Consider the following 55,501-nt stretch of genomic DNA (forward strand, 5'->3'; position numbering starts at 1 on the left):
GAGGAAATGGACCGCGCCGCATGGAACGCGGAACTGCGCGCAATGGGCGACGAGCACGGATTTTTCGAGGAGTTGGGCGCGGATCACACCGCCCTCTTCGTGAAATCCGGCAAGACGCTGATCGTCACCTTTGAGAACCTCGACCATGTGTTCGAGCATGGCAACCGCCTGCCGTGGGGCTTTGACTTCGTGCAAAAGCAGGGCTGGTCAATCCTTGGCTTAATGGCCCACGACTGGACATGGTACCGCGACGAAGACGTGATTTCGTTCTTCAACCGCTTGAAAAAAGAGAAGTTTTTCGCGCAGTTCGACACGGTCGTGTTCTATGGCGCGTCGATGGGGGCCTATGCCGCCTGCGCCTTCTCCGCCGCCTGCCCCGGTGCGACGGTTGTGGCGATTTCCCCGCAAGCCACGCTCGACCGCGATGTGACGTCGTGGGAAACACGCTACCAAAAGGCGTGGAAGCGCAACTATAACAACGACTTCGGCTATGCCCCCGATATGGTGGCCAAAGCCAAGGACGTGTTCATCTTCTATGATCCGCTGGAGCCGCCGGACGCCATGCACGCGGCGCTGTTTCGCGGGCCGAATATCACCAAGCTGAAGTGCCGCTTCCAAGGCCACCGCATCGCGTCGGGGCTGATCCAGATGGGACTGTTAAAGCCCGTCGTCGGGGCCTGCGTAGATGGCACGCTGACACGCACCAGTTTTTACAAAATGCTTCGGGCGCGGCGCGACTTTCGCCGTTATCTGCGCGAGTTGATCTTGCGCATTCCCGAGGACAAGCATCCCCTGCTCATCGCCTATCTGGCGCAGCGGGTTTTGAGCACCGGCAATGGTCCGGTGTTCCGCCGCAAACTCAACGCGGCAAACGCGCTTTTGGAAAAGCGCGGCATAACGCCCCCCGGAAAACGAGGGGGCCGAAAATGATAAACTCAGGCAAGGCGGGCAAAGCACATGGGAAAGATATGGCTTCATATCGGGTCACCTAAAACGGGGACCACATCGCTTCAAAACTTCCTTAACGACAACGCGCAAGTGTTGCGGGACACGGGGCGTATGAACTTCATGACAACAGGGCGGGCGCATATTGCGCACAACCAGTTGGCGGCCTCCGCACGCACTGGCAATGCCACCGTGTTGATGGAAGACATGCTGCGCGAGGCTGACGGCGCGCCCGAAGTCACGCATGTCGCGTCCTCCGAGATGCTGTTCAACCTGCACACCGCGCGCAAGCTTTCGGGAGCCGCCCCCGAAGAGTTCAAGCAACGCACCAAGGTGATTTGCTACATCCGCCGCCAAGACAGCTACCTTGAAGCGCTCTACAAGCAGCTTTTGAAGAACAGCCGCATCCCGCCGGACCGTCAGGCCTTCCTTGATGACGCCAAGCGCCGGCTGCACTATCTGCACACCTTCAACACCTATGCGGAGATGTTCGGCGAGGAAAACATCATCGTGCGCCCCTTCGGCCCCAAATGGCTGGTGGACGGCGATGTGGTTCGCGATTTCGCGCATCATCTGGGCATGCCCATCACCCGTGATCTGCGGGTCATGGAAGGCTTCTCCAACAAGACCTTCTCGGCAGAGATGTCGGAGCTCTTGTCCCTGATGGGCGAACGTACGGATTTCAACACCCGCGAGGTGATCCGCGAGTTGATCGCCTTGAACCACCCCGGCACCATCAAGTCACGCGACGTGTTCTCACGCAGCGAACGCTTGGGGCTGATGCAGCAAGTGACTCGCGAGAACCGCCGTCTGGTGAAACGCTTCATGCCCGATTGCAAAGACTTCTTCCAAACCAAAGATCTGGAGAACGAGGAAACGGCGCTTAGCACCGAAGACCAGCTCAGCAGCCAGCTGGCTGACCGCGCCGCCGCGACAGAGGCGCTGATGATCGCCATGGGCAACCTGCAGGCCCGCCGCAAACAAGAGGCAGAACTGGCCGCAGAGGCGACAGAACTCCCCGCTCCCAGCCCCGCCAACGACGCGCTGGAGGAAGACCTCGCCCCGCCCACATGGTACCGCGAGATTTATCCAGGCGGTGACAAACGCGGCTGGTTCCATTCGCACGGCACCTATGCCGCCTCCTTCGTGGAGCGTGATCCGGACCAGTTGGTCGTGTCCTTCGACAACCTGTCGCAAGCTGGCAACGACGCCTACGCCCGCGAGCCTTGGGCGCAGAAGTTCTGCGCAGATCGCGGCTATTCGCATCTGGGCGTCTATGCGCAAGAACCCACATGGTTCCGCGACGCGGATCTGATTGCCCACCTCGAAGAGCTGCGCGATCAGGGCTTCTTCAAGGGCTTCAAGAAAGTGGCCTTCGTGGGCACGTCGATGGGCGCATTCGGCGCGCTCACCTTCTCCTCCCTCGCACCGGGGGCCACTGTGGTCGCCTTCTCCCCGCAAACCACGCTGGACGAAAAGAAGGTCCGTTGGGAGCAGCGCTTCGCCAAGGGCCGCGCAGCCGATTGGTCCCTGCCCTATTCCGACGCCGCCAAGCAGATCAAGGCCGCGTCACAGGTCTATGTGATCTACGACCACTTCCATGAGGGCGACCGCAAACACGTGGACCGCTTGAAAGGCCGCAACGTCGTGCACCTGAAAGGCGCGGGGCTTGGCCATAAGTCCGCACTGGTGCTCAGCCGGATGAATGTGCTGAAGGATGTGATGGAAGGCGCCGTCGCAGGCACCCTGACAGAACTGGATTTCTACCGCGCCATTCGGGCGCGCAAAGACATCTACCTCTACCGCCAAGCGATGGAAAGCTACCTGACGGAGCGCGGCAAGGCAGATCGCGCGGAACGTTTCGCCAATGCCTTCAAGAAACGGCGCAGGCTCCAGTCCGCTTAGAAAAGTTGTAAAACTGTAAGCAAGACACACAAATGGGCGCAAACTGCGCCCATTTGTGTTTGATCATGACAAGCAGCGCAAAGCGCGTTGTCGTCAAATGTGGTAGATATCGCGGAACACGTAACGTGCGATGTCTTCGCGGCGCATGCCCATGGCGGACAGCTCTTCGTCAGACTTGGCGTTCAGCTTTTCCATCTGCGCGATACGGGCATTGGCGCTGGCGGCAAGGTCGATCGAGTTGAACATCGCCATGAAGAAATCGCCGATACGGGCGAACAGCGAGGTCGGTTGGGCGTGGGTGATATAGGCCATTTGTCGTCTCCATCTGTGTGCACGCGTCCTGCGTGCCTTGAGACAAACATAGGAACCCTCGCCGGATATGAGCAGGCCCAATTGCGCATTGCCGCAATGCAGCAAACGCAACCCTGATTAATAAACTGCTGATTTAGCAGGCATATACCTGCGCGGAGAGCTCATAAACTGTCTCGCCTTCGGCCACCGGATCAAACACCACCACGTTGCCGCCCACCTCTTTGGCCTTCACTTTCGCCGCACGTCGCGCGTCCTTCAAGCCGATTTCGCGCAGCGCACCGTAAACGCCCGGAATGCCGCGCACGCGCCCCAAATCCTTGCAACCCGCCACGTCCCCCGCGTTGCGCTCGCTCACCTCCGGCACAAGGTAGCTCGTCGGGGTGCACCCCGCCATCATCACCAGCGCCGCGCCGATCCCTACCGCTTTCATCATCTGCCTGATCCCTCACACCCTGTTCATGCTTGTTGGCACGGTGGCTACCACACCTAGCCCCCGCTGCACCTGAAATAGCACGCCAATCAGACGCCCGCGCATTTTTTTGCCGACACCCATCGCTGCTTTTTGCACCAACCGCGCCGCCCCCTCTGGCCTTGGGGCCGCCGACGCGCTAATCACGCCCGCAGACATAAGGGGCCCACAATGACCAGCTTGACCATCACCCAACCCGATGACTGGCACTTGCACCTGCGCGACGGCGATATGCTCAAGGCAGTGCTGCCCGAAACCGCCCGCCATTTCGGCCGCGCCATCATCATGCCCAACCTGATCCCGCCCGTGGTCACCGCGAAGGACGCGGCAGAATACCGTGACCGGATCATGTCGGCCAAGCCCGACAACTCCAAGTTTCAACCGTTGATGACGCTTTATCTGACCGAGGATACCGACGTCAAAGACCTACGCGCCGCCGCCGAAATCGGCCTGATCCACGCCGTGAAGCTGTATCCGGCGGGTGCCACGACCAACTCCGCCTCCGGCGTTGCGGATTTCTCCAAGGTGCAACGCGTGCTGGAAAACATGGCGCAAATCGGCCTGCCACTCTGCGTCCACGGGGAGGTCACCTCCCCCGATGTCGACATCTTCGACCGCGAAGCGGTGTTCATCGACACTGTGCTCGACCCGATCCGCCGCGCCGTGCCCGGCCTGCGGGTGGTGATGGAGCATATCACCACCAAGCAAGGCGCGGACTATGCGCGCGAAGGCGGCGATACCCTCGCGGCCACGATCACCACGCACCATCTGGTCATCAACCGCAACCATATCCTCGCAGGCGGCATCAAGCCGCATTACTACTGCCTCCCCGTCGCCAAACGCGAGGAGCACCGCCAAGCGCTGGTGGCCGCCGCAACCTCTGGCGACAACAGCTTCTTTCTCGGCACCGACAGCGCGCCGCACACGGATGCCAACAAACTGCTGCCCTGCGGCTGCGCGGGTTGCTTTACCGCGACCAACACCATGTCGATCCTCGCCGAGGTCTTCGAGCAGCAAAACGCCCTAGACAAACTGGAGCGCTTCACCTCGCTGAACGGCCCCGCCTTCTACAAGATGGCCCCCAACACGGCCAAGCTGACGCTCACCAAAGGGGATCCCGTCACCTATCCGGACCATATCGCCACCGCCCAGGGCGATGTCACCGTATTCGACCCGCAGATGCCGCTGCATTGGCGCGTCAGCGACCCTATCACTGCTTCTTAAATACCTCCTCCGGAGGATCCGCCGCCCGCCACAAGGACCACCCATATGATCCCGACCACCTACCCGACCCGCGAAGAAATCGCCCGCCTCTCCGCCTCCATGCTGCTTGAGGTTGGCGCGGTTCACTTCAACGCCCGCGAGCCTTTCACCCATGCCTCCGGCAAGAAGGCCCCCACATATGTGGATTGCCGCAAGCTGATCTCTTTCCCGCGGATACGCACCACGCTGATGGATTTTCTGGCCTGCACCATCATGCGCGACGCGGGGTTTGAGGCCTTCGACAACGTCGCTGGCGGCGAAACGGCGGGCATCCCCTTCGGGGCGCTGATCGCGGAGCGCATGGCCCTGCCGATGACCTATGTGCGCAAGAAGGCCAAAGGCTACGGACGCAACGCCCGCATCGAGGGCGAGATGACCGAAGGCCAGCGCGTGCTGCTGGTGGAGGACATGACCACCGACGGCGGCTCCAAGGTCAGCTTCGTGGAGGCCATCCGCGAGACCGGCGCCACCTGCGCGCACACGGCCGTGATCTTCTTCTACGACATCTTCCCCGACACCCGTGAACGGCTGGGCCAACACGGCATTTCGCTGCATTCCTTGTGCACATGGTGGGATGTTTTGGCGGTCGCCAAGGAACAAGAAACCTTCGACGCGGAAACGCTGGCAGAGGTGGAAAAATTCCTGCGCAACCCCGCCGAATGGCAAGCCGCAAACGGGTAACGACTCGGTCGCGGGCGCAACCTTGCGCCCGCACGCCCACCACCGCTCCACGCCGCGCCAAAGCAGGTTCCGTGGCGTTATGCGGCGCGGGTTATCTCGGGCCGCGCAGTCTACATGTTGACGCAAAGCACCGCCTTGCCGCAATATAGCGACGTAAAGCTCCGTAAAAAAGTTACCCACAGGATATCCAGATTGATCCCTCTCGCGGGATCGGTCATTGGTCTTACTCAGGGACAAGGGGATTGTAATGAACGATTTGAGTACGGCGCCTAATCCAGGGCCAGGCGCATCTGTGCATGTCGATACTGCTGGCGCGTTGCCACATAACATTGAAGCCGAACAGCAGCTTTTGGGCGCGATTCTGACTAACAACGACGTGTTCGACCGCGTGGCCTCCGTCATCTCGGCGGAGCATTTCTTCGATCCCGTACACCGCCGCATTTACGAGACCGCCGCGACCCGCATCCACAAAAACCTGCTGGTCTCTCCCGTCACGTTGAAACCCTACTTTGAGGACGACGAGGGCCTGCAAGAGCTGGGCGGCCCCGCCTATCTGGTGCGCCTGCAAGGCGCGTCGATTTCCGCCTTTGCCGCGCGTGACTACGCGCAGATGATCTACGACCTCGCGATCCGCCGAGAGCTGATCGAGCTGGGTCAGGAAATTGCCCTGAAGGCCGGTAAGGTCGACACTGAAAGTGATCCCTCCAGCCAGATCGTCGACGCGGAGCAGCGCCTCTATGCACTGGCGGAGGCTGGTCAAGCCGAAAGCGGCTTTCAAAGCTTCCTGAAAGCCGTGACCGAAGCCGTGGAGGTCGCCAACGCTGCCTACCAGCGCGACGGCGGTCTGGCGGGTATCTCTACCGGCTTGATTGATATGGACAAAAAGCTGGGGGGCCTGCACCGCTCGGACCTTTTGATCCTCGCCGGACGCCCCTCCATGGGGAAAACCTCGCTGGCGACCAACATCGCGTTCAACGTCGCCAAGGCCTACAAGAAGGGCCAGACCCACGACGGCACGGAAGGTGCTGTTGAAGGCGGCGCGGTCGGCTTCTTCTCACTGGAGATGAGCGCCGAACAGCTTGCCGCGCGTGTCCTGTCCGAGGCCGCAGAGGTGCCGTCCGAGCAAATCCGCAAAGGCGACATGAACGAGACGGAGTTCCGCCGCTTCGTGGAGGCGGCCAAGGCGCTGGAATCCTGCCCTCTGTTCATCGACGACACACCTGCCCTGCCGATTTCGCAGCTTGCCGCCCGCGCACGCCGCCTGAAACGCAGCCATGGCCTCGATGTGCTGATCATCGACTATTTGCAGCTGGTGCGCCCCGCGACCGCCAAAGACAGCCGCGTGAACGAGGTCTCGGAAATCACCCAAGGCCTGAAGGCCATCGCCAAGGAATTGAACATTCCGGTGATCGCGCTGTCCCAGCTGTCACGGAACGTGGAGAGCCGCGAAGATAAGCGCCCGCAACTGTCCGACCTTCGCGAATCCGGCTCGATCGAGCAGGATGCGGACGTCGTGATGTTCGTGTACCGCGAGGAATACTACAAAGAACGCGAAAAGCCCGCCGACCACGAGCTAGAGAAAATGGCGAACTGGCAAAACGAGATGTCGCACTGCCACGGTAAGGCCGAAGTCATCATCGGCAAGGCGCGTCACGGGCCAATTGGCTCTGTAGAGCTGTCGTTCGAGGGCCGTTTCACCCGCTTCGGCAACCTGATCAAGCCTTGGCAAGAGGGCGAAGGCGGCGGTGGCGGCGAGTTCTAGGTGTCCAAGGCTGGATTGCATTCAAGGTCACGTCGGGCTGCGTCCTTCGCTTTAGCTTACCTGACGAGTTGGTCAAACTCTTAAACGGACATTGATCTTACGTGCGGCGAAGGTCTGCTTCTAGCTCAAAATGCCGGATGCTGCATCGCGGATTTCTCTCAATGAGGTGATTTACAGCCTGCTGATGCTATGGCTAGCTGATTGAACGTCTTGAAAGGTAATTCAATGAATTTTCAAATTTGGCTAGCGTTTGTCGCGGCATCAACTGCGCTTCTACTCATTCCCGGCCCAACGGTCCTGCTCGTGCTAAGCTATGCCATGAGCCAAGGTAAGAGGGTCGCGCTTGCAACTGTTGGCGGCGTGGCGTTGGGAGACTTCATTGCAATGTCAGCATCTCTTGCAGGTCTAGGTGCTTTGGTGCTCGCGTCGGCAACTCTGTTCACCATTTTGAAGTGGGTGGGGGCCGTCTATCTTATCTATTTGGGCGTCAAACTTTTTCGCAGTGCTCCAACGGCTTCGTTGGGCGACCTTGAAACGCTGACAGAGACGAAAGCGTCCAGCGTTTTCGGTCACGCGGCGGCTGTGACAGCCCTCAATCCCAAGTCTATCGTGTTCTTTATTGCTTTTGTGCCCCAGTTTGTTGTCGTTGAAAGCCCTCTGTTGCCGCAGTTTGCAATCTTGATCGCCACATTCGTCGGGCTGGCTTCAATCAACGCGCTAGCCTATGCGCTCTTGGCTGACAAACTACGGGCCAAGATTTCAAGACCATCGGTGTTGGCATGGTTTTCACGGCTCGGTGGCGGTGCGTTGGTGGCAATGGGGCTTGCAACAGCGGCGTTCAGGCGCACCCAGTAACAGAGAGCAAGGTCAGCTTTGGCCTGCATAGCTGATATCAATTAGTCACCAGAACGCCCCTGTCTCAGCCTACCTATGCCCCCAATCGTCAGGGTCATCTGAATTGTTAGGCGACAGGCCCAGCACATCACCCTTTAGCGAGCAGCCCAAGCCCAGAACCGTGCGGTTGGCGTAGTTGAAATAGGCGGTTACTTGGTTGATCTCCAATATCTGCCCATCATCCCACCCCGCATTGCGCAGCGCAGCTACATCCGCCTCTATCATATTTGCGGCGGAAACCGTCAGCTTCTGCGCATAGGCCAAACCGGTGTGGTGCAATGCGTCCAGCGGCGTGTCTTGCGGCGCGCGGGCTTCCAGTGCTGCGCGTATCTCATTGGCGTGCAGGTCATCCGCCAGCAACCGGCGCAGCCCCGCAAAGTGATGCTCTACACAGTAGTCACAGCCATTCAACAGGCTGACATATACTCCGATAGTTTCCAAAAACCACTTGGGCACGGTGTTCGACGCATGGTGGATACAGTTCTTATAGAGAAGCATATGCCCCTCCATCGAATGCGGCCTCAGGGAGTGGGACATCATGATGTTGTCTACGTTGCCATCCGGCCCCGTCACACGGTCGTACAGCGGCTTTAGGCGGGCGTCGGCCTCATCATAGGGAATGGTCTTAATCCAGCTCATCATCGGGCTCCTTGCGCGGGTCGCCGCAAGCTTCGCCAATTGAGGGGCGCGAATCTAGCCAAAATGTGCTATGGTGACTTTAGAGACCGGTCCGTCCTGCTCTAATTCCAGGAAAACCCTCTTAACATAAAGCAGGTGTGAGGTTTCCACGAACCGCCGCAATTCCAGCGGCGGTTCTGCTTTTTCCCAGACTAGGTCTTGCGACCAGACAAGTGTTTACGCAGCTTCGACGGCGGCGCTTTCTTGCGTCCCTTGAAAGGGTTATCTTCGTTTTGCGACCGCATGAACAACCGGATCGGCGTGCCCGGCATGTCGAAGTCTTCGCGCAGACCGTTCACCAGATAGCGCGAGTAGCTGGCGGGCAGCAAATCTGGGTGCGACGCCATCACAACGAATCCCGGTGGCCGCGCCTTCACTTGCGTCATGTAGCGCAGTTTGATGCGTTTGCCTTGTGGCGCGGGTGGCGGGTGCTGCTCCAACATGCCAACCAGCCAGCGGTTAAGCGCCGACGTGCTGACACGGCGGTTCCACACTTGGTGCGCTTCCAGAATGGCGTCGTGCAGACGCTCCAGCCCCCGACCCGTCAGCGCGGACACAGTGATCAACGGCGCGCCGCGCAGCTGCGGCAACAGCCGCGTGAACTGTTCTTTCAACTGCTTGAGCTTGTCTTGCTTGTCGCCTTCGGTGTCCCACTTGTTGACGGCCAGAACCACTGCACGGCCTTCGCGTTCAGCCAGATCGGCGATGCGCAAATCCTGCTGCTCGAACGGGATGTCGACGTCCAGAAGAACCACCACGACTTCGGCAAATTTCACCGCGCGCAGCCCGTCAGACACCGACAGTTTCTCTAGTTTGTCTTGGACTTTCGCCTTCTTGCGCATCCCCGCCGTGTCGAAAATCCGCATCGGCGTGCCGGACCATTCGGTCATCACGGAGATCGCATCGCGGGTGATCCCAGCCTCAGGGCCAGTCAGCAAACGCTCTTCGCCAAGGATCTTGTTAATCAACGTGGACTTGCCCGCATTCGGGCGGCCAACAACGGCAATTTGCAAAGGTTTTGAAGAGGTTGGCGGGATGTATTCAACCACCTCGTCTTCGCCAAGTTCCTCGTCTTCTTCGGTCAGATCAACGTCAACCAACGGCGTGTGGTCCACATGCGCGGCCTCTGCCAGATCAATCAGCGGGCGCAGCACGTAAGCCAGATCGGCCATGCCTTCGCCGTGCTCTGCGGACAGGCCCAGCGGCTCCCCCAGACCAAGCGAATAGGCCTCCATCAAACCGGCCTCACCCGCCTTGCCCTCGGCCTTGTTCGCGGCAAGGATCACATGCGCATTCTTCTTGCGCAGGATGTCGGCGAAAATCTCGTCGGCAGGCAAAACACCCGCGCGCGCGTCGATAATAAACAGGCAGGCGTCTGCCATTTCCACAGCGCGCTCCGTCAGCATCCGCATACGGCCCTGCAGCGACTCGTCAGTGGCCATTTCCAGACCAGCGGTGTCGATGATGGTGAACTTCAAGTCCCCCAGACGCGCCGCGCCTTCGCGCAGGTCGCGGGTCACACCCGGTTGGTCATCGACCAGCGCAAGGCGCTTGCCCACCAGACGGTTAAACAGCGTGGATTTGCCAACATTGGGACGGCCAACAATGGCGAGGGTGAAAGACATGACAATAGCTCCGATGGACGGTCAGACGCGCGTCATACAGGCAAATGCCGTCAACGGAAAGCGGCGAGTTGCCCCTTGCCGGTGATCACGTAAAGCGTGCCGTTCACAATCGCCGGTGCAGAGGCCGCGCCGCCCTTCACATCCGTCGTCCCCACAAGGGCACCGGACGCAGGGTCGTAGCTGCGGATTTTGCCGTCGTTGGACGCCACAACCAGACGGCCACCCGCAAGGATGGGGCCGTAGTGAGCATAAATCTCATCACGCTTGCGCAGCTTCTTGGCAGTGTAATACGGCAGCTCCACGCCCCAGATACGCTCTCCGGTGGCGCGGTCCAGACGCAGCAACTCGTTCTGGTCAGAGACCAAGAACACGCTGTCCCCCGACGGCCAAACCGGCGAGTAAGTCCCTTCGCGTGCGGTCCAGATGCGCTCCCCAGAGGAGGCCTCCATCGCCACAACGCGGCCCGACTGGTTGCCCGCATAGACAACGCCGTTGTCGATCACAGGGTCGCCTGTCACGTCGGAGATCGTGGCATAAGCCACGCCCTTGCGCTTGCCCGCGACCGAGGAACCCCAAACACGGATGCCCGATTTTTTCAAAGCGGCCGCCAATTCGCCGGAGCTGAACGGGAACACCACCAACCGCGACGCAATCGCGGGGCCGGAGCCGCCCGCAATCGCCGCGTTCGACGGCGTGCCGGGCAATTGCCACTTGATGCGGCCCTGCTTGGTGTCCAGCGCCCATGCTTGGCTGTCGCGGCTGACCACATAGACCAACCCGCCGTCAATTGTCGGGGCGGAGGTCAGTGGCGCGTCCAGCTTCTGGCGCCATTGCACGGCCCCAGATGTGGCCTCAATCGCGAAGAGTTCGCCAAAGCCCGTGGTGGCAAAGATCGTGCCATCCGCAAAGGCCAAGCCGCCGCCGGTGGCGTCGCCCTCTTTGTCGGTGGCTGGCGTCAACGCGCGGCTCCAGAGCGTCGCCCCATCAGAGCCTGTGGCCGTAACCATAGACGCGCTGTCCATCGTGAAGATGCGCCCCCCCGCGACAATCGGGTCAGCGGTGATGCGACCCTTGCGGGTGTTGCCCTTGCCGATGTTGGCGGTCCAGATCGGGGTCAGCGTCGCGTTCAGCGCCGGATGCGCCGCCTTATGGGCAGAGTTCCCGCCGCGGTGTGTCCAGCTGGAATAGTTCTTTTGCGCAGGGGCGCGGAATTCCTTGGTCAGGTTCACGACCCCGCCGCCCGCATCCTCTGAACCCGGAAGGCCGGCGCGCACATCATAGCGTTTGCCGTCCAGCACCAGCTCTTCTTCGCCACATGCACCCAGTGCAAGCAAGGCGCAGACCGCCACGCTCGTCAGTGAAGTCTTGGAAAATTTCATGCCCATAGCCCCTGCTGACCCTTCTTTTGTCGTACGTTGCCGCGCTTTTGTGGGCGCGGTCATTTGGTCCGTCGTATGTCGTTCGCGTGTCTTATTGGGCGCTTGCGAGTTCGCCACCCAGAGCCACAATCAACTCTGACGCGCGACGTTGCAACCCCGGTGTGATTTTGGCCGATGCCAGCACCCCGCGCAGGATCTCGACGGCGGTGTCCGTGTCGCCGGTCTCTGCGGCAATCAGCGCCAGTTGTTCTTCGGCCAGCGGCTGAAACGGTGCCCCCGGCACGGCCAGCGCTTCAAACGCCGCGCGGCGTTCTTCTAAGGGGGTTTCCGGCGGCAACGCCAATGCGCGCTTTAGCTGCGCCAGTTCCGTGTAGACGGCTGGTGCGCCCTCGGTGCCAATGACCGTGTCGAGTTGCTGAATGCCGAACTCCGCGTTGTCCCCCGCAAGCGCGTCTGCGGCGGCCAGATGGCCCGCAATCGCGGCTTGCTGCGGGTTGGCGGCCTCGATCTTGCCCAAGGTGGCGCCTGCGTCGTCAGCGTCAATGCCAGCCAACAGGGTGTCTCCGAATGCTTCCGCTTCCGCTTTCACCGTCGCTTTGCGGTATTCATTGTAGGCCGCGCCACCAACGATCAACAAAACGGCCAGAACAGCAACCCAGCCCCATTTCTTGATGAGGGTAAACAAACGGTCGCGGCGGACCTCTTCGGTCACCTCTTCGATAAAGCTGTCAGTTTGGCTCACAGGTGTTCTCCGTGTATCTGTTCCGCGAGGCATACCCCGAAGGGTTAAACCTTGCCAAGTGCAAAGGCACATTGCTATGAAGCACGCAGGAATTCGCGGCGCGGGCTTGGCCACGCTGGCTGTGCACAGCACATGCGCATGGCTGCGACCCTTAGCCTCTTGCGAAATTCAAAAATAAACTGTATTTTGAACCGATCGGTTTAGATATTTGCCTGGCCGTGACCCAATTTTTTGAAGCCGAGTCCGGCACAGGGATTAAATATATGCGTTTCTTCTCGATCGTCACAGCAATCGTGGTGACCCTCGCGCTCTACCTTATTGTGTTTGAGCGCGACCGTTTGCTTGGCTTTGCCAACGGCGGCGATACCCCGCCCCCCACGGCCACCGAAACGACAGCTGAAACAACTGAAGAACCAGAAGCAGAAGGCGCGCGCGTCGTCTCCGTCGTCGCCATGCGCTCGACTGCGCAGGCCATCGACAACGCGGTTCTGCTGCGCGGCCGCACCGAAGCCGCCCGCCAAGTTGACGTCCGCGCCGAGACGTCCGGCCTCGTCAGCTCGGAGCCACTGCGCAAGGGCGCATATGTCGAGGCAGGCCAGCTTTTGTGCGAGATCGCCCCCGGAACCCGCCAATCGGCACTGGCAGAAGCGCAGGCGCGCTACCCCGAAGCCAAGGCCCGCCTGCCCGAAGCCCAAGGCCGCGTGCTGGAGGCCGAAGCCCGTTTGAAAGAAGCGCAGATCAACGACAACGCCGCCAAACAGCTCTCCGCTGACGGCTTTGCCTCCGACATCCGCGTGGCAGGGACGCAGGCCGCCGTGCAATCCGCCCTCGCCACAGTAGAGACCGCGCGCGCCGGTGTTGAAAGCGCCCGCGCCGGCATCTTGGCCGCAGAGGCCGCGATTGCGGCGGCGAAGAACGAAATCGCCCGCCTTAGGATCACCGCCCCCTTCGGTGGCCTGCTGGAAACCGATACCGCAGAACTTGGCGCCCTAATGCAGCCCGGCGGGCTCTGCGCCACAGTCATACAGCTTAACCCGATCAAACTGGTGGCCTTCGTGCCCGAAACCGAGGTCGCCAAGGTCGACGTGGGCGCGCGCGCTGGCGGGCGTACCACCGCGAACCAAACCGTGGAGGGGCGCGTCACCTTCATGTCGCGCTCATCCGACCCCGAAACCCGCACCTTTCGCGTGGAAATTACCGTGGACAACGATGACTTGCAGTTGCGCGACGGCCAAACCGCCGAAATCCTGATCGGGGCGGAGGGGCAGAAAGCCCACCTCGTCCCCGCGTCCGCGCTGACGTTGAACGACCAAGGCACGCTGGGCCTCCAGATCGCCACCGATGACGACAAGGCGGCCTTCACGCCCATCACCATCCTGCGCGACACCGTCGACGGCATGTGGGTGTCGGGCCTGCCAGAACAGGCGTCGATCATCACCGTCGGGCAGGATTACGTCACCGACGGCGTGGCGATCAAGGCGACCTACGCGGGATCGAAATCATGACTGGTATGGTCGATTGGGCCAGCGAACGGGCCCGCATGATCATCGCCTTCATTGTGATGTCGGTGGTGATCGGGGCCTTTGCCTATACCGGTCTGCCCAAGGAAGGGGAGCCGGACATCGAAATTCCCGCGCTCTTCGTCTCTGTCCCCTTCCCCGGCATCTCCGCCGAGGACAGCGAGAAGTTGTTGGTCAAGGTGATGGAGACCAAGCTGCAAGACCTCGACGGGCTGAAAACCCTGTCCGGCACCGCCGCCGAGAATTACGCGGGCGTGGCGATGGAGTTCGAATTCGGCTGGGACAAAACCAAAATCCTCGCCGATGTGCGCGACAAGATGGGACAGGCGCAGGCCGAATTCCCCGACGGCGCGGAGCAGTACAACCTTATCGAGATCAACTTCTCCGAGTTCCCGATTGTCATCGTCTCCCTGTCGGGCGACCTGCCGGAACGCACGCTCACCAAGGTCGCCAAAGACCTGCAAGACGTGATCGAAGCCATGCCGCCGATCTTGGAAGCGGGCCTTGCAGGCCAGCGCGACGAGATGCTGGAAGTCATCATCGACCCCTTGGCGCTGGAGGCCTACAACGTCTCTGCGGGGGAGTTGATCAACGTGGTGACCAGCAACAACCTGCTGATCGCGGCGGGTGAAGTGGAGACCGACCAAGGCGCGTTCTCCGTCAAAATCCCCGCCTCTTTCGACGAGCCGCTCGACGTCTACAAGCTGCCGATCAAGGTCAATGGCGACCGCGTGGTCACATTGGGGGAGCTGGCCGACATCCGCCTGACCTTCGAGGACCGCACCGGCACCGCGCGCTTCAACGGCAATGACACCGTGGCGCTGCAAGTGGTCAAGCGGAAGGGCTACAACATCATCGACACCGCGCAGCTGGTGCGCGACACCGTGGCCGACGTGCAAAAAGGCTGGCCGCAAGAACTGCGCGACGCCATTCGCGTCGACGTCACGCTGGACCAGTCGAAGACCGTGAACAACATGGTGCAGCAGCTTGAAGGCTCCGTCCTGACGGCGATTGCGCTGGTGATGATTGTGGTCTTGGCGTCGCTCGGAACACGCTCCGCCCTGCTGGTGGGTTTCGCGATCCCGACGTCGTTTCTGTTGTGCTTCATCTTGCTGGGCATCATGGGCATTTCCATCTCCAACATCGTGATGTTCGGGCTGATCCTTGCCGTAGGCATGCTGGTGGACGGGGCCATCGTGGTGGTCGAATACGCCGACAAGCGCATCGACGAGGGCGCGGGGCCGATGCAGGCCTATACCGACGCCGCGAAGCGCATGTTCTGGCCCATCGTGTCCTCCACCGCCACCACGCTTTGTGCGTTTCTGCCGATGCTGTTCTGGCCGGGTGTTCCGGGTGAATTTATGGGCATGTTGCCGGTCACGCTGATCTTCGTGCTCTCCGCGTCGTTGATCGTGGCGCTGATCTACCTGCCCGTTATGGGCGGCGTGTCGGGCCGCATCTCGCGGATGATCACCCGCGCCTCCGGCTTCCTGCGCGGCTTCCACATCGTCCTTCGCTTGGCGTTGGTCGCCCTTGCCATGATCTTGCTGTTCACCGCGGCCATGCAGTTGCTGAACCCCAGCTACCTGTTGCCCATCCCGCGCGGGCAAGGCGGCGTCGGGGTCATGGTCTTTGGCGGGGTGTTCTTCACCTTTGCCGCCATGTTTGCCTCTGCCGCGATGGGGTCCGTGTCCGGTGCGCGCCGCGCCCGCCGCATCAACGCGGGCTACCGCCGCACGGCCTTCGGGCATTTCACCAAGTTCATCGCGGGCAATCCGATCATGCCGCTGATAGCCATCGGCGCGGTGGGGGCCTTCGTGATGATGACCTTCGTGACCTTCTCGGCCAACAACAACGGCGTCGAGTTCTTCGTGGAATCCGAGACCGAGCAGGCGATCATTTACGTACGCGCCCGTGGCAACCTGAGCCTCAAGGAAAAAGACGGTCTCGTGCGGCAGGTCGAAGACCAGATTGCCAGCGTTGACGGCATCGACTCGATCTTCGCCTTCGCGGGCGAAGGCGGGCTCGACACCAACACGGGCGGCGCAACTGGTCCGCTCGACACCATCGGGCAAATCCAGATTGAGCTGGCCGAATGGGGCAAGCGCCGTGACGACACGGATATCCTTGACGAAATGCAGGCCAAGATGGACGCCATTCCCGGCATCTATACCGAAATCCTAAGTCAGGACCGTGGCCCCGCAGGCGGCAAGCCGGTGAACCTGCGCCTGAAAGGCGACAATTGGGATGAGTTGCAAGAGGCCACCCGCATCGCCCGCGCCAAGTTCGAAGACACCGACGGGCTGATCACGATTGAGGACACCCTGCCCCTGCCCGGTATCGACTGGCAAATCGACGTCGATGTGGAGGCCGCAGGCCGCTACAAGGCCGACGTCGCCACCGTGGGCGCGATGGTGCAGCTTGTCACCCGTGGGTTGCTGCTCGACACCATGCGCGTCGACAGCTCCGACGAGGAAATCGAAATCCGCGTCCGCCTGCCCGAAGAAAGCCGCGTGTTGTCCACCTTGGACAACCTCAAGGTGCGCACGCCGGACGGGCTGATTCCGCTGTCCAACTTCATCACCCGCAAACCCGTGGCAAAGCTGGGCCAGATCGACCGCGTGGACCAAACCCGCTACTTCGACGTGAAGGCCGATGTTGCCCCCGACCTGCGCAACGCTGACGGCGACATCATGAATCCGAACGAGCGTATCGCCTATCTGACCGACTGGCTGGAAACCGACACGCCCCTGCCCGCCTCCGTCACCTTTGAATGGGCGGGCGACACCGAGGAAGAGGCCGAAAGCCAAGCCTTCCTTGGCAACGCCTTCCTTGCCGCCCTTGGGCTGATGTTCGTGATCCTGCTGGCGCAGTTCAACTCCTTCTACAACTCCGTTCTGGTGCTGCTGGCGGTAGTCTTGTCCACCACCGGCGTGCTGATCGGGATGCTGGTCATGGATCAGGCGTTCTCCATCATCATGACCGGCACGGGGGTCGTCGCGCTTGCGGGGATCGTGGTCAATAACAACATTGTGTTGATCGACACCTACCAAGAGTACTCCCGCTACATGCCCCGTCTGGAGGCGATCACCCGCACCGCAGAGGCCCGCATCCGCCCCGTGTTGCTGACCACCATCACCACAATGGCAGGCCTTGCACCGATGATGTTCGGTCTCAGCCTCGACTTCTTCGGCGGCGGCTACTCCATCGACAGCCCCACCGCGCTGTGGTGGAAGCAGCTGGCAACGGCGGTGGTCTTCGGGCTGGGCGTGGCAACCGTGCTGACGTTGGTGCTGACCCCTGCCATGCTGGCGCTGCGGGTGTGGATCTCCATGGGGGCCTATGCGTCCATACGCCAATTGCGTGCCTTGGGCGGGCGCGGGTCGCGCACTGCGCGTGATCTGGCGCTGAACAAAAGCGCGCGCAAGGTCCGCGACCCGCTGATCTTGTGGTCCGACCCCGACGCCCCCGCCACGCGCGACGGCGACGCGGTTCTGAAAGACGCGCAAAAGACGCTAAGGGCGGCAAAAGCAAAGCTCTCCAAGGCGGCCCAAGACCTAGAGGCATTGGACAGCAAAACCGCCGACAACGACGACCCGAAGGGCGGCCCCAAGTCGGGCACCCTGCGGGCGGCGGAATAAAGCGGGGAAGCGTCGCGGGGGATCGAAACCCCTTGACCTTCCCCCCCCCATGTTTCACCCAGACCCTATGGGAACTGGAACGCTTCATATTGACCTGACCGCGCTGGTGGACAACTGGCGCGCGCTGGACCGCCAATCCGCCACCGACACAGGCGCCGTTGTAAAAGCCGACGGCTACGGGCTGGGCGCGGGCCGCGTGTCCAAAGCGTTGGCAGAGGCTGGCGTGCGGACATTCTTTGTGGCCACCGCAGAGGAGGCAACCGCCCTGCGCGCCTCCCTTGGGCCTGATCCGGTGATCTACGTCTTTTCCGGCCATATGGACGGCGAGACGCAAACCCTGTCCGATCTGGGCGCGGTGCCGCTCCTGAATTCGCCCGAGCAAGTCGCCCGCCACCAGTCGCAGCTGCCAGATCACCCCTTCGGGTTGCAGCTCGACACGGGCATGAACCGCCTTGGCATTGAGGCCAGCGACTGGTCCCCTGCGATGAGCCAGGACGCCACCCTTGTGATGTCGCATCTGGCCTGCGCGGATGAGCCGGACCACCCCGCCAACGCCGCCCAGCTTAAGGCATTTCTTGACATGACCGCTGGCATCCTCGCCCCGCGCTCGCTCGCGGCGACGGGGGGCATCCTGCTTGGCCCCGAATACCACTTTGACATGACCCGCCCCGGCGTTGGGCTTTATGGCGGGCTGCCATTTGCGGGCGCGAAACCCGTTGTCGGCCTTGATCTGCCCGTGATCCAGACCCGCACCGTCGATCCGGGGGAGGCCGTGGGCTACGCGCAGTCCTACGTCGCGGACAGCAAACGCGTCATCGCCACCGTTTCGGGCGGCTACGCCGACGGGCTGATCCGCGCGATGTCCAGCACCGCCACGCTTTATGCGGGCGAGACCCCCTGCCCCCTTGTGGGCCGCGTGTCGATGGACCTGATCACCGTGGACGTAACCCATCTGGATGACGTCCCCACGCACCTGAGCATCCTTGGCCCGCAGCAAAGCGTTGACCAATTGGCGGATGCGGCTGGCACCATTGGCTATGAGATCCTGACATCCCTTGGCCACCGCTACACACGGTCCTACGCGTGAGCCGTGTTCTGACGCCCATCGCCGTCCTTGGCGCGCTGACCCTGTCGGCGCTGGCCGCGTTGGGCCGTTTGGCGATTTTTACTGGACAGACCTTCGCCCACATGATCCGCCCGCCGTTCTATCTCAAGGAATTCGGCGCGGCGCTGATGAATGTCGGCTACTTTTCGTTGCCCGTTATCGGGCTGACGACGCTGTTCACCGGTGGCGCCTTGGCGTTGCAAATCTACGCAGGCGGCGCGCGCTTCAGCGCGGAGGCCGTGGTGCCACAGATCGTCGCCATCGGCATCGTGCGCGAACTTGGCCCCGTTATGGTCGGTCTGATGATCGCCGCGCGCGTGACCTCCTCCATCGCGGCGGAAATCGCCACCATGAAGGTGACGGAGCAGATCGACGCGCTTGTGACGCTGTCGACCCACCCGATGAAATACCTCACCGTGCCCCGCGTGCTGGCAGGCATCATCGTGGTCCCCGCGCTGGTCGCCGTCGGCAACATCATCGGCATCATGGGCGGCTGGGCCGTGGCGGTGGGCACGCTGGACTTTAACTCCGCCACCTACCTGCAGAACACCGCCGACTTCTTGGAGACCTCCGACATCATGACGTCGCTTGCCAAGGGCGCCGTCAACGGCGGCATCGCCACGCTGATGGGCTGCTACTACGGCATGAACTCCGGTCGAGGGGCAATGGGGGTGGGCAAAGCCACCAAAGGCTCCGTGGAGGCCGCAGCAGTGCTGATCCTTGCGGCAAACTTCATTCTGACGGGGATTTTCTTTACATCATGATCCGCTTGGAAAACGTCCACAAAGCCTTTGGCGACAACCGCGTTCTGCGCGGGGTCAACCTGCATATCCCCAAGGGCGAAAGCATGGTGATCATCGGCGGCTCCGGCACGGGCAAATCGATTGCGCTGAAGTCGGTGCTGGGGCTGGTGACGCCCGACAGCGGCACCATTCTGGTCGACGGCAAGGACGCGCGCAGCGGCGACAAAGACGCCTTTCTGGCGCGGTTTGGCATGCTGTTCCAAGGCGGCGCATTGTTCGACAGCCTGCCCGTCTGGCAAAACGTGGCCTTCCGCCTGATGCGCGGCTCCCTAAAGCGCCCCGCCGAGGAAGCCCGCGCTATTGCGGTGGAGAAACTGCGCCGCGTGGGCCTGAAACCCGATGTCGCGGACCGCTTTCCGGCAGAGCTGTCGGGCGGCATGCAAAAGCGCGTGGGGCTGGCCCGCGCCATCGCCGCAGAGCCGGAAATCATCTTCTTTGACGAGCCCACAACCGGCCTCGACCCGATCATGTCCGGCGTCATCAACGACCTGATCCGCGAGATAGTGGTGGAGATGGGCGCGACCGCCATGACCATCACCCACGACATGTCCTCGGTGCGTGCCATTGCCGATAAGGTGGCGATGCTGCACGACGGCGTCATCCAGTGGACAGGCCCTGTGGCCGATCTGGACAACTCCGGTGACCCCTACGTGGCGCAGTTCATTTCCGGCAGCGCGGACGGCCCGATCGAGGCCGTGCGCTAGGCCCCATTTACGCCATTGACCAGCCCGCAAAATACAGCATAACCTTCCGGCATTAAACAATATATTTTTGTCGAAGGATTCCCGTCGTGCCAACATTTCAAACCCTGTGGGACAACCACCCTGCGCGCACCAACGTGTGCGACGCCGCCATTTTCCGCAACCAATGCGCCATGCGCATGGGCGATGCGCTGACCAAAAGCGGCGTGAAAATCCCCATGAAGGGCTTGCGCACCTGTGTCGGCTACAACCGCAACCGCTTCAAAGACCACGCCCCTGGACACATCCGCGCGGCGCAGCAGTTGGCAAACGTTTTGAAAGAGCAGCCCACCCTGCTTGGCGCGCATGTCACCTGCAAAGTGATGACCGGCAGCATCAACGACAACATTGACACCTTCAAGAACAACAACGGCGTTGTGTTCATCATGAACGGCTGGGACCAGACCGACCACATCGACGTGTTCAATGGCACGTCGCTGGCGCTCAAGGGCGGGGCCGCAACCTATAGAAGTAAGGGGACGCAGGTATGGTTTTGGAAAATGACATGAGAGCTGTCGCTGCCGCTATCGCCCTGACCCTAAGTGCCAGCGCCGCGCAAGCGGACGCCTTGGTCACGACCGCCGAAGCCTACGGGCAAAGCTACAGCCTGATGGACGTAGACGGGCGCTGCGCCCTGTCGCTTGACGGCACCCAGCCCGCGTTGTTTCTGGCGATCCCTGCCCCTTGCGGTTTCCTCAGTCGTGATGGGGCTGAGGCGCAAATCGACACGCAGCACCCCGTAAAACAGATCGCAATCGTCGCGGGGCCACCCGTCGCCGCAGCGGCCATTGATTCCAAAAGCGGCGCCCAGCCAGAGCAGCTTTGCGCCCTGTCCGGCCAGCCCGTGATCATCGACGGGCAGCGCGTCACCCTCGGGGCCGCCGCGCTGGAGCCTTATCTGTTTTGCCACCACCTTGGGATGGACGATCTCTACTTCACCGATCTGATTGACCAGCTGGACTAACTAAGCACTGGATCGTTTCCCGCGCGGGAACAATCCACCACATACATCAAGATTTTGCGGCATGCCTCTGAAAGCATGCCATATTTTGGACAAAATTCCCCGTGGTCAATCGGCGGCTTTCCGCTACTATAAATTTACCTTTATTTAACCAGTACCTTTGGGGGGTGTCTGAGATGACTGGCGCAAACCAGACTTGGCTGCAACTCCAGCAGTTTTTTCAACGTGTGGCCCTCGTGGCTGTGGTTCTCTTCTCATGTGTTGTGATCGGCGCCACGCTGGCCGCCGCCGTGGGCTTGGCCCCTTGGCTCAGCTTCACTGCCAGCTACGGCGAAACCGTCGTGCCCTACGCGGGGATGATCACCCAGCTTTTCCTCGCGGCCTTGGCCGTATCGCTCTGCTTTTACCTGCCATCCAACCGCCGCATCCTGGAGCTGGAGAAGTCCCACCGCAGCTTCCACATGTCGATGGAGGACGTCGCCCGCGCCTATCTTGCCGCCCATAAGGCCGACAAAGAGGAGCTGTTCTCCCTCTCGTCGGAATTCGATTCCGTGCGCGAGCGGATCATGCATATGCGCGACCACCCTGACCTGCACACGCTGGAATCCTCCGTTTTGGAGGTTGCGGCGCAGATGAGCCACGAATCCCGTGACCTCGCCAAAATCTACTCCGACGAGAAGGTAGAGCGCGCCCGCACCTTCCTGCGTCAACGCCAGCGCGAAATCGAAGACTACCGCGAACAGATCGCCCTCGCCCAGCAGACCTGCGCCGACCTCAAGCGTTGGTCGCAACAGGTGAATGTGGAGGACAGCGTCGTCACTGCGCAGATGCAACGTCTTGAGGCTGATCTGGCCGAAATCCTGCCACTCATCGGTTACGAGATGGCCGACGCGCCGGAGCCAGAGAACGTGGTGCCCTTGCCGAAACCCAAAACCTCCGAGAAGAACGCCATCTGAGCCTTTGACCGCTTGAGGTTCACGGCAAAGCGCGGTTGAGTGCGCCTATGTTTTTGAAGATCGCAAACCTGTCGCTTCTGGTGCTGTTCCCCATCGCGTGGGCCGCGCCCTTGCTGAAGGCGGGGTTGCTGCCGTTCTTCTCTCTGTCTGAAATCTCCGTGCTGACCGGCATCCAGACGCTCTGGGCCAAGGATGTGCTGCTGGCGTTGGCCGTCACCTTCTTCGCGCTGGTAGCACCCTACCTGAAAACCGTGGGGCTGGCGCTGATCCACTTCCGCCTTGCCTCCCCGCGCCTGTTGCCTGCCATCACGCTGATGGGCAAGCTGGCGATGGCCGATATTTTCCTGATCGCGCTCTACATCGTGCTGGCGAAGGGCGTTGGCGTGGGGCGGGTGGAAACCGGATGGGGGCTATACCTGTTCACCGCTTGCGTCATCGCCTCGCTGGGCATGTCACTCATGAGTGCGCGCAAATGATGGAGGTTGCTGTCTCTCGCTTATATCATTGCGGCCTGTTTAACGTTTTTCGGTCTCATCCAAGCTGCGAGGTAGCACCATGCCGTTCCTAGCCATCCTGTCCGGCATTGCGATCGCTGCGCTGATTTTCTGCGCCCTGCTTTGGCAGGTCTACCGCGCCGTAACCACAACAGGCCTTTTGCGGTGGAACGCCGTTGGGCTGTGCTTGGGCACATTGGCGTTCATGGCGGCTGTCTCCCTACGAAGCGACGCGTTGTTTCTCCTTGGCACGGCCCTCAACCTGCTGCTGGCCCCCATCGCCATCTGGGCAGACCCGCGGTGGTCCAAACTATTGCCAGCGGTTCAGCTCGCGATGGCTTTGACAGTCATTTACCTATTATTTGTCAGTTCCAACTTGCCCACTGCCGCCGCCTGAGCGAAAACACCCGTCATGGCAAAACAACCCACGCACAAATGCACCGAATGCGGCGCCGCCCATTTCAAATGGTCCGGCCAATGTGACGCCTGTCAGGCGTGGAACTCCATCATTGAGGAAGCCCCGCTCACCACCGGCCCCGGCAAGAAATCCTTGGGCGCCATGCGGGGCAAGGCGTTGGAGCTGTCGGACCTGAACGCCAAGGACGACCCGCCCGCACGCACCGCGTCGGGCGTCGCCGAAATGGACCGCGTTTTAGGCGGCGGACTTGTGGAGGCCTCCGCCATCTTGGTGGGCGGTGACCCCGGCATCGGCAAATCCACGCTTTTGTTGCAAGTCGCCGCACGGTTCGCGCGCAACGGGATGCATGTGATCTATGTGTCCGGCGAGGAATCCGCCGAGCAAATTCGCATGCGTGCGGCCCGTCTGAAGCTGTCCCAAAGCCCCGTGCGCTTGGCCGCCGAGACCAATTTGCGCGACATCCTCACCACCTTGGACAAAGAGCGCCCGAAGCTGGTGATCATCGATTCCATTCAAACCATGTGGTCCGATCAGGTCGACAGCGCCCCCGGCTCCGTGTCGCAGGTCCGCGCCGCCTCCCATGAGTTGGTAAGTTTTGCCAAGCGCACCGGCACCGCGATTATCCTTGTGGGCCATGTCACCAAGGAGGGCGCGTTGGCCGGCCCGCGAGTGGTGGAGCATATGGTCGACACGGTTCTTTATTTCGAAGGGGAACGCGGGCACCAGTTCCGCGTGCTGCGTGCGGTCAAGAACCGCTTCGGCCCCGCCGACGAAATCGGCGTGTTCGAGATGACAGGTCGCGGCTTGGCCGAGGTCACCAACCCCTCCGCGCTGTTTCTGAGCGACCGCGACAAACCCGCCCCCGGCTCGGTGGTGTTTTCCGGCATCGAGGGCTCGCGCCCCGTGCTGACCGAAATCCAAGCGCTCGTATCGCCCTCCCCCAACCCGCAGGCGCGGCGCACGGTGGTGGGGCTTGATAGCCAGCGGCTGGCGACCATTCTGGCGGTGTTGGAATCACGCTGCGGCGTGCCTTTCGCGGGGCTGGATGTCTATTTGAACGTCGCGGGCGGCATGCGTGTGAACGAACCCGCCGCCGATCTGGCTGTTGCCGCCGCGCTACTTTCCGCCCGTGAGGACATATCTTTACCCGCGGAATCAGTGGTTTTTGGTGAAATTAGCCTGTCTGGTGCGTTAAGGCAGGTCACGCAGGCCGAAAACCGGTTGAAAGAGGCCTCCAAACTGGGGTTTACCTCCGCCATTGGTCCCGAGCAGAAAAAGCTGCCTCGGGTGGACGGAATGACACTGCGCACGATGCCAGACTTGGCGACATTCGTGCAGGAACTATTCGGCACCGATCCGGCGCCCTAGGAGAGAGACGAGATGGAAGGTTTTACGATTGTTGATGGCGTCGCCGCTGGGGTCATCGTTATCTCGGCGATCCTCGCCTATTCGCGCGGCATGGTGCGCGAGATTTTGTCCATCGTTGGCTGGGTTGCTGCCGCCGTCGTGGCCTTCATCTTTGCCCCGCAAGCCGTTCCGCTTGCAAAAGAAATTCCCTACCTCAACACCCTGATCGAGGGCTGCGAGCCCGCCACGATCACCGCCTTCGCGCTGGTCTTTGCCGTGGCGCTGGTCATCGTGTCGATCTTCACACCGATCCTGTCCGGCGCGGTGCAACGCTCCGTTCTTGGCGGGTTGGATCAGGGCTTGGGCTTCTTGTTCGGCGTGGCGCGCGGCGCGTTGCTGGTGATCGTGGCCTTCGTGATCTACGACCGCGTGGTCGCAGATCAGGCCATCCCGATGGTCGACGATTCGCGCACAGCCAAGGTTGTGGCGCAGATGTCGGACGGCGTGGACGATGTGATCCCCACCGACGCACCAGGCTGGATCGTCGGAACCTACGAAGACCTGATCAGCCATTGCACGGCGCCCGCAGGGCAATCTGACGCATAGCCACTTTCCATCAATAAACTTGCGTTAACTACCTAGTGCTATATCGCTAGTGGGAACCGCCCCCAGAGAGACGGACAGAGCAGTATGTTCCAAGACCGAGTAGCGCCAGAGGCGTTGACCCTTCCCGCAGATGCACCCGCAAAGGTGTGGATCCGCCATCTCGCGAAGTACCGCGACCCCAACCCCGCGCGATCCGGCTTTGAACTGGCCGTCACCTTGCTGCCGTTCCTTGGCATCTGGGCCGCTGCATGGGCGATGCTGTCGGTTAGCTATTGGCTGGCGGTGGCCCTTGCCTTGGTGAACGGGTTGTTCTTGGTCCGTATCTTCTGCATCCAGCATGACTGCGGGCACGGCTCCTTCTTTTCCAACTCCACCCTAAGCGACTGGGTTGGCCGCGCCTTGGGCATCCTGACCATCACCCCATATGACGTCTGGCGCCGCAGCCACGCCATCCACCACGGCGCTGCAGGCAACCTTGACGCGCGCGGCTTTGGCGACATCGACACGCTGACCGTGGAAGAATACAAGGCCCGCTCCGCATGGGGCCGCTTTAAATACCGCCTCTACCGCAACCCTGTGACCCTGTTCCTTGTTGGCCCCGCCTATGTGTTCTTCTTCGAGCAGCGTTTGCCAATCGGCTACATGACCAAGGGCGCGAAATACTGGCTGTCCGCGATGGGTACTAATGTCGGCATCGCGCTGATCTTGGGCGTTATCGTCTGGTTCGGCGGCATCATGCCCCTGCTGTTGGTCTTCATCCCGTCCACCATGATGGCGGCGGTTCTGGGCGTGTGGCTGTTCTACGTGCAGCACCAGTTCGAAGAAACGCATTGGGACCACAAAGAAGAATGGCAGGTTCACGAGGCCGCTTTGCACGGCTCCTCCCACTACGTGTTGCCACCTGTTCTGGCGTGGTTCTCTGCCAACATCGGCATCCACCACGTGCACCACCTGTATTCGCGTATCCCGTTCTACCGCCTGCCGGAGGTTCTTCGCGATCACCGCCAGTTGGCAGAAGCCAACCGCATGTCGATCAGCGAAAGCATCAAGACCGTCGGCCTGCAACTCTGGGACGAGAAGAGCCGCCGCCTGATGTCGTTCCGCGACGTCCACAAGATGTTCTCTTCGGCGAAGTAAACTACAAAAGCGGACGCATCTGTTTCAAGATCGCGTCCGCCCACATTGTGTAGGTCTCGGCAGACGGGTGAAACCCGTCCTTGGCCATCTGATCGGGCGCAAGATGCTCCGCCGCCTTCACGTGATAACACCCTTCCATCCCCTCCAGCATATGATGCAACGCGCGGTCCCAACGGCGCGCCTGCGCCGCCAGCACCCACCGCAGCGGGTTCGGCAGCAGCCAGAACGATGCCATCGGCGGCAATCCCGAGACGAGCACATAGCGGCAACCAAGCCGCCCTTGCAGCTCCGCGCATAGCGCGCGTTGCGCCCGCAACCATGGCCGCAGAAATGCGCCTTTGGTGATATCATTGACCCCAAGCGCCACGACGGCGACATCAAACGGCCCCGTCTCCTCCGCCTTGATCCGCCCGAGCGTTTGCACCGTCGTCGCGCCGCTGACGCCGTTCAGGCGCCACGTGACGGTGCGAGTATCTGCCAGAACCCGTGTCAGTTGCCCTGCCAAGGCATCGCGTTGATGGCCAACCCCCACCCCAGCGGCGGAGCTGTCACCGACGATAAGCAGCCGCAGGTCCGGCCCCTGCCCCACAGTCCCCGCCCTTGGGCCGTCCGGCTCCGGCAGCACCTGCGCCACTTTGCGCGCCCGCCACCCTTGCAGCGCCAAAACCGGCAGCAGCGCCAGCTTTAGGGCCGCGTCACGCATCGCGCCATGTGCCGGGGTCGATGCCGTCTAGCGTCCACGCCCCTATTTGCACGCGGATCAGCCGCAGGCACGGGTGGCCCACGGCGGCGCACATCCGGCGCACCTGACGGTTGCGCCCCTCGGTGATGGCGATCTTGAGCCAGCTGTCCGGCACCGTCTTGCGTACCCGCACGGGCGGGTCGCGGGGCCACAGCCACGCGGGCTGTGCCACGGCTTCGACCTTGGCGGGACGCGTGCGCCCGTCCTTGAGCACCACGCCCCCGCGCAGCGCGGCCAGCGCGGACGCGTCCGGCTCCCCCTCCACCTGCACCATGTAGGTTTTCTCTGCCTTGTACTTCGGGTGCGCGATCTTGGCTTGCAGCTTGCCGTCGTCCGTTAGAACCAGCAGCCCCTCGCTGTCGCGGTCCAGCCGCCCCGCGGCATAAACCTTGGGCACGTCAATGAAGTCGGACAGCGTGGCACGGGCCTGACCGTCGGTGAATTGCGACAAAACCCCGTGGGGTTTGTTGAAAAGGATGGTACGAGACATGCCCAAGTCATGCCACGCGGCCCTTCCGCTCGCAACGGGGCAATGGCCCGTGACTTCCCAGAACAAACCCCCTATCCAGTGTCATATTCCTGTATCGCGGATTCGGAGCGGCCCCAAATGACGCAAGCGGACCTTGACCAAAGTCCTGAGCCTTGGCTCACCAACCCATTTGACGATGATAAACTCAAAGAAGAATGCGGCGTGTTTGGCGTAATCGGAACGTCCGATGCTGCCAATTTTGTGGCACTCGGATTGCACGCCCTGCAACACCGTGGCCAAGAGGCAGGCGGCATCGTCTCCTACGACGCGGAGGCCGGCTTCCAGCAGGCCCGCCGCTTTGGCTACGTCCGTGACAACTTCACGTCCCACAAGGTGATGGAAACCCTGCCCGGCGATCTGTCGATCGGGCACGTGCGCTACTCCACTGCTGGCAACAAGGGCCAGACCGCGATCCGTGACGTGCAGCCCTTCTACGGCGACTTCTCGCTGGGTGGCGCGGCCATCGCGCATAACGGCAACATCACCAACGCCCTTGCCCTGCGCAAGGAACTGGTGGAGCGCGGCTCGATCTTCCAAAGCTCCTCCGACAGCGAATGTATCATCCACCTGATGGCCCGCTCCATGGGCCGCACCATCCCTGACCGCATGGAAGAAGCCCTGCGCAAGGTTGAGGGAGCGTTCTCCGTCGTTGCCATGACCCGCACCAAACTGATCGGTGTGCGTGACCCGCTGGGCGTGCGCCCGCTGGTGCTGGGCAAGGTCGGTGACGGCTATGCGCTATCGTCAGAGACATGCGCGCTTGATATCATCGGTGCCGAATTCGTGCGTGAAATCGAACCGGGCGAGATGGTGGTGATCACCAAGGACGGGGTCGCCAGCCATTATCCGTTCCGCCCCGCCAAATCACGGTTCTGCATCTTTGAGCATGTCTATTTCTCCCGCCCGGATTCGATCCTTGGCGGGCGTTCTGTTTATGAGACCCGCGAAAACATCGGCCGCGAGTTGGCCAAGGAAAACCCTGTGGAGGCCGATCTGGTCTGCCCTGTGCCGGATTCCGGCACCCCCGCCGCCATTGGATACAGCCTGGAGAGCGGCATCCCCTACGCGATGGGCATCATCCGCAACCAATATATGGGCCGCACGTTTATTGAGCCGACAGAGCAGATCCGCAACATGGGTGTGCGCCTGAAGCTGAACGTCAACCGCGCGCTGATCAAAGGCAAGCGGGTGATCTTGGTGGACGATAGCGTCGTGCGCGGCACCACATCACGCAAGATCAAGGAAATGATCCTTGATGCCGGTGCTGCCGAAGTTCACTTCCGCATTGCGTCGCCCCCGACTGCGTGGCCCTGCTTTTACGGCGTGGACACCCCGCAGCGTGAAAAACTGCTGGCAGCGACCATGTCGGAGGACGAAATGCGCGATCACTTGGGTGTTGATAGCCTCAAGTTCATCTCGCTCGACGGCCTTTACCGCGCCGTGGGTCAGGCCAATGGCCGCGACCCCAAGTCGCCGCAATACTGCGATGCGTGTTTCTCGGGCGACTACCCTGTGAAGCCGTCCGACCAGATCAATCAGGGGTTCGAGCTGAAAGCAGCGGAGTAGCAGCGCACGCCGCAGCTACCCCGCCTTAACGCATTCGGTTTAAACCCCGTCCTCGGATCCAGACTGAAAACAGTGACAGCACGCTTGGCGGCCTATCAACCCGTCCAAGCATCGCACCGTCACCGGTGACTTAGGCGGCAAGGGTGACCCCCTTGCCAGATGCGCCAGCGTTGTCTTGGTGTCGTGCGACCACATAGCTTTTCATGGCGGCCGCCTCTTTTATTTACCGATGAGACAAACAAAAAACGCCGCCCCCAGCATAGGGAGCGGCGCTTGAAATCGTGTTGTAAGGCGGGGATGACCCCGCCAAACGCTTAGGCTTTCTTGGTCAGGGCCTTCATGCCGCCAGCAACCAGCAGGGCCGCAATCACGGATTTAACCGCATCACCCAGCAGGAACGGGCTTACCCAATATGTCCAGATCGACGATGCGGAGGAGCCAACCCATTTGCCTTCAACCGCGAACAGCTCTGCGCCGAACATCGGCCAAGCAACGCCTGGGATGTACAAAACTGCGGAGGCCAGCAGCGCGCCGCCTGCCATTGCAAAGACGTTCTTGGAGCGCTCGGACACCAGACCGGCCACATAGGCCATCAGCACGAAGCCGAACAGGAAGCCAGCCGTCGGGCCAACCAATGGCAGCAGACCGAAGCCGCCGTTCGCGAAGACTGGCAAGCCAGCCGCGCCTTCAACAAGGTAGGCGATCACAGTCGCAGCGCCCAAGCGGGAGCCGAACGACAGGCCCACAAACAAGATGGCCAGCGTTTGCATGGTCAACGGGACGGGGAAAAAGGGCACGGAGATTTGCGCCGCAACCGCGATCAAGGCGGAGCCGCCAAGAACCAGCAGGGCTTTCTTCAAAAGCGTGTCGGTACCGAATGTGGCTTGTGTCAGAGTCATGGCTGTTCCTTCAGCGTTAATTCTTTGCCCTGTTTTCGGCAGCGCAGCATCGTTTGTCAAGCAATCAACGCTTGAAAAACAAGGCTCTCGGTGAAACATAGCCCCCTATGACAACCCCGATCCGCTACCGCCCCCATCACTTCCTCTGCTCGCTCGGCTTTGAGAATAAAGGCTACTCAGACGCCTTTATCGCTAACATGGCGGATATCGTCGTGGGCCGGTTGCGCGCGCCTGCGGGCGACGCCGAAATACTGCAAGTCACGGTGCAAGCCGACGACATTTGCGGCCCCTGCCCCAAACGGCGCGGCACGGGCTGCACCTCCCAAGCCAGAATTGACGCGCTTGACGCGGCCCATGCCGCCGCACTGGGCCTGAAAGACGGCGACCAGATCACATGGGGGGACGCATTGGAGCGGGTTAAAAGCCGTGTGGCCCCCGAAGACTTGAGCCAGATTTGCGAGGGCTGCGGATGGCTCGAGTACGGCATGTGCGCCGCCGCCGTGGCGCGGCTGCGTGACGCGGAACCCAACATCCCCCTTGATCCCGACGCACCACAGTGACACGAGAGGCCCCATGACAGATCAACCTTCAAAAATTGCGCTGGTCACCGGCGCGTCGCGCGGCCTTGGGGCCGCAATGGCCGAAAACCTTGGCCGTCGTGGATACCATGTGATCGCACTGGCGCGCACCGTGGGCGGGCTGGAAGAGCTGGACGACCGCATCACCGCTGAAGGCGGCAGCGCAACTTTGGTGCCCGTCGACATCAACGATGACGACGCCATGGCGCAGATCTGCCACTCCATCCACACCCGTTGGGGCCATGTGGACCTGCTGGTCCACGCCGCCATCCACGCCGCGCCGCTGGCGCCGATGGAACATGTCGACGCCAAAGACCTTGATAAAACCCTGGCCACCAACGTCCGCGCCACCGCACGGTTAATCCTGAACACCACGCCACTGCTGAAAGCCGCCGAGGCGGGTCACGCGGTGCTTTTCGATGATCCGGAGCAGGCAGATAAGTTCCACGGGGCTTATGGTCTCAGCAAAGCCGCGCAAATGCGCATGGCCGCCAGCTGGCGTGACGAGACCGCGAAATCGGGCCTGAGCATCCATGTGCTAACCCCCGCCCCCATGCCAACCGCGACCCGCGGGCGCTTCTACCCCGGCGAGGACCGCAGCACGCTTGCCGACTGCCACGCAGAGGCCGCGCGCCTGCTCGACCAATTGCCGCTCTGAGGCCGTAATCCTGCCAAAATGAGCGCCTAACTCTGGCCTCATGACAGCGCGCTCCCTTCCCCGCCTACTGGCGTTATCCATGGCTTTGCTCACGGCTCACTTACCCGCGCAAGCCAAAGACGCCACGCCGCATCAGGCATTGGATACCCCGTCCGAGGTGCTCCCTTGGCAGGCGGTCGGGCGTCTTGAATTGGGGCGGTCCGGATTTTGCACCGGCGCGCTGATCTCGCCCAAACTGGTGCTGACGGCCGCGCATTGCGTCTACGACAAACGCACCGGAGCATTGCGCGACGCGCAGCAAATCACCTTTCGCGCGGGCTACCGCCAAGGTCGCGCCGCCGCCACCCGCCGCGGCAAACGCTTTCGCGTGCACCCCGATTACGACTACGGCGGCGGCACCAACAGCTACGCCGAAATCGCCACCGATGTCGCGGTGATCGAGTTGGAACACCCGATCAACAACGCCGCCATCCGGCCCTTTCGCACGCACAGAAAGCCCTCCGCCAATGACCGCGTAATGGTGGTGTCCTACGCGCGCGGCCGCACCGAGGTGCCTGCGCTGGAGGATGGCTGCAAAATGACCCACGCCGCCGCCGATGTGCTGCACTACACCTGCGATATCGATTTCGGCTCCTCGGGCGCACCGGTCTTTGTGATGACCCATCAAGGCGCGCAAATCGCGTCTGTTATGTCTTCCACGGGCACGCGCGGGTCGCGCAAGGTGGCGCTCGGCGTGGCGATGGGGCCGTCCGTGGACCGTTTGATTCACCAGTTAAACACCTCCAACGCCAAATCGAAATTCGTTAAAGTCGGCGGGGCCACACGCGGCACGGGCGTCATCACCTCGCGCCTGCCACAGATCGGCAAGTGAACCTTTCCCCTTTATGCGCGCAATGTTTTCTGCTTTGATACGCGTATTGTAGGAGATGTATTATGACCGATCAGAGCACCAAAACACCGCTCGATATCAGCTATGACCAATCCCAAGGACGCCTTGTCATTACGACACCCGGCGGGCTGGTTGTGCATATTGAGGACCCAAGGGAGGCCAAAGCGCCCTCCACCACCCCCGATCTGGTGATCACCCCCGACCAAGACAACCTGCGCATCAACGCGCATCAGTCCTTGTCGGTGAACTCCATGGGCCAGCTGAACCTGTCCGGCCAAGAGGGTGTTACCATCAATAGCGGTGGCGACGTGACCATCGTGGCCGACAAGAATGTGACGACAGCTGCCGCCGAGACGCTGCGTTTGAACGCGACGGACATCAAAGCAGACGCCACCAAAACGTTCACTGGCGGCAGCGGCGAGGAATCGACGCTTATCTCCGACGGCGAAACCATCGTGCGCGGCGCGATGATCCGCATCAATTAGGAGGAGATCCGGATATGCCCCCAGCAGCCCGTCTTGGTGACAATCACGTCTGCCCCATGATCGATCCCGGCCCGAAGCCGCATGTCGGCGGCCCTATTTCCGGCCCCTGCGCCCCCAATGTGTTGATCGGTAATGTGCCAGCCGCCGTTGTCGGCGACATGTGCGTGTGTGTTGGCCCCCCCGATACGATTACCCAAGGGTCCTCCAAGGTGATGATCAACAACAAGCCCGCCGCCCGCATGGGCGACGCCACCGCCCATGGCGGCAAAATCGTGGTCGGCTTTCCGACGGTAATTTTCGACTAAATTCAAACGCGGCGGCAAATCCTTTTACAAGGATTTGTAGTCAGAGTTTCCAAGAAACTCTGTCACGCCGCGTCTGCATCTTCGGCCTGTTGTCGCTGCCACAAGGATGCATAGCGCCCGTCACGCGACAGCAGTTCTTCATGCGTCCCCTGCTCTGACACAATCCCGTTCTCCAGCACAACAATCATATCCGCATCCGCAATCGTCGACAGACGGTGCGCAATCGTCAATGTCGTGCGTCCCTGTGACATCTCTTGCAGCGACTTTTGGATATCCGCCTCGGTTTCCGTGTCCAGCGCCGATGTGGCTTCATCTAACAGCAGGATCGGCGGGTTTTTCAGCAACGTCCGCGCGATCCCCACGCGCTGCTTTTCACCGCCTGACAGTTTCAAGCCACGCTCCCCCACGGCGGTCTCATAGCCGTCGGGCAAATCCATGATGAAATCATGAATTTTGGCGGCGCGGGCTGCGCCCTCGATTTCGGCGCGTGTGGCATCGGCTTTGCCGTAGGCGATGTTATAGAGGATCGTGTCGTTGAACAGCACCGTGTCTTGCGGCACCACGCCAATGGCATCATGCAGGCTTTCTTGCGTCACATCGCGCACATCCTGACCATCAATAGACAGGCTGCCGCTGCTCACATCGTAGAACCGAAACAACAGCCGCCCGATGGTTGACTTGCCAGAGCCGGACGGCCCCACAATGGCCACCGTCTGCCCCGCCTTCACCTCGAGCGAGACGCCCTTCAGGATTGGCCGCTCCGCATCATAGCCGAACTCCACGCCGCTCAAGCGTACCGCGCCGTCAGTCACCTTCAAGGGCCGCGCATCCGGTTTGTCGTTTACCTCCGCGGGCTGCTCCAACAGATCGAACATCTCGCCCATATCGACCAAAGCTTGGCGGATTTCGCGGTATACCGTGCCCAGAAAGTTCAGCGGCATGGTGATCTGGATCATATAGGCGTTCACCATGACGAAATCGCCCACCGTCAGGCTGCCGTCCTGCACACCAAGGGCCGCCAACACCATCACGGTCACCAAGCCGCCGGTGATGAGCACCGCCTGCCCGAAGTTCAGAAACGCCAGCGAATAAGACGTCTTCAACGCCGCCGCCACATAGCCTTCCATCGCGCCGTCGTAGCGCGCCGCCTCGCGTTTCTCCGCGCCGAAATACTTGACCGTCTCGAAGTTCAACAGGCTGTCAATCGCCTTCTGGTTGGCGTCCGTGTCCTGGTCGTTCATCTGTTTGCGGATCTTCACACGCCATTCGGTCACCGCGAAGGTAAACCATGTGTAGAGTGCAATGGTGCCGAACACCACGACCAAGTACCAGATATTAAACACAAATGCCAAAATCACCGCGATCATCAACAGCTCTAGGATCAGCGGCCCGATGGAGAACAGCAAAAAGCGCAGCAAGAACTCCACGCCCTTCACGCCGCGCTCCACAATGCGGCTTAGCCCACCGGTTTTGCGGGTGATGTGATAGCGCATCGACAATCGGTGAATATGGGTAAACGTCTCCAGCGCAAGCATCCGCAGCGCGCGTTGCCCCACCAAGGCGAACACCACATCGCGCAACTGCTGAAAGCCTATGTTCATAACGCGCGCCACGCCGTAGGCGACCGTAAGCCCGACGGCCCCCAAGGCCAGCATCCATGCGGCGTCGCTCGCGTCGCCAGACAGCGCATCGACCGCGCCTTTGTACAAAACGGGCGTGCCCACCGCGATCAGCTTGGAGACGATCAAAAACGCCAGCGCCAGCACCACCCGCCGCTTCACCCACGCCTGATCATCAGGCCACAGGTAAGGCACAACTTTGCGCACGACGTGAAAGCCGTCCTCACTAAGGTTCTGCTTCATACGGGCGTCGGATACTTCGGTGACCATAGTGGCTGGGGCTTTCTGCTCGGGCTAGGGCTGCAACTTAGGGGCCAGCTGCTCCAAGGACCAGTGCCGAGACCGGATTAATCTGTGATTGCAGTGCACAAGGGTCTCTCCCCATTCGCACAATCCGACTGAACTTGGCGGGGTATATTCACGTTAAAGTTATGGAACCCCGCTTTTATGCGCGCGGCCAATCAATTTGCCCTCCCACCACTTTCTATCTCGGATTTGGGCACTACGTGGGGCGTACACCCGACGGCAGGCAGCGCTGACGCGCCCCTCGCGCAGACTTGGCAAACACACAAAGGAACGCCCGATGAAAATACTCATGGTCCTCACCTCCCACGACAAACTTGGCGACACCGGCAAGAAAACCGGTTTCTGGCTCGAAGAATTCGCCGCCCCCTACTACGTCTTGCAAGAAGCGGGCGCTGACATCACGCTGGCCTCCCCCAAAGGCGGGCAGCCACCGCTTGACCCAAGCAGCGACGCCGACGGCGCGCAAACCGAAGCCACCAAGCGCTTCAAATCCGACGACGCGGCACAGAAGGTTCTGGCAAACACCCACGTTCTGTCCACAATCAACGCCGACGACTACGACGCGATCTTCTACCCCGGCGGCCACGGCCCGCTTTGGGATCTGGCAGAGGACACGGACAGCATCAAACTGCTTGAAACCTTCGCGCAAAGCGACCGCCCGATTGGCGCAGTCTGCCACGCGCCCGCGATCTTCAAACACCCCAAGGGCCGCGACGGCAAGCCGATCGTGTCCGGTAAGGCCGTCACCGGCTTCACCAACACGGAAGAAGACGCTGTGGGCCTCACCGACGTGGTGCCGTTCCTTGTAGAAGACATGTTGAAAGCCAATGGCGGCGATTACCAGAAAGCCGACGACTGGGCATCCTTCGTGCTGACGGACGGCAAGCTGGTCACAGGCCAAAACCCTGCCTCGTCTGAGGACGCGGCAAAGCAGCTTTTGGCCCTGCTGAAGTAACGCAACAGTGGGGGCGCGCTTTGTGCCCCCACGCCCCCGTTAGCCTTCTGGCAACGCGAAAACCTGACCGGGGTAGATCAAATCCGGATCACGGATCAAATCACGGTTCGCCTCATAGACCCGCACATATTGCTCGCCCGCGCCGAACCTGTCGCGCGCAATCGCCCATAAGGTAAATCCGGGCTGCACCGTCACCGCCCTCGCCGCCTGCGGCACGGCTGTGGCAACGCTCACCGCTTCGCGCTGGAACGGTGTCTCAACGCGGCTGGTCACGGCACCACCCGCATCCACCTCATCCACGCGTAGGCGGTACACCCCTGCGTCCACATCCGGCAACGGGGCCTCCCAAGCGCCGCTCTCGGCGATGCGTGTGGTCTTGATCGGCTTGTCGTTCAGATAGACCCGCACAAAGCCCCCCTCCGCGCCGCGTCCGGCGAGCGCCACGGCACCCGCGTCATCGTAAGTAATCGTGTCGATCACCACATTCGCCACCACGGGCGCATCGGCGGTGCTTCGCGGCGTGGCAGGTCGCGGCGCGGGTTGCAGCACGGAGATGCCGCTGTCATCCGCCAGAACCACGGCAGGCGCATCAACGCTCTCAGACGCCTGTGCATCCTCGGGCTCATTCTTTGGCGCAGCAGACTCCGGCACAGCCGCATCCACCATCGGGGCGGCACTCACCTCAGGCGCTGGCGGCTGCACGGGCGATATCAGCACCGTCCCCGTCGACGCCACGCTGGTCCCATCCGCGCGCGCACTCATCAGCGACAATGCACGCGGCGCATCGGAGGCGGGAAAATCCAGCACGGCCCCGAACTTGCCGGAAGCGTCCGCCCTGCTGCGCGCGATTTCTTCGCCGTCAAGTATGAACACCACGGGCTGGTCCGGCGCCGCCGTTCCCGCAATCACGCCGCTGCCGTCGGGGGCCACTTGCACCACGTCGAAGCCTGGCACCTCCGCATCCGCTACGGCCTCCTCGACCGTCGCGACTGGCAACTCAGGGGCGGCGACAGGCTCAACGACGGGCTCACCCACGGACACAGCATCCGGTGTCACACCGCGCGGCTGCACCACCACATAGGCCCCCGCCAGCAGGAGTATCACCACAACCGCAGCCCCCGCGCCCGCCGCGGTGCCGCTCAAGCTTAATTTCGACCAACTGGCCATATGCACGAATTCCTTCTCCCCCACGCCCTCCTGAGATAGGCGTTGTCGCAGCGTAGCAGCCCCCATAGAACAAGGCAAAGCCACTTATGCGTCAGGAGCCCCCCATGTCCCAAGCCAAATCCGTCTGCGTCTATTGCGGGTCCCGTTTCGGCAACGACCCCGCCTTCAAGCAAGCCGCCCTCGATTTGGGGCAGGTCTTGGCGGATAAGGCATGGCGGCTGGTTTACGGCGCGGGCGATGTGGGGCTGATGGGGGCCGTTGCGCAGGCGACGCAGGCCGCAGGCGGGGAGACCTTCGGCGTGATCCCCACGCATCTGTTCCAGCGCGAGGTCGGCAAGCGCGACCTCAACACCTTCATCGTGACCGAAACCATGCATGAGCGCAAAAAGGTCATGTATATGAACTCCGACGCCATTGTGGTCCTTCCCGGTGGCGCGGGCTCGCTGGATGAGTTCTTCGAGGTGCTCACATGGCGCCAGCTTGGCCTGCACGAGAAGCCGATCTTTCTGCTCAACACCAACGGCTACTGGGACCCCTTGGCCGCGTTAAACAGCCACGTCGTGGCCCAAGGCTTCGCCGATCAAAGCCTACTGGATTTCGTGACCATCACCGACACGGTGCCCGCCCTGACCGAGCATCTCGAAGGCGCGCTCCGCTAAGTCCATCACTGCTTCATAAATACCTAAAATCCCGTCCTCCACCACCGTGCGCAGCGTCTGACCAAGATGTGATGCCGTCTTTTCCAACCGTCTTGCTACGCTGGGCCAAAGAATCAGTGGAGGACACAGCCTATGAAACTCTCTCGCCTCTTGGCCCCACCCCTACTTGCCGCCGGTCTGGCGACATCCGCCAGCGCCACCGAGGGGGAGCGCATCCAGATCACCGGCGAGGTGATCGACACATGGTGTTACTTCTCCGGCGTCATGGGCGGGCCGGACGCAGTTGTGGGCTCCGCCCACCATACCTGCGCGCTGTGGTGCTCTGCGGGGGGCATCCCTGTGGGCCTGCTGGCCGAAGACGGGGAGGTCTATATGGTCCTCAAGATCAACGGCGACGACCAGAACGCCTCTGGCGACACCAACCTGAACCTCGCCTCGCATGAGATCACCGCCGACGGCATGCTCTACAAGCGCGACGGGTTGAACTATCTGGTCGTGGAAGAGGTCATCACCGACCACGGCATCACCAACCTGAACCACGAAGACTACGGTGTCGTGCCGGGCTTCGCCATTCCGGAGCCAAAACCATGAGCGCCCGCACCCTCTCCCGCCTCGCCGCCTTAGCACTCGTCGCCGCCAGCCCCGCGTTTACTGCTGACTTCTCCGAAGGCTCCACCGCGAAAAGCTGGAACCTCTACGCCGAGGCCCCCGCATTTTTCGAAGCCAAGGTGGTCGATATCACCTGCGAGATCACGGGCGACTGCGTCGATAACTGCGGCGATGGAAGCCGACAGATCGGCCTGCTCAGGGCCAAGGACGGCGAATTGGTGTTCCCCAACAAAAACGCCCAAAGCGGCTTTCAGGGCGCGGCAATCGACCTTCTGCCGTTCTGCGGCAAATCCGTGGAGGTGGACGGGCTTCTGATCGAAGACGAAGACATCCAAGGCGCCAAGAACATCTTCCTCGTCCAAAAAATCCGCGAGACAGGCAGCACGGACTGGACCAAAGCCAACACATGGAACACCGATTGGGCCGCCAAACATCCGGACGCCAAAGGCAAAGGCCCGTGGTTTCGCCGCGACCCGCGCGTGAACGCGCATATCGCAGAGACAGGCTATTTCGGTCTGGGGCTGGAGAAAGACGCGGCGCTGATCAAGGAGCTGTTCGAGTGATGCGCTACAGCCTCTTGGCCGCACTGCTTTGCGCGTCGCCCGCGCTGGCGGACCAACCGTCCCTGCCGTTCAATCTGGGCGGCGCGTTCGAGTTGACCGACCAGTCCGGCGCGCAGCGCACGCAGGTCGACCCCGCAGGCAACGCCCAATTGCTGTTCTTCGGCTACGCCAACTGCCGCGAGATATGCTCCGCCGCCCTGCCCCTGATGGCGCAGATCGCGGACGCGGTGGCGGCGCAGGGCATCGCGGTAACGCCCGTGATGATCACCGTCGATCCGGCGCGCGACACCGTCGCCGCGATGGGCCCCGCCCTGAAGCAACACCACAGCGACTTCATCGGGCTGACCGGAACGCCGGACCAGTTGCAAGTCGCCTATGACGCCTACCAGATCGAGACAGAAGAAGTCTTTTTCGACCCGGAGTATGGCCCCGTCTACGCCCACGGCAGCTTTCTCTATCTGCTGGACGCAGACGGCCAGTTGCTGACGCTGGTGCCCCCTGTCGTGTCGCCAGAAGCCGCGGCTGGGATCGTGGCGAAATACGCCAGCGGCCAAAGCTAGTGGCGACCCTGTCGCGGCGGGCGCTGCTTTCCGGCGGGGCGGTCCTTGTGGCGGGGGGCGTGCTCTATGCGGCGGGCGGGCGGCACTTGTTTTATGACGCGATCACCGAACGCTCCGCCGCCGCAGAGCTGACGCCGGACGCCGCCCATGCGCAGGCTGTGGCTGGCGCAATCACTTTGATCGATATCCGCCGCCCCGACGAATGGGCGCGCACCGGATCGGGCGTGGGGGCGCAGCGGTTGGATATGCGCAGGCCGGATTTTATCGAGGCTTTGCGCGCGCTGACGGTGGCCACGCCGGATGTCCCCGTGGCGCTGATCTGCGCGCGCGGCGTGCGCTCCGCACGGGTCTCCAACCAGTTGGCTGAGGCCGGGTTCACCAATATAATTGACGTGCCGGAAGGCATGTTGGGATCGCGTGCAGGTCCGGGGTGGATCAAGCGCGGGTTGCCTGTCGTAAAGTGACCGCCCGCGCCTGAAGGGGCGTTATTCCGCCGGAATACCGTCCGAGTTTTCCAAAACTGCGCGCATCCGCGACCGCTCCCGCTTGGCGCTTTGGATGATCTTGGGGGCGTTGAACACCTCTGCGGTGCCCAGCTGGCGCGACGTCCACTTGAAGCGCGTCAGCTTCGCCCCGCTCAGCATCGACAGCGGCACCGCCAACACCAAGGACACCGCAATAGGCAGCAGCCACAACGTGATGATGCCCGCGAATATCCCCGCGAACAGCAACGTGCCAACCACGGTTTCAACCGCGTGGAACTTCAGCACTGTCGTCCAAGGATAGAGACCGCCCTGACGGGCCTGCGGCGTCCAGTTTTCGGTGTAGCCGATCCACGTGCGGGCCACGGCGATGGTCTGTTGCACCATCAAAATGGGCGCGTAGAGCACCGACACGATGATCTCCGTGATGAACGACAAGGCGAACTGCCCCGCGCCGCCCAGATCGCGCAGAACCGGACCCGAGCCGAGCAAAGCCACCGCCCCAAGGAACTTCGGCGCCAGCAACATGCCGTACATGAACACCAGAATGGCAAGGTTGCTCACGCTGCTCATTTCGGGCCACGCGACTTGCGGGTTCTCGCCCGTGAAGTAGCGGATCACATTGGCTTCTTCGCCCTTACCGATCAGCGCCCAGACGGTCAGCAAGGCGAACCACGCGGGCGACAGCAGATAGCCCATAGCGCCGTGGAACAGGTGGAAACGGGTCACAGGGTGAAACCCCTTGGAGCCCAGAATGTTGAGGTGTTGCAGGTTGCCCTGACACCAGCGGCGGTCGCGCAGGACGTAGTCGATCAGCGTCGCGGGAACCTCTTCGTAGCTGCCTTTGACTTGCGGCACGAAGCGCACGCCCCAGCCCGCGCGGCGCAGCAATCCGGCCTCGACGAAATCGTGGCTCAGGATCAACGCCCCCTTGGAGCGGAAGGTGTCCAGACGCGGCAGGCCCGCGCAGGAGGCAAAAGCGGCGGTGCGGATGATGGCGTTATGGCCCCAATAGTTGCCCTCATGGTCGGCCCAACGGGCCAGACCTTCGGCCAGCGCGGCACCGTAGATGGTGTTGGAGAACTGTTGGACGCGGCCAAACAATGTCTCCGCCCCGAAGAGTTGCGGGAAGCTTTGGATCAGCCCTGCGGACGGGTCATTCGCCAACTCGTCGGTGAGGCTGATAATCGCCTGCCCCGACATCAGGCTGTCGGCGTCCAGCACCAACATCGCGTCGTAGCCACCGCCCCAACGCTCCACCCAGTCGGCAAGATTTCCGACCTTGCGGTCCACGTTGTCGACGCGGCGGCGGTAGTGCAGCGCCACGTGATCCGGCAGGCTGGCGCGCAGGGTCGCAAACGCGCGCAGCTCCTGCTCCGCGATTTCCTCGTTGCGGGTGTCGGACAGGATAAACAGCGTGTAGCTGTGCGGATGCTCTGCGGTGTCGAGTTCCTCCAACATCGCGCAGGCATTGCCAAAAACATCCCACGGGACTTCGTTATAGGCAGGCACCAACAGCGCCACGTTCTGCGCGGGGGCCGCTAATTTGGCCCCTGCCGCGCGCGGGCGCATCATGTGAAACAGCCCGACCGTCACTGTGGAGACGGACAGCGATATCCAGAAAAATGTGCAGGCGATCAGCGCGATCAGCAGCCCCTCGAACACCGACAAGCCGCCGATGGCGAACCAGTTGGTGAAGGCCGCGATCAGACCGCCCGTGGTGATCAATGCGGGGAGAAACGTCGCCAAACGCCAAAGGGAGGTCGCGCGGGTGGAGACCAGCTCCGGCGCCCTGCCATCGCGGTATTCGGCGGATAGGTTTTGCACCGGAAACGCCAAAGGCATCTCCGGTGGCATCATAGATGCATTCGCATCAGCAGACATATTGGTGTGCATTATGCTCACGCGGTCCACCTGTAGAGCCAGACTTCGCTCAATGATTTGCCGTCCTTAACCAATTGCACCCTGAGTTCCGCCAATTCGGCCTCCCCCGGTTCAAACTTAAACGCCAGTCGCACGCCTCCGGTTCCCGGATTTTTTTGCAAAATCCCTTCCGACACCGTTCCACGGTTTGTGCTGACAAATTTCGTGATCGCCTCAAGGTCTTCCGCGAATAATTCGTGGTCGTCAAAGTCGACCGCGACGATCACATAAGGCGTATCCTTATCGTAGCCCTTGCCGATCCGGCTGTTGAGCACGCGCGACACGGGGCGCTTGTCCTCAGGTTCCCCACCCCAGCTCATCGCGTAGTTAAAGCTGTGCTCCGTACCAGCGGCCAAGGGCGCGCGGGGGCGCCAGTAGGCGACGATATTGTCGTAGATTTCCTTGTCAGACGGGATCTCAACCAAAGTCACCGCACCGTTGCCCCAATCCTGCGACGGGGTAATCCACAGCGACGGGCGGTTGTGGTAGAGCGCTTCCAGATCGGCGAAATCCTCCGGCTCGCGGGCGCGCTGCATCAGGCCAAAGCCGCGCGGGCTCTCGTCCACAAAGCTCGACACCTGCAAGCTGGACGGGTTGGCCAAGGGCCGCCAAAGCATCTCCCCCGCGCCGTTCCAGATCAACAGGCCCTCGCTGTCGTGAACCGCCTCGCGGAAGTCATCGAAACGGGCGCGGTTGGTTTGGTCGAACAGGAACATCGACGTTAGCGGCGCGATGCCCACGTGCTCCAGATCGGTGCGCGGGTAAAGCGTCGCCTCCACCGCGACCTTCGCCGGTTTGCCTGGTGTGATGCGGAAGCTGTAGGCCCCTGTCGTCGACGGGCTGTCAAGCAGCGCGTGCACGGTGACCGTGGTGGCGTCAGCGGTGGGGGCCTCGACCCAGAAACGCGTAAACTCGGGAAATTCCTCGCCCTGCTCGTCGCCCGTGTTCAGCGCCAGACCGCGCGCAGACAGCCCGTAGCTTTGGCCGGTGCCGATGGCGCGGAAGTAGCTCGCACCTTGGAACACCATGAATTCCTCGAACCGCCCCGGCTTGCGCAACTCGTGGCGCAGACGCAGGCCGGAATAACCAAGCGCGGGATCGCCCGCCCCCTCCACCAGCTCCAGCGGGAACTGCTCGTGGCGTTTGAAAAGCGACAGATCAAAGCCCAGCGTGCGGGCGCTGTCGCCCTCCACGATGTTGATCTCGATCGGGCGCGGGAAGTAGAGGCCGGGATGGAAGAAATCCATCTGGAACGCGCGGTCACTGTCCGCCCAGAGCGCCTTTTGGGTGTCGAACACCAAGGCTTTGTATTGGTCGTAGCTGAGGTTTTTCCACGCCTCGGGGACTTCCGGCATCGGCTGGAACTCTTCGCCCGAAAGGCGCTTGGCCTCCGCCTTCAGCCAATCGACGGAGAACGGCTGCGCCTCCCCCTTGAACACGGGCATCGCGTTGGCGGGGCTTGCCAAGGCGGCGGCCCCCATCATCGTCAGAAATGAGCGACGTGACACAGTCATGCTGCTGCCCCCGTTTTGAGTTTCCAAGGTGTGCCTTTGATCCAGCCCACGAAATACGCCACCACAACCAAAGCGCCCACGCCTACGAGGTTCACCAAAACCACGAAGGCGGTGTCGCGGCCAAGCTGATCCATCGCAAAGCCCGCAACCCGTGCGAACAGCATAGAGAAGACGAAAACCGCCAGACTTTGCTGGCCGATCTTCATGATGATTTTCACGACCTGCCCCCATGCATTCGACGCAGCACTGCTGCCTGACGCAATCAAGCGGTGGCCGCCTACACCCGCCGCAACCCACGCCAGATAGGCCACGGCGAGGAAGTGGACATAACGCAGAATGCCAAAGCCCGATTTGTCGATGAACGGCTTGTTGGCGACGCGCCAGTCGATCACCGGATTGCCGTCAAACGCGCCGAACCATTCACGACTCACCGCGCGCACACCGATGTTTGACAGCGGGATGATTCCCACCACGATAACCGCTGCGAGGACGATCAGCGCCAGCTTGACGGGCGGCGCAGGTATCCAGCCCCGCATGAACGCGAAACCGGTGAAGAAGATCAGCTGCCAGCCGAACGGGTTGAAAAACCACTGACGGTCGGACCACGGCTCCGCCGGAAGGCTCAACCATAAGTCACCCAGCCCCAGCCAGATCAAAAGCCCCTCTTGGGCGAAGAACCACAGCACAGTGATAGTCGCGGCGACCAGCCACAGGTTGACGCGGCTCAGCGCCATCATCAGCGGCATCATCACCAAGATCGCCATATACATCGGCAAAATGTCAAAATAATTCGGCACATAGGTCAGGGTGAACAGCCCGATCAGATTGTCAGCCGTGGTCGTCACAATGCCGCTGTCAGAGCCGGTGCGCCCCTCGAAAATCGGCGGAAGGTTCAAGGAATTGATGTAATCCGTCTCGAAGATGCCAAAGCTGTCCCACCACGCGACCATCATGGCGATGGTGAAAAACATGCAGATATGCGCCCAATACACCTGCCACACGCGGTAGCCCACGCGCGCCGTGCCAAGGAACCACCCCGCGCGGTCAAAGGTGCGCCCGAACGCGATGGCCGACGCCATGCCGGAACAAAAAACGAAGATCTCCGTCGCGTCGGAAAAGCCCCACCGCGCGGGGATCCAGCTGGAGAAGAAATTGCCCGGAGTGTGGGCGAATAAGATGATGATCATCGCAATGCCGCGATAAAAGTCGAGACGCGGATCGCGGGTCGTTGCACCGGACGTGCCGGAGGCCGCAGGGCTAGCTGCGAAGCTTGTCGCGGCCTGCGACAAGGAGGGGGAGGGAGCCATAGTCATATTCTTTGCGCCAGTTCTTTTGCGCGCTTATTCAGCAGGTACACTGGCCGTGCAAGAGCTTGCGTCGCGCCCCTCGGAAATGAGCGAAAAACGCGCGGCGGCGTAGCCGTCCTCCACCCCTGCCCGCTTGCGAACACGGTCCCGCAGGATGGTCTCGGCCTCGGTCAGAAAGCCCGCGCGAATGCCCGCGTCGATGGTCAAACGCTCGAACACATCGCGCTGCGCGTGGGAGCCGCCGGCGTTCTGCATGGTGTGGCGCGCCCGTGATAAATTCAAAAACGCGGTCTGGAAATCGGCCTCACCAAAAGCCTCCAGCCCCGCTGCGGCACTCAGACCCGGATTGGCAATCAAACGGTCCATCTCCAAGCGTCCCGATTTGGCATCGCGGTGCATACGGCCCATCAGCTTGGCAATCGCCTGCTTGCGCGACCCGCCGATCAACGCCAGCAAATAGTGCAAATCGGCAAAGATCAGGCAGCCGTCTTCCGTGCGGTTGGCGGACAGATCCGCCAGCTCTTCCCAGCGGTCGCCCACATCGACGCCGTTCAGCTCCAACCGCGACAACAGCGATGTTGCGTTAGAGATATCGCGGTAGTCGTCGGTCTTATCCGCGCGAATCTCCGTGTCATAAAGCGCCAGAACCAGATCATTCTGCCCCAGATCAAGATGCATCAGCGCCTTGTGCCACCACACGTGATAGCGAAAGTTGTTGCAATGTGCCCAAGCCGCCTCGCGCCCGTCAAGCCACGCCAGACCGCCCTGCGCGTTGCCCGTCATGTCGTAGACATGCGCCACCGCGTGCAGGCCCCACGCGTCATCTGCGCTAATCGCAAGCCCCGCCCGCCCCACGCTTTCCGCGCGGGCGTATTCGCCGGTTTCTTCCAAGGTGAACGCGTGGCAGCCCATCAGGTAGCCGCGCCCCGCGTGGTCCGGCCCATATGCACCCATCACGGCCTCAACCGACTGGCGCATGCCCTTGCCGTCGCCCAAAACAAAACGGATCGCGTGGCTTAATTTCATGGCCAGCGTGTCTGCGGGGTGCACGGCCAGCACATCTTCCAGATGCTGGATCGCTTCGGATTGCGCACCTGCGTAGAACGCCTTCAACGCCTTTACAAAAGACTGCTCGCGCGCGGTGATACCCGTCAGCAGGGCCGCAGCCTCCGCCAGCCCAAGCGCCTCGCGGGCCACCTCATTCAACTCGCGCCGCCCCAGCAGCATGTAGAACATGCCCTTCACCGCGTGCCCCAAAGCGAAATCAGGATCCAGCGTCAGGGCCTTGCCCAAATGCGTGGGCGTGGCCGCGCTATGCGCCATGAAGGCCAGCAGCGTGTCATTCCACGCATCAAGCGCATCGCGGGAGGTAATGGTGGTGTCTTGCCCGAATACGTCTTGGTACATGCTATAAACTCGCTTTTAATGATGCTCCGGGAAACCTTCCCAGTTTTCCGAGTCTTAGCGATTACTAGGCACCGGTAAACTGTCGCGGCAACTTCATAACGCACACGTGAGGTGGCGTGGGGCATAGGTGATCAATTTTCCGCCATTCTGGCGGCAAGCAGGCGGATTTTCGCTCTTCTTACCCGCGTTCTGACACCATTATTGTAACGTTAACGCCGGTTTGCGCCGGCCCAAGCGCTAGTCCGGCGTCGCGCCTGCCTGCGATTGCAGCCACGCCAACACCGCGTCGGTATCCTCACCGAAATGCGGCGGTGGGCGGCGGTAGGTCACAGGCGTCTTCGACAGCTTCAGCGGGTTGCCGATCAGCGTGACAGCACCCCCTTCGACGTCGCCGCGCGCCATCTCGATCTTCATCTCGCGCGCCGCCACCTGCTCCGAGGCGAACACCTGCTCCAATGTATTCACCGGCCCGACTGGCACCTTGCGCGCCTCTAACCCCGCGATAATTTCCGACATGGAGCGCTCCACCATCAGCCCCTCAAGGATCTTGAGAAGCTTGGTCCGGTTCACGATCCGCGCAGGGTTGGTCGCGAAATCAGGGGTCTCGGCAAGGTCAGGCCGCCCCAAGAAGTCGCAAAACCGCTGGTACTGGCTGTCATTGCCCACGGCCACCAGAACATGGCCGTCGGAGGCCTCAAACGTCTGATATGGCACGATGGTCGCATGCTCGTTGCCTTGGCGCTTGCGCGGCTGGCCGGTGGTCAAATGCGCAACCCCTTCGTTGATCAGCCACGCGATCTGGCTGTCCACCAGCGACAGGTCCACATGCTGCCCCTCGCCGGTGGCGTCGCGGTGACGCAAAGCCGCCAAAATGCCGACAGTGGCGTACATGCCGCACATCACGTCGGCAATGCCGACCCCCACCTTCATCGGACGCCCCCGCGGCTCACCCGTCAAGGACATGATCCCGCCAAAGCCCTGCGCCATCAGATCATAGCCCGGCTTGGCGCGGTTCGGCCCCGTTTGCCCGTAGCCGGAAATGGAGCAATACACCACCCCCGGGTGCGCCTTGAGCAGGCTCGCGTGATCCAGCCCGTATTTGGTCAACCCGTCGGGCTTGAAGTTCTCGATTACCACATCGGCCTGCGCCGCCATCTGGTGGATCACCGCCTGCCCTTCGGGCGTGGCGATATCCACGCTCACCGATAGCTTGTTGCGGTTCGCGCACATAAAATACGCCGATAAATCCGTCCGCGCCGCCTCTAGGTCATCCTTGAAGGGGGGGCCCCATTTGCGCGTGTCGTCCCCGCCAGAGCGCGGGTTCTCGATCTTCCAGACCTCGGCCCCCAAGTCGCCCAACAACTGCGTGCAGGTCGGCCCCGCCAAAATTCGGCTCAGATCCAACACCTTCACCCCGTCCAAAGCCCCTGCCATAATCCTGCCTATCACTGCTTCCCAAATACCTCCGCCGGAGGCATTAAAATCTAATCCCGATCCACACCCGCGCCGTCGCTATATCCGCCCGTCATAGGCCTTTTGCGCAATCACCGCTGCAATCACGGTGAAGGTGTCCGCATCACGCGCCGCCGTCAAGGCATCGCGCAGCTCGTCGCGGGACCGGACAGTGAACCCCAGCCCGCCAAAGGCCCGCCCGATGGCGGCAAAATCATGCTCCATAAAGTCAACGCCCGCATTCGCCATCTGTCGCTGGCGCTGCTTCAACTCGATCAAAGACAGCGATTGGTCCACAAACACGACAAAAATCGTGTTCAGCCCGTGCTCTTTCGCCGTCGACCATTCCCCCGCCACCATCAAGGCCCCCGCGTCGCCGGAAAAGCTCACGACAGTGCGCTCCGGCGACGCATATTTGGCCCCCATCGCCAGCGGCACCGCACAGCCCATGGTGCACAGCGCCGAGGATTGCAAAAGCTGGCGCGGCGCGGTGCAGGTCCACATCTGCGACAGCAAAATCCGGTGCGCCCCGCTGTCCACCGTGGCCACGGTATCAAGCGGTAACATATCGCGGCACGCCGCAACCACCGCGCCGGGTCCCCACGGCTCGTCACGCGGGAAGGCCGCCGCCAGCCCCGCTTTGCAGGCCGCAATCTCGCCGCCGGTCCACGTATCACGCGCAGCGCCCGCCCCTGTCAGTGCCTGCAACGCAGCGCCAGTGTCGCAGATAAAGCTGAGGCCTGCCTGATGCATGTAATGGTGGTTCGGCGCGGCGGTGATATCAATGACCCGCACCTCGTCGGGTGACCACAGCTCGCGCCAGCCGGGCCGCATCTCGATGGGGTCGTAGCCCACGCAAATGACCAGATCAGCCGCCCGCACCAATGGCACCAGATGGCTGTCCGCCAAGGGCGACAGCCCCGCCCCCCCCAAGGCCAGCGGGTGGGTCTCGGAAATCACCCCTTTGGCCTTATAGGTGGTGATCACCGGCGCGCCGTAGCGCTGCGCAAACGCCAGTAGCGCGGCGTGGCTCTCGTCGTAGATCACATCAAGCCCCGCGATGATCACCGGCCGCTCCGCCGCATCCAGCCAGCTTTGCGCCAGCGCCAGATCCGCTCCCGCAGGGGCCGTGGCGGAGGCCGCTGCCCGCCGCCGTAACTTTGGCGCAGCCATGCTGTCGGCCACCGTAATCGGCACGTCGATATGCACCGGACCCGCGCGCCCCTCTGTGGCGATCCCCACAGCCTTGTCGGCCACCGTGTCGGCACCTTGGGCCGTCAGGGTGAAGCTGGCTTTGGTGATCTCGGCGAACACGCACCCGTGGTCCAGCACTTGGTGGGTGTAGGTCAGCGCCTCATCGGCATCGACGCAGCCCGTCAGAACAATCATCGGCACCCGCTCTTGGTGGGCGTTGGCCACCGCATTCACACCGTTCATCGCCCCCGGGCCGACCGTCGCCACCAAGATCGCGGGCGCGCCGGTCATATGATGCGCACCTTCGGCCATGAACCCCGCCGCGTTCTCATGTTTGCACAGCACAAACTCGATCCCCGCCGCCTGCAAGGCGTCCACCAAGGTCAAAACCTCTCCGCCAGGCATGCCGAAGGCATGGCGGCACCCCGCCTCATATAGGCGCTCGGCCAAAAGATCAGCGGCACGTTTGGGGGTCGGCATAGGGCTCTCCTTAGGGATCAGGGCTAGCTGCTGGTATCAATCTGCTGCGGCTTGGGCAATGGACATGAAAACCGCGTCCAACTCCGCCGCCGCACGCCCCAGATCCGGCCCCGCCTCCGCCATATAGGGCGCGAACACCAGCGACGGCGTTTTATAGCTCACCGTGGCGCCGGTCTCGGTCTCGGTCACATATATCCGGATCGGCGCTTCAATCATCGCCGCCGTCGATAGCGCAAGGATGCGCACCGCAAACTGGTTGTTGAACACGCCAATCACGCGGTTGCCCGGAATACTGATCCCGCGTGCGCGCGCCGCCGCCGTGGGGCCAGCCTGCGTGACCACCCCCATGTTATGCGCGCGCACTGCCACCTTCACGTCGTCAATCAGTTGGCCATGCGCCTTCTCGGTCTCGATCACCACCCAGCCCGCGCGCGGCGCGATATCCGCCGCCGCAGCAGCGGCCCATGCAAAAAACACGAGGCTCAAAATGTAGCGCATGCCCTCATCTCCAGCTGGTTAAAAATACTCAAAAATACATGCCAGAGATGCACACACACCGCCAATCACGTCTTCGCCACCGCCCGCACAGCACGCAAAAGCCCCCCAAGCGGCAGCTTGGGAGGCTTTTCAAATCATCTCGCGCACAGGCATCGCCTGTGCTCATTTTGCTCACATGCGCGACGCGACGTTTTCCCAGTTGACCAGATTGTCGAGGAAGTTGGTCAAATACACGGGGCGCTTGTTGCGGAAGTCGATGTAGTAGGAGTGCTCCCAAACATCACAGCCCAGCAAGGTTGTCTGGCCAAAGCACAGCGGGTTCACGCCGTTCTCTGTCTTGGTGACCTTGAGGCCGCCGTCCGCGTCTTTAACCAGCCAGCACCAGCCGGAGCCGAACTGACCCGCGCCCGCCGCAGAGAACTCTTCCTTGAATTTCTCGACCGAGCCGAAGCTGTCTTTCAAAGCGGCTTCCAGCTCGGACGGCATCGCGGATTTACCCGGGCTCATCATTTCCCAAAACTGGTTGTGGTTCCACAGCTGGGAGATGTTGTTGAAGATGCCGCTTTGGGCCACGGCGGATTTGTCGTAGGTGCCGACGATGATCTCTTCAAGGGATTTGCCATCCCACTCTGTGCCCTCAATGGCCTTGTTGCCGTTGGTCACATAAGCATTGTGGTGCAGGTCGTGGTGATACTCCAGCGTCTCCTTGGACATGCCGCCGTCAGCCAGTGCGTCATGGGCGTATGGAAGGTCGGGAAGTGTAAAAGCCATTGTCTGGGCCCCCTATAATTGGACGTGAAAAATCGGATGTGCCATAACTGAGCGCCCGAGGGCGCGGGGTCAAGGCTCGTTTAACGAACGTATGGCGTCGGGGTCCGGTTCCGTGGCGCGCCGCGCTGTGTCCCTTGGCTCAGAACACCCCGACCTGTGAGCCGGATTTCGCTGACATGCTCAGAAGGTCGAACACATACTGCGCCTCGGAGCGAAAGCAGATCAGTTCGAACGCATCGTCCCCCACCGCCCCGAAGGCCACCGCCGCCTGCGCCAGTCTGGTGCGCCGGAACATGCCTTGGGTGAACGCCGCGCGCGACATATCGACGGGCGCAAGCTTGGCCAACACCTCGCGGGCACTGCCCTCGGCCGTGCCTTCAACCATGAACACCGCGCGGGCGTCTGACATGTTAACTGCCAATCCGTGCATCCCCTCCAGCGCCGCGCTCAGGCGCGCCACCACGTCGGGGGCGTCAGCATAGGGGACCATGATCAGCAGCTCGTCGGGCGACATCCACGCGGCGGCGCGCTCACCCGCGCGGGTGCACCGGCGCACCTCGGGCATGTCGACGCCTACAATGTCTGTCACCGCTTGGCGCAAGGACGCCGCATTGTGGTCGCCGCGCAGGGTGATCATACCGCGCAATCCGGCTTCCGTCACCGTGGCAAATCCCGCTGAAGAGACGCCTTGCAAGGCGCTGACTGCATTAGACATTTTGCTTCTTCCCTTCAGGGTCATAGAACACGGGGCTGACGATCTTGGCGGTCTTGCTGGTGCCATCCAGCATGGGGAAGTTGATCACCTCGCCCATGCGCTCCGGCCCGTTCCAGACCAGCCCCATGGCGATCCCCTTGCCCAAAGTGGGCGAATGATAGGTGGAGGTAACGCGCCCTTGCGTGTTGCGCTGACCGTTGGCGTTCACGCCTTCCGCCACCGCATAAGCGCCGTCCGGCAGTGTGGAGCCATCGGTGGTTTCCAAGCCCACCAACTGCCAGCGGTCTGGGTCGGTCATGTGGATGCGCTGCTGCGCGCGCTTGCCAAGGTAGTCGTCCTTTTTCTTGGAGAGCGCCCAATGCAGGCCCAGATCCTGCGGGATGATTGTGCCGTCGGTCTCGTCCCCGATCATGATGAACCCCTTCTCTGCGCGCAGAATGTGCAAAGCCTCTGTGCCGTAGGCAGTGGCGTCAAACTCCGCCCCTGCCGCATGCAGCGCGTCCCAGAACGCGCGGGTCTGGCTGGCGGGCACGGCGATCTCGAACGACAACTCCCCCGAGAACGATATGCGGAAGACGCGGGCGTCAAAGCCGCCGATCTGGCCTTCCTTCCACTCCATGAAGCCAAGCGCCTCTTTGGAGACATCCATGCCGCCCAGCTTCTCCAACACGGCCCGCGCATTGGGGCCGACCACGGCGATTTGGCCGTATTGCTCGGTCGCGTTGACGGTATAGACCTTCCAATCCCACCATTCGGTTTGCAGCCATTCTTCCATATGCGCGTGGATACGCGCCGCGCCGCCGGTGGTGGTGTGGCACAGCCATGTGTCTTCGTCGATCCGCGCCACCACCCCGTCATCGGTGAGGAAGCCGTTTTCGGTGCACATCAGCCCGTAGCGGCATTTGCCCTGCTTCAGGTTGGACATCATGTTGGTGTACATCATGTCGAGGAACTTACCCGCGTCCGGCCCTTTGACGATGATTTTGCCCAAGGTGGACGCATCGAGCAGCCCAAGGCTGTTGCGCGTCGCCAAGACCTCGCGGTGAACCGCTTGCTCCACCGTCTCGCCGTCGCGTTGGTAGCAATAGGCGCGCCGCCAATGGCCCACGGGTTCCCAATAGGCGCCGTTGTCGCTGCCCCACTGGTGCAGCGGGGTTTGATTGACCGGCTGGAACAAATCTCCCGATGCGTCCCCCCCGATGGAGCCCATGGAGATGGGCGTATAGGGCGGGCGGAAGGTGGTCGTGCCAACGGCGGGAATAGCTTCATTCAAACTGTCAGCCAAGATCGCCAAGCCGTTGATGTTGCTCAACTTACCTTGATCCGTCGCCATGCCGATGGTGGTGTAGCGCTTGGTGTGCTCCACGCTCTCATAGCCCTCTTGCGCGGCAAGTTGCACGTCGGACACTTTCACGTCGTTTTGAAAGTCGAGCCACATTTTGGAGCGCAGCTTGTAGCCGGCACCTTGCGGCATCTTCCAAACGGGCAGCAAGGGCGCGGGCTCCTCGGCGTCCGCCTTTGGAGCGGCCATGTCGGGGGCTATATGCCCCATACGCACGGCGGCGGTCTTGCCCGCCTGTGTCGCGTCGGCCAACACGGCAGCGCTGTCCATCGCGCCGCTGGCGATGCCGGCGGTGATCACAAAATCCTGCCCCTGCGCCCCCTTGGGGGCCGCGTCGGGGTTGGGGCGGAAGTGCGCCTCCCCCTCGTCCCAAAGCAGTTTGCCACCACAGTGCGACCAGAGATGCACCACCGGCGACCAGCCGCCCGACATGGCAACCGCGTCGCAGTCGATTGTCTCCAGCACGCTGCCCTCGCCCGCCTGCGCGCAGATGTCCACCGCCGTGACGCGCTTGCCGCCTTTGACGGACGCAATGGCCTTACCGTTCTCGACCCGAACACCCAAGGCGCGGGCCTGATCGGCCAACGCGCCGCCGCCGTTCGGGCGGGCGTCAAGGATCACGGGGATTTCCAGACCTGCCTGCTTCAGGGTGATCGCCGTGCGGTAGGCGTCGTCATTGTTGGTGACGACCACGGTGCGGTCCCCCGGACTGACGGCAAAGTTGACGGCATAGTCACGCACCGCCGAGGCCAGCATGACGCCCGGAATATCGTTGCCTGCGAAGGCCAGCGGGCGCTCTATCGCGCCGGTAGCGGTGATGATCTGCCCCGCACGGATGCGCCACAACCGGTGGCGCGGTATGTCTTGGGCGGGCGCGTGATCGGTGAGGCGCTCATAGGCCAAGGCGTAGCCGTGGTCATACACCCCCGCGCCCATGGTGCGGGACCGGATCGTGACGTTATCCATGTTTTCAAGCTGTTGCAGCGTGTTTTTGACCCATGCGTCGGCGGGCTGCCCGTCGATCTCCACGCCATCCACAGGGGCGCGACCGCCCCAATGTGCCGTCTGCTCCACCAGCATCACCTTGGCACCGGCCTGCCCCGCCGCGCGTGCGCCTTGCAGCCCCGCGATGCCGCCGCCTATGACCAGCACATCAACGAAGGCGTAGAAATGCTCGTAGCGGTCCGCGTCGCGGTCTTTGGGGGCTTTGCCCAGCCCCGCCGCGCGACGGATCAGCGGCTCGAACAGGTGTTTCCACGCCGGCGCCGGTGCCATGAAGGTTTTGTAGTAGAAGCCTGCGGGCATGAACCGCGACGCGTAGTTGTTGAGCACCCCGACGTCGAAATCTAGCGACGGCCAGTGGTTTTGACTTTCTGCGGTCAGCCCGTCGAAGAGCTCCGTCGTGGTGACACGGGCGTTTGGCTCGAAGGTGCCACCGCGCCCGAGGTTGACCAAGCCGTTCGGCTCCTCCGCGCCGGAGGCCACAACGCCGCGCGGGCGGTGATATTTGAACGAGCGCCCCATGAGCATCTGGTCATTGGCCAAAAGTGCCGAAGCGAGCGTATCGCCTTGGAGGCCGCGCAGGCGCCTGCCGTTGAACTGAAAGGTGACCTGTTTGGTTTTATCTAGCAGGCGGCCGCCGGTGGACAGTCTGGTGCTCATGAGATCAAGCCTTGGAATTTGGTGAAACAGGCCCTCCGGGGGAGGTATTTAGGAAGCAATGATGGGGTCATGTCGCGCCCTGCCAGCCTTCGAAGCTCCAATCGGGATGTTTCGCGGTTATGGCCGCGCGGATATCATCCGGCGGGGTGAGGGTTTGCGCGGGGTATGTGCCGAAGACCTCCAGCGTGGTGGTGGAGCGTGCGGCGTGGAACCATTTGCCACAGCCGTTAACGTGACGCCAGCGTTCCAGATGCACCCCGCGCGGGTTGGCGCGGGTGAAGAGATAGGCCTCGAAGGCGGCGTCATCGGCACCAACGGTTTCGCGCTTGATGTGGGCCTGACCACCGGCGTGCAGCTCCGTCTCTTCGGCGTGGATGCCGCAGTAGGGGCATTCTAAAATCAGCATGGGGCACTCCTTGGCATGAACGCACTTAGGGCGGGCACCGCGTGGCACCCGCCCTGCTGGGGGAAGAAGATTTGATTTGGGGTGTTAGCCGTCAGCCGCAGGTGCGGTGATGGCTGGCGCGTCGAGGTTTTCAGGTGGCGCGATGGCGTCGCCTTCCGTGACCGTGCCGGAGCCGAGCATGGCGATGACCACGATGAACAGGCCGATGAGGACTGCGGCGACCACGAGGCCGGTGCTGCTGCTATTGGATTTCGGGGTTGTGTAGTCAGACATGAAGATACCTCCTTTGGTGAGGGCTTCATGGTGCCAGTTACGCTTGTTATCGCAACGGGCGTGGCGTGCGGCGGCCATTCTCGGCGGGAGGTAGCCTGAATAGGCGCGCCGCATGCGCTAAGCTTTGCCTGTCTTGGAGGGAAGACGGGTTTGGGTCGGCCGCAGGGAGGAACGGCCGACCCTAGAGCGAGGGTACGCGGGGGAAAACGCTTAGTTTCCGGCTTCGCCGGACACTGCACCCTCAACTGCATCAGCAGCACCTTCGACGGCGGCACCAGCGCCCTCGATCGTGATGCTAACATCGTCATTGGCCGACGGGTTCGACCCGGAGAAGACCACATAGGCCAGAACGCCGACGACCACGATGAGGGCCCCGACCACAACGCCCATGCCGGCACCGCCGCTTGTCGTTGTGGTGGTGGTTGTGTTCGTGCGTTCTGTGTTGTCTGTATGTGCCATGTCGGGGCTCCTATGATGTCTCTTTTCATCATCACAACCCGATGAGCGCCCAGAAGGTTCCCAGATTTTTTCGCGCCCCGCCTCGCCATGCTAATGCGCCACGCCTGCGGCGACGCTTTCGTCGATGAAGCGTCCCTCTTTAAA

General features: G+C 61.9%; 56 protein-coding genes (2 of these 56 cut by a window edge). 31 read left to right on the forward strand and 25 right to left on the reverse strand.

The features are described 5' to 3' along the window. On the forward strand, positions 1–930 hold the 3' portion of the coding sequence (locus BLW66_RS09245; protein WP_089946862.1) for a hypothetical protein. 33 nt of this gene lie to the left of the window's left edge; 930 of the gene's 963 nt are visible here — the last part of the coding sequence; its start codon lies off the left edge, out of view; its stop codon occupies positions 928–930. A gap of 27 nt (positions 931–957) precedes the next feature. After that, on the forward strand, positions 958–2,850 hold the full coding sequence (locus tag BLW66_RS09250) for a hypothetical protein (RefSeq protein WP_089946863.1): 1,893 nt from the start codon (positions 958–960) through the stop codon (positions 2,848–2,850). A 93-nt stretch (positions 2,851–2,943) separates the two neighbouring features. On the opposite strand, the gene BLW66_RS09255 is transcribed toward BLW66_RS09250, so the two are convergent. Together BLW66_RS09255 and BLW66_RS09260 are read right to left on the reverse strand one after the other, a co-directional pair. Continuing rightward, positions 2,944–3,162 carry a hypothetical protein gene (locus BLW66_RS09255; protein ID WP_089946864.1) on the reverse strand — a complete coding sequence of 73 codons (219 nt, stop codon included), beginning with the start codon at positions 3,160–3,162 and terminating at the stop codon, positions 2,944–2,946. Positions 3,163–3,295: 133 nt separating this feature from the next. Further along, the gene (locus tag BLW66_RS09260; protein WP_089946865.1) at positions 3,296–3,595 is read right to left on the reverse strand and encodes a hypothetical protein; all 300 of its coding nucleotides are present in this window, start codon (positions 3,593–3,595) and stop codon (positions 3,296–3,298) included. Positions 3,596–3,802: 207 nt separating this feature from the next. On the opposite strand from BLW66_RS09260, the gene pyrC reads away from it, so the two are divergent. The 4 genes from pyrC to BLW66_RS09285 all read left to right on the forward strand — a co-directional run bounded on the left by pyrC (position 3,803) and on the right by BLW66_RS09285 (position 8,192). Continuing rightward, positions 3,803–4,855, forward strand: coding sequence for a dihydroorotase (gene pyrC, locus BLW66_RS09270; RefSeq protein ID WP_089946867.1), 1,053 nt, complete (start codon positions 3,803–3,805; stop codon positions 4,853–4,855). A gap of 45 nt (positions 4,856–4,900) precedes the next feature. Next, on the forward strand, positions 4,901–5,575 hold the full coding sequence (locus BLW66_RS09275) for an orotate phosphoribosyltransferase (protein WP_089946868.1): 675 nt from the start codon (positions 4,901–4,903) through the stop codon (positions 5,573–5,575). A 247-nt stretch (positions 5,576–5,822) separates the two neighbouring features. After that, positions 5,823–7,337: a replicative DNA helicase gene (locus BLW66_RS09280; RefSeq protein WP_089946869.1), complete on the forward strand. Its 1,515-nt coding sequence runs from the start codon at positions 5,823–5,825 to the stop codon at positions 7,335–7,337. Between the two features lie 225 nt (positions 7,338–7,562). Then, entirely contained in the window at positions 7,563–8,192 is a 630-nt protein-coding gene (locus BLW66_RS09285; RefSeq protein ID WP_089946870.1) for a LysE family translocator, read from the forward strand. Between the two features lie 69 nt (positions 8,193–8,261). On the opposite strand, the gene BLW66_RS09290 is transcribed toward BLW66_RS09285, so the two are convergent. The 4 genes from BLW66_RS09290 to BLW66_RS09305 all read right to left on the reverse strand — a co-directional run bounded on the left by BLW66_RS09290 (position 8,262) and on the right by BLW66_RS09305 (position 12,655). Next, positions 8,262–8,870: a carboxymuconolactone decarboxylase family protein gene (locus tag BLW66_RS09290; RefSeq protein ID WP_089946871.1), complete on the reverse strand. Its 609-nt coding sequence runs from the start codon at positions 8,868–8,870 to the stop codon at positions 8,262–8,264. 191 nt (positions 8,871–9,061) lie between these two features. Further along, a complete protein-coding gene (gene der / locus BLW66_RS09295) occupies positions 9,062–10,534 on the reverse strand; it encodes a ribosome biogenesis GTPase Der (RefSeq protein ID WP_089946872.1) in 1,473 nt (490 codons plus the stop codon). 50 nt (positions 10,535–10,584) lie between these two features. Beyond that, complete coding sequence (locus tag BLW66_RS09300) at positions 10,585–11,913, reverse strand: PQQ-like beta-propeller repeat protein (RefSeq protein ID WP_089947083.1); 1,329 nt, start codon at positions 11,911–11,913, stop codon at positions 10,585–10,587. A 91-nt stretch (positions 11,914–12,004) separates the two neighbouring features. Then, on the reverse strand, positions 12,005–12,655 hold the full coding sequence (locus BLW66_RS09305) for a hypothetical protein (RefSeq protein ID WP_089946873.1): 651 nt from the start codon (positions 12,653–12,655) through the stop codon (positions 12,005–12,007). A gap of 263 nt (positions 12,656–12,918) precedes the next feature. Here BLW66_RS09305 and BLW66_RS09310 point away from each other — a divergent pair, with 263 nt between their 5' ends. From BLW66_RS09310 to BLW66_RS09370, 13 genes are all read left to right on the forward strand, one after another. Further along, the gene (locus tag BLW66_RS09310; protein ID WP_089946874.1) at positions 12,919–14,160 is read left to right on the forward strand and encodes an efflux RND transporter periplasmic adaptor subunit; all 1,242 of its coding nucleotides are present in this window, start codon (positions 12,919–12,921) and stop codon (positions 14,158–14,160) included. Beyond that, entirely contained in the window at positions 14,157–17,816 is a 3,660-nt protein-coding gene (locus tag BLW66_RS09315; RefSeq protein ID WP_089946875.1) for an efflux RND transporter permease subunit, read from the forward strand. Before BLW66_RS09310 ends, BLW66_RS09315 begins: the two co-directional genes overlap by 4 nt. Positions 17,817–17,883: 67 nt before the next feature. Continuing rightward, positions 17,884–18,903 carry an alanine racemase gene (gene alr / locus BLW66_RS09320; RefSeq protein WP_089947084.1) on the forward strand — a complete coding sequence of 340 codons (1,020 nt, stop codon included), beginning with the start codon at positions 17,884–17,886 and terminating at the stop codon, positions 18,901–18,903. Positions 18,904–19,004: 101 nt separating this feature from the next. Further along, the gene (locus BLW66_RS09325) at positions 19,005–19,685 is read left to right on the forward strand and encodes an MlaE family ABC transporter permease (RefSeq protein WP_394198608.1); all 681 of its coding nucleotides are present in this window, start codon (positions 19,005–19,007) and stop codon (positions 19,683–19,685) included. Continuing rightward, positions 19,682–20,428 carry an ABC transporter ATP-binding protein gene (locus BLW66_RS09330; RefSeq protein WP_089946876.1) on the forward strand — a complete coding sequence of 249 codons (747 nt, stop codon included), beginning with the start codon at positions 19,682–19,684 and terminating at the stop codon, positions 20,426–20,428. The genes BLW66_RS09325 and BLW66_RS09330 overlap by 4 nt, the downstream gene beginning before the upstream one ends. An 86-nt stretch (positions 20,429–20,514) precedes the next feature. Then, positions 20,515–20,973 carry a T6SS effector amidase Tae4 family protein gene (locus BLW66_RS09335; protein WP_089946877.1) on the forward strand — a complete coding sequence of 153 codons (459 nt, stop codon included), beginning with the start codon at positions 20,515–20,517 and terminating at the stop codon, positions 20,971–20,973. Beyond that, positions 20,970–21,428 carry a hypothetical protein gene (locus tag BLW66_RS09340; RefSeq protein ID WP_139254556.1) on the forward strand — a complete coding sequence of 153 codons (459 nt, stop codon included), beginning with the start codon at positions 20,970–20,972 and terminating at the stop codon, positions 21,426–21,428. The genes BLW66_RS09335 and BLW66_RS09340 overlap by 4 nt, the downstream gene beginning before the upstream one ends. A gap of 173 nt (positions 21,429–21,601) precedes the next feature. Continuing rightward, entirely contained in the window at positions 21,602–22,381 is a 780-nt protein-coding gene (locus tag BLW66_RS09345; protein ID WP_089946879.1) for a DNA repair protein, read from the forward strand. 47 nt (positions 22,382–22,428) lie between these two features. Then, on the forward strand, positions 22,429–22,857 hold the full coding sequence (locus BLW66_RS09350) for a paraquat-inducible protein A (protein ID WP_089946880.1): 429 nt from the start codon (positions 22,429–22,431) through the stop codon (positions 22,855–22,857). 79 nt (positions 22,858–22,936) lie between these two features. Then, the gene (locus BLW66_RS09355) at positions 22,937–23,272 is read left to right on the forward strand and encodes a hypothetical protein (RefSeq protein WP_089946881.1); all 336 of its coding nucleotides are present in this window, start codon (positions 22,937–22,939) and stop codon (positions 23,270–23,272) included. Between the two features lie 15 nt (positions 23,273–23,287). Next, positions 23,288–24,661, forward strand: a complete 1,374-nt coding sequence (gene radA / locus BLW66_RS09360) for a DNA repair protein RadA (RefSeq protein WP_089946882.1) — start codon at positions 23,288–23,290, stop codon at positions 24,659–24,661. Positions 24,662–24,673: 12 nt separating this feature from the next. Then, complete coding sequence (locus tag BLW66_RS09365; RefSeq protein WP_089946883.1) at positions 24,674–25,246, forward strand: CvpA family protein; 573 nt, start codon at positions 24,674–24,676, stop codon at positions 25,244–25,246. Positions 25,247–25,330: 84 nt separating this feature from the next. Next, positions 25,331–26,383 carry a fatty acid desaturase gene (locus BLW66_RS09370; protein WP_089946884.1) on the forward strand — a complete coding sequence of 351 codons (1,053 nt, stop codon included), beginning with the start codon at positions 25,331–25,333 and terminating at the stop codon, positions 26,381–26,383. 1 nt (position 26,384) lies between these two features. Here BLW66_RS09370 and BLW66_RS09375 read toward each other — a convergent pair whose 3' ends face one another. Beyond that, positions 26,385–27,086 carry an SGNH/GDSL hydrolase family protein gene (locus BLW66_RS09375; RefSeq protein ID WP_089946885.1) on the reverse strand — a complete coding sequence of 234 codons (702 nt, stop codon included), beginning with the start codon at positions 27,084–27,086 and terminating at the stop codon, positions 26,385–26,387. Then, positions 27,079–27,615, reverse strand: a complete 537-nt coding sequence (locus BLW66_RS09380) for an rRNA large subunit pseudouridine synthase E (RefSeq protein WP_089946886.1) — start codon at positions 27,613–27,615, stop codon at positions 27,079–27,081. Before BLW66_RS09380 ends, BLW66_RS09375 begins: the two co-directional genes overlap by 8 nt. A 117-nt stretch (positions 27,616–27,732) precedes the next feature. Here BLW66_RS09380 and purF point away from each other — a divergent pair, with 117 nt between their 5' ends. Further along, positions 27,733–29,220 carry an amidophosphoribosyltransferase gene (purF, locus tag BLW66_RS09385; RefSeq protein ID WP_089947086.1) on the forward strand — a complete coding sequence of 496 codons (1,488 nt, stop codon included), beginning with the start codon at positions 27,733–27,735 and terminating at the stop codon, positions 29,218–29,220. A gap of 314 nt (positions 29,221–29,534) precedes the next feature. On the opposite strand, the gene BLW66_RS09390 is transcribed toward purF, so the two are convergent. Continuing rightward, positions 29,535–30,119 carry a biotin transporter BioY gene (locus BLW66_RS09390; protein WP_089946887.1) on the reverse strand — a complete coding sequence of 195 codons (585 nt, stop codon included), beginning with the start codon at positions 30,117–30,119 and terminating at the stop codon, positions 29,535–29,537. Positions 30,120–30,226: 107 nt separating this feature from the next. On the opposite strand from BLW66_RS09390, the gene BLW66_RS09395 reads away from it, so the two are divergent. From BLW66_RS09395 to BLW66_RS09415, 5 genes are all read left to right on the forward strand, one after another. Further along, positions 30,227–30,679, forward strand: coding sequence for a DUF1284 domain-containing protein (locus tag BLW66_RS09395; RefSeq protein WP_089946888.1), 453 nt, complete (start codon positions 30,227–30,229; stop codon positions 30,677–30,679). 13 nt (positions 30,680–30,692) lie between these two features. Beyond that, positions 30,693–31,355: an SDR family NAD(P)-dependent oxidoreductase gene (locus tag BLW66_RS09400; protein ID WP_089946889.1), complete on the forward strand. Its 663-nt coding sequence runs from the start codon at positions 30,693–30,695 to the stop codon at positions 31,353–31,355. A 40-nt stretch (positions 31,356–31,395) separates the two neighbouring features. Continuing rightward, positions 31,396–32,226, forward strand: a complete 831-nt coding sequence (locus BLW66_RS09405) for a trypsin-like serine peptidase (RefSeq protein ID WP_089946890.1) — start codon at positions 31,396–31,398, stop codon at positions 32,224–32,226. A 62-nt stretch (positions 32,227–32,288) separates the two neighbouring features. Continuing rightward, positions 32,289–32,729, forward strand: coding sequence for a hypothetical protein (locus tag BLW66_RS09410; RefSeq protein ID WP_089946891.1), 441 nt, complete (start codon positions 32,289–32,291; stop codon positions 32,727–32,729). Positions 32,730–32,743: 14 nt separating this feature from the next. Next, positions 32,744–33,034 (forward strand): PAAR domain-containing protein, encoded by a 291-nt coding sequence (locus BLW66_RS09415; protein ID WP_089946892.1) that lies wholly within the window; start codon positions 32,744–32,746, stop codon positions 33,032–33,034. A 62-nt stretch (positions 33,035–33,096) separates the two neighbouring features. On the opposite strand, the gene BLW66_RS09420 is transcribed toward BLW66_RS09415, so the two are convergent. Then, positions 33,097–34,896 carry an ABCB family ABC transporter ATP-binding protein/permease gene (locus BLW66_RS09420; RefSeq protein WP_211664267.1) on the reverse strand — a complete coding sequence of 600 codons (1,800 nt, stop codon included), beginning with the start codon at positions 34,894–34,896 and terminating at the stop codon, positions 33,097–33,099. A 340-nt stretch (positions 34,897–35,236) separates the two neighbouring features. On the opposite strand from BLW66_RS09420, the gene BLW66_RS09425 reads away from it, so the two are divergent. Further along, the gene (locus tag BLW66_RS09425; RefSeq protein WP_089946894.1) at positions 35,237–35,914 is read left to right on the forward strand and encodes a type 1 glutamine amidotransferase domain-containing protein; all 678 of its coding nucleotides are present in this window, start codon (positions 35,237–35,239) and stop codon (positions 35,912–35,914) included. 39 nt (positions 35,915–35,953) lie between these two features. Here BLW66_RS09425 and BLW66_RS09430 read toward each other — a convergent pair whose 3' ends face one another. Continuing rightward, positions 35,954–37,147, reverse strand: coding sequence for a LysM peptidoglycan-binding domain-containing protein (locus BLW66_RS09430; RefSeq protein ID WP_170833446.1), 1,194 nt, complete (start codon positions 37,145–37,147; stop codon positions 35,954–35,956). Positions 37,148–37,185: 38 nt separating this feature from the next. On the opposite strand from BLW66_RS09430, the gene BLW66_RS09435 reads away from it, so the two are divergent. The 5 genes from BLW66_RS09435 (at position 37,186) to BLW66_RS09455 (ending at position 39,936) form a co-directional block, all read left to right on the forward strand. Further along, positions 37,186–37,740, forward strand: a complete 555-nt coding sequence (locus tag BLW66_RS09435) for an LOG family protein (protein WP_089946896.1) — start codon at positions 37,186–37,188, stop codon at positions 37,738–37,740. A gap of 132 nt (positions 37,741–37,872) precedes the next feature. After that, positions 37,873–38,331 (forward strand): hypothetical protein, encoded by a 459-nt coding sequence (locus BLW66_RS09440; protein WP_089946897.1) that lies wholly within the window; start codon positions 37,873–37,875, stop codon positions 38,329–38,331. Further along, a complete protein-coding gene (locus tag BLW66_RS09445) occupies positions 38,328–38,912 on the forward strand; it encodes a hypothetical protein (protein ID WP_089946898.1) in 585 nt (194 codons plus the stop codon). The genes BLW66_RS09440 and BLW66_RS09445 overlap by 4 nt, the downstream gene beginning before the upstream one ends. Further along, on the forward strand, positions 38,912–39,472 hold the full coding sequence (locus tag BLW66_RS09450) for an SCO family protein (protein ID WP_089946899.1): 561 nt from the start codon (positions 38,912–38,914) through the stop codon (positions 39,470–39,472). Before BLW66_RS09445 ends, BLW66_RS09450 begins: the two co-directional genes overlap by 1 nt. Then, a complete protein-coding gene (locus tag BLW66_RS09455; protein ID WP_089946900.1) occupies positions 39,472–39,936 on the forward strand; it encodes a rhodanese-like domain-containing protein in 465 nt (154 codons plus the stop codon). Before BLW66_RS09450 ends, BLW66_RS09455 begins: the two co-directional genes overlap by 1 nt. Before the next feature lie 21 nt (positions 39,937–39,957). Here the strand turns inward: BLW66_RS09455 and mdoH are convergent, their stop codons facing one another. The 14 genes from mdoH to BLW66_RS09525 form a co-directional block, all read right to left on the reverse strand. Beyond that, positions 39,958–41,838, reverse strand: coding sequence for a glucans biosynthesis glucosyltransferase MdoH (gene mdoH / locus BLW66_RS09460; protein WP_089947087.1), 1,881 nt, complete (start codon positions 41,836–41,838; stop codon positions 39,958–39,960). Between the two features lie 17 nt (positions 41,839–41,855). Further along, a complete protein-coding gene (locus BLW66_RS09465; RefSeq protein ID WP_089946901.1) occupies positions 41,856–43,391 on the reverse strand; it encodes an OpgD/OpgG family glucan biosynthesis protein in 1,536 nt (511 codons plus the stop codon). Then, positions 43,388–44,704 carry an OpgC family protein gene (locus tag BLW66_RS09470; protein WP_244508607.1) on the reverse strand — a complete coding sequence of 439 codons (1,317 nt, stop codon included), beginning with the start codon at positions 44,702–44,704 and terminating at the stop codon, positions 43,388–43,390. Before BLW66_RS09470 ends, BLW66_RS09465 begins: the two co-directional genes overlap by 4 nt. 27 nt (positions 44,705–44,731) lie before the next feature. Beyond that, positions 44,732–46,105: a tetratricopeptide repeat protein gene (locus BLW66_RS09475; protein WP_089946903.1), complete on the reverse strand. Its 1,374-nt coding sequence runs from the start codon at positions 46,103–46,105 to the stop codon at positions 44,732–44,734. A 237-nt stretch (positions 46,106–46,342) separates the two neighbouring features. Next, the gene (locus BLW66_RS09480; RefSeq protein ID WP_089946904.1) at positions 46,343–47,539 is read right to left on the reverse strand and encodes a CaiB/BaiF CoA transferase family protein; all 1,197 of its coding nucleotides are present in this window, start codon (positions 47,537–47,539) and stop codon (positions 46,343–46,345) included. 78 nt (positions 47,540–47,617) lie between these two features. Beyond that, entirely contained in the window at positions 47,618–49,231 is a 1,614-nt protein-coding gene (locus BLW66_RS09485) for a thiamine pyrophosphate-binding protein (protein WP_089946905.1), read from the reverse strand. Between the two features lie 36 nt (positions 49,232–49,267). Further along, on the reverse strand, positions 49,268–49,729 hold the full coding sequence (locus BLW66_RS09490; RefSeq protein WP_089946906.1) for a DUF302 domain-containing protein: 462 nt from the start codon (positions 49,727–49,729) through the stop codon (positions 49,268–49,270). Positions 49,730–49,900: 171 nt separating this feature from the next. Continuing rightward, positions 49,901–50,500 carry a superoxide dismutase gene (locus BLW66_RS09495; protein WP_089946907.1) on the reverse strand — a complete coding sequence of 200 codons (600 nt, stop codon included), beginning with the start codon at positions 50,498–50,500 and terminating at the stop codon, positions 49,901–49,903. Positions 50,501–50,639: 139 nt separating this feature from the next. Beyond that, positions 50,640–51,215, reverse strand: a complete 576-nt coding sequence (locus BLW66_RS09500; RefSeq protein ID WP_089946908.1) for a sarcosine oxidase subunit gamma — start codon at positions 51,213–51,215, stop codon at positions 50,640–50,642. Then, positions 51,208–54,219, reverse strand: a complete 3,012-nt coding sequence (locus BLW66_RS09505; RefSeq protein WP_089946909.1) for a sarcosine oxidase subunit alpha family protein — start codon at positions 54,217–54,219, stop codon at positions 51,208–51,210. The genes BLW66_RS09500 and BLW66_RS09505 overlap by 8 nt, the downstream gene beginning before the upstream one ends. A gap of 67 nt (positions 54,220–54,286) precedes the next feature. Beyond that, a complete protein-coding gene (locus BLW66_RS09510; RefSeq protein ID WP_089946910.1) occupies positions 54,287–54,625 on the reverse strand; it encodes a sarcosine oxidase subunit delta in 339 nt (112 codons plus the stop codon). An 84-nt stretch (positions 54,626–54,709) separates the two neighbouring features. Beyond that, positions 54,710–54,898, reverse strand: coding sequence for a hypothetical protein (locus BLW66_RS09515; protein ID WP_089946911.1), 189 nt, complete (start codon positions 54,896–54,898; stop codon positions 54,710–54,712). 210 nt (positions 54,899–55,108) lie between these two features. Then, positions 55,109–55,357 (reverse strand): hypothetical protein, encoded by a 249-nt coding sequence (locus tag BLW66_RS09520; protein ID WP_089946912.1) that lies wholly within the window; start codon positions 55,355–55,357, stop codon positions 55,109–55,111. Between the two features lie 90 nt (positions 55,358–55,447). Then, positions 55,448–55,501: the final stretch of a sarcosine oxidase subunit beta family protein gene (locus tag BLW66_RS09525; RefSeq protein WP_089946913.1), read on the reverse strand. The gene runs 1,191 nt beyond the window's last position; 54 of the gene's 1,245 nt are visible here — the last part of the coding sequence; its start codon lies beyond the right edge, outside the window; its stop codon occupies positions 55,448–55,450.

This window comes from Litoreibacter albidus (assembly GCF_900107015.1).
Lineage (GTDB): Bacteria > Pseudomonadota > Alphaproteobacteria > Rhodobacterales > Rhodobacteraceae > Litoreibacter > Litoreibacter albidus.

What these genes read in the sequence shown, in the direction of transcription:
- BLW66_RS09430 (WP_170833446.1), bottom strand. Translation starts at nt 37,147, where the DNA reads ATGGGGGCTGCTACGCTGCGACAACGCCTATCTCAGGAGGGCGTGGGG.
- BLW66_RS09400 (WP_089946889.1), top strand. Translation starts at nt 30,693, where the DNA reads ATGACAGATCAACCTTCAAAAATTGCGCTGGTCACCGGCGCGTCGCGC.
- BLW66_RS09330 (WP_089946876.1), top strand. Translation starts at nt 19,682, where the DNA reads ATGATCCGCTTGGAAAACGTCCACAAAGCCTTTGGCGACAACCGCGTT.
- BLW66_RS09390 (WP_089946887.1), bottom strand. Translation starts at nt 30,119, where the DNA reads ATGACTCTGACACAAGCCACATTCGGTACCGACACGCTTTTGAAGAAA.
- radA (WP_089946882.1), top strand. Translation starts at nt 23,288, where the DNA reads ATGGCAAAACAACCCACGCACAAATGCACCGAATGCGGCGCCGCCCAT.
- BLW66_RS09490 (WP_089946906.1), bottom strand. Translation starts at nt 49,729, where the DNA reads ATGCGCTACATTTTGAGCCTCGTGTTTTTTGCATGGGCCGCTGCTGCG.
- BLW66_RS09510 (WP_089946910.1), bottom strand. Translation starts at nt 54,625, where the DNA reads ATGCTGATTTTAGAATGCCCCTACTGCGGCATCCACGCCGAAGAGACG.
- BLW66_RS09355 (WP_089946881.1), top strand. Translation starts at nt 22,937, where the DNA reads ATGCCGTTCCTAGCCATCCTGTCCGGCATTGCGATCGCTGCGCTGATT.
- BLW66_RS09405 (WP_089946890.1), top strand. Translation starts at nt 31,396, where the DNA reads ATGACAGCGCGCTCCCTTCCCCGCCTACTGGCGTTATCCATGGCTTTG.
- BLW66_RS09480 (WP_089946904.1), bottom strand. Translation starts at nt 47,539, where the DNA reads ATGGCAGGGGCTTTGGACGGGGTGAAGGTGTTGGATCTGAGCCGAATT.
- BLW66_RS09285 (WP_089946870.1), top strand. Translation starts at nt 7,563, where the DNA reads ATGAATTTTCAAATTTGGCTAGCGTTTGTCGCGGCATCAACTGCGCTT.
- BLW66_RS09505 (WP_089946909.1), bottom strand. Translation starts at nt 54,219, where the DNA reads ATGAGCACCAGACTGTCCACCGGCGGCCGCCTGCTAGATAAAACCAAA.
- BLW66_RS09425 (WP_089946894.1), top strand. Translation starts at nt 35,237, where the DNA reads ATGAAAATACTCATGGTCCTCACCTCCCACGACAAACTTGGCGACACC.
- BLW66_RS09485 (WP_089946905.1), bottom strand. Translation starts at nt 49,231, where the DNA reads ATGCCGACCCCCAAACGTGCCGCTGATCTTTTGGCCGAGCGCCTATAT.
- BLW66_RS09515 (WP_089946911.1), bottom strand. Translation starts at nt 54,898, where the DNA reads ATGTCTGACTACACAACCCCGAAATCCAATAGCAGCAGCACCGGCCTC.
- BLW66_RS09315 (WP_089946875.1), top strand. Translation starts at nt 14,157, where the DNA reads ATGACTGGTATGGTCGATTGGGCCAGCGAACGGGCCCGCATGATCATC.
- der (WP_089946872.1), bottom strand. Translation starts at nt 10,534, where the DNA reads ATGTCTTTCACCCTCGCCATTGTTGGCCGTCCCAATGTTGGCAAATCC.
- BLW66_RS09340 (WP_139254556.1), top strand. Translation starts at nt 20,970, where the DNA reads ATGAGAGCTGTCGCTGCCGCTATCGCCCTGACCCTAAGTGCCAGCGCC.
- BLW66_RS09440 (WP_089946897.1), top strand. Translation starts at nt 37,873, where the DNA reads ATGAAACTCTCTCGCCTCTTGGCCCCACCCCTACTTGCCGCCGGTCTG.
- BLW66_RS09280 (WP_089946869.1), top strand. Translation starts at nt 5,823, where the DNA reads ATGAACGATTTGAGTACGGCGCCTAATCCAGGGCCAGGCGCATCTGTG.
- purF (WP_089947086.1), top strand. Translation starts at nt 27,733, where the DNA reads ATGACGCAAGCGGACCTTGACCAAAGTCCTGAGCCTTGGCTCACCAAC.
- BLW66_RS09300 (WP_089947083.1), bottom strand. Translation starts at nt 11,913, where the DNA reads ATGAAATTTTCCAAGACTTCACTGACGAGCGTGGCGGTCTGCGCCTTG.
- BLW66_RS09250 (WP_089946863.1), top strand. Translation starts at nt 958, where the DNA reads ATGGGAAAGATATGGCTTCATATCGGGTCACCTAAAACGGGGACCACA.
- alr (WP_089947084.1), top strand. Translation starts at nt 17,884, where the DNA reads ATGGGAACTGGAACGCTTCATATTGACCTGACCGCGCTGGTGGACAAC.
- BLW66_RS09375 (WP_089946885.1), bottom strand. Translation starts at nt 27,086, where the DNA reads ATGCGTGACGCGGCCCTAAAGCTGGCGCTGCTGCCGGTTTTGGCGCTG.
- BLW66_RS09290 (WP_089946871.1), bottom strand. Translation starts at nt 8,870, where the DNA reads ATGAGCTGGATTAAGACCATTCCCTATGATGAGGCCGACGCCCGCCTA.
- BLW66_RS09470 (WP_244508607.1), bottom strand. Translation starts at nt 44,704, where the DNA reads ATGACTATGGCTCCCTCCCCCTCCTTGTCGCAGGCCGCGACAAGCTTC.
- BLW66_RS09365 (WP_089946883.1), top strand. Translation starts at nt 24,674, where the DNA reads ATGGAAGGTTTTACGATTGTTGATGGCGTCGCCGCTGGGGTCATCGTT.
- BLW66_RS09380 (WP_089946886.1), bottom strand. Translation starts at nt 27,615, where the DNA reads ATGTCTCGTACCATCCTTTTCAACAAACCCCACGGGGTTTTGTCGCAA.
- BLW66_RS09415 (WP_089946892.1), top strand. Translation starts at nt 32,744, where the DNA reads ATGCCCCCAGCAGCCCGTCTTGGTGACAATCACGTCTGCCCCATGATC.
- pyrC (WP_089946867.1), top strand. Translation starts at nt 3,803, where the DNA reads ATGACCAGCTTGACCATCACCCAACCCGATGACTGGCACTTGCACCTG.
- BLW66_RS09500 (WP_089946908.1), bottom strand. Translation starts at nt 51,215, where the DNA reads ATGTCTAATGCAGTCAGCGCCTTGCAAGGCGTCTCTTCAGCGGGATTT.
- BLW66_RS09450 (WP_089946899.1), top strand. Translation starts at nt 38,912, where the DNA reads ATGCGCTACAGCCTCTTGGCCGCACTGCTTTGCGCGTCGCCCGCGCTG.
- BLW66_RS09410 (WP_089946891.1), top strand. Translation starts at nt 32,289, where the DNA reads ATGACCGATCAGAGCACCAAAACACCGCTCGATATCAGCTATGACCAA.
- BLW66_RS09260 (WP_089946865.1), bottom strand. Translation starts at nt 3,595, where the DNA reads ATGATGAAAGCGGTAGGGATCGGCGCGGCGCTGGTGATGATGGCGGGG.
- BLW66_RS09520 (WP_089946912.1), bottom strand. Translation starts at nt 55,357, where the DNA reads ATGGCACATACAGACAACACAGAACGCACGAACACAACCACCACCACA.
- BLW66_RS09310 (WP_089946874.1), top strand. Translation starts at nt 12,919, where the DNA reads ATGCGTTTCTTCTCGATCGTCACAGCAATCGTGGTGACCCTCGCGCTC.
- BLW66_RS09325 (WP_394198608.1), top strand. Translation starts at nt 19,005, where the DNA reads ATGATCCGCCCGCCGTTCTATCTCAAGGAATTCGGCGCGGCGCTGATG.
- BLW66_RS09445 (WP_089946898.1), top strand. Translation starts at nt 38,328, where the DNA reads ATGAGCGCCCGCACCCTCTCCCGCCTCGCCGCCTTAGCACTCGTCGCC.
- BLW66_RS09395 (WP_089946888.1), top strand. Translation starts at nt 30,227, where the DNA reads ATGACAACCCCGATCCGCTACCGCCCCCATCACTTCCTCTGCTCGCTC.
- BLW66_RS09420 (WP_211664267.1), bottom strand. Translation starts at nt 34,896, where the DNA reads ATGAAGCAGAACCTTAGTGAGGACGGCTTTCACGTCGTGCGCAAAGTT.
- mdoH (WP_089947087.1), bottom strand. Translation starts at nt 41,838, where the DNA reads ATGTCTGCTGATGCGAATGCATCTATGATGCCACCGGAGATGCCTTTG.
- BLW66_RS09475 (WP_089946903.1), bottom strand. Translation starts at nt 46,105, where the DNA reads ATGTACCAAGACGTATTCGGGCAAGACACCACCATTACCTCCCGCGAT.
- BLW66_RS09495 (WP_089946907.1), bottom strand. Translation starts at nt 50,500, where the DNA reads ATGGCTTTTACACTTCCCGACCTTCCATACGCCCATGACGCACTGGCT.
- BLW66_RS09435 (WP_089946896.1), top strand. Translation starts at nt 37,186, where the DNA reads ATGTCCCAAGCCAAATCCGTCTGCGTCTATTGCGGGTCCCGTTTCGGC.
- BLW66_RS09345 (WP_089946879.1), top strand. Translation starts at nt 21,602, where the DNA reads ATGACTGGCGCAAACCAGACTTGGCTGCAACTCCAGCAGTTTTTTCAA.
- BLW66_RS09350 (WP_089946880.1), top strand. Translation starts at nt 22,429, where the DNA reads ATGTTTTTGAAGATCGCAAACCTGTCGCTTCTGGTGCTGTTCCCCATC.
- BLW66_RS09370 (WP_089946884.1), top strand. Translation starts at nt 25,331, where the DNA reads ATGTTCCAAGACCGAGTAGCGCCAGAGGCGTTGACCCTTCCCGCAGAT.
- BLW66_RS09255 (WP_089946864.1), bottom strand. Translation starts at nt 3,162, where the DNA reads ATGGCCTATATCACCCACGCCCAACCGACCTCGCTGTTCGCCCGTATC.
- BLW66_RS09275 (WP_089946868.1), top strand. Translation starts at nt 4,901, where the DNA reads ATGATCCCGACCACCTACCCGACCCGCGAAGAAATCGCCCGCCTCTCC.
- BLW66_RS09465 (WP_089946901.1), bottom strand. Translation starts at nt 43,391, where the DNA reads ATGACTGTGTCACGTCGCTCATTTCTGACGATGATGGGGGCCGCCGCC.